Origin of the sequence: Mycolicibacterium llatzerense, from assembly GCF_000878195.1 — a bacterium.
GTDB classification, from domain to species: Bacteria; Actinomycetota; Actinomycetes; order Mycobacteriales; family Mycobacteriaceae; genus Mycobacterium; species Mycobacterium llatzerense.
Window position 1 is genome coordinate 228,452 of record NZ_JXST01000001.1, and the last position, 53,674, is coordinate 282,125.

Annotated in this window: 49 protein-coding genes, 2 tRNA genes and 1 pseudogene (1 of these 52 only partly in view); 31 read left to right on the forward strand and 21 right to left on the reverse strand. The window is 67.1% G+C overall.

Annotated features, from left to right (window positions below; genetic code table 11):
* From TL10_RS01125 to TL10_RS01155, 7 genes are all read left to right on the forward strand, one after another.
* Positions 1-115 carry the 3' portion of a TatD family hydrolase gene (locus TL10_RS01125; RefSeq protein ID WP_043984065.1) on the forward strand. Its footprint begins 719 nt before the window's first position, so the window shows 115 of its 834 coding nt (coding positions 720-834); its start codon lies off the left edge, out of view; the stop codon is at positions 113-115.
* Positions 116-243: 128 nt separating this feature from the next.
* Complete coding sequence (locus TL10_RS01130) at positions 244-1,371, forward strand: resuscitation-promoting factor (RefSeq protein WP_043398925.1); 1,128 nt, start codon at positions 244-246, stop codon at positions 1,369-1,371.
* Positions 1,368-2,288 (forward strand): 16S rRNA (adenine(1518)-N(6)/adenine(1519)-N(6))-dimethyltransferase RsmA, encoded by a 921-nt coding sequence (gene rsmA / locus TL10_RS01135; protein ID WP_043398927.1) that lies wholly within the window; start codon positions 1,368-1,370, stop codon positions 2,286-2,288. Before TL10_RS01130 ends, rsmA begins: the two co-directional genes overlap by 4 nt.
* A 66-nt stretch (positions 2,289-2,354) precedes the next feature.
* Positions 2,355-3,323: a 4-(cytidine 5'-diphospho)-2-C-methyl-D-erythritol kinase gene (locus TL10_RS01140; protein ID WP_043984066.1), complete on the forward strand. Its 969-nt coding sequence runs from the start codon at positions 2,355-2,357 to the stop codon at positions 3,321-3,323.
* 291 nt (positions 3,324-3,614) lie between these two features.
* Positions 3,615-5,252, forward strand: a complete 1,638-nt coding sequence (locus TL10_RS01145) for a fatty acyl-AMP ligase (protein ID WP_043398932.1) — start codon at positions 3,615-3,617, stop codon at positions 5,250-5,252.
* A 150-nt stretch (positions 5,253-5,402) separates the two neighbouring features.
* The gene (locus tag TL10_RS01150; protein ID WP_043398934.1) at positions 5,403-5,825 is read left to right on the forward strand and encodes a hypothetical protein; all 423 of its coding nucleotides are present in this window, start codon (positions 5,403-5,405) and stop codon (positions 5,823-5,825) included.
* 276 nt (positions 5,826-6,101) lie between these two features.
* Positions 6,102-6,365 carry a hypothetical protein gene (locus TL10_RS01155; RefSeq protein ID WP_110788919.1) on the forward strand — a complete coding sequence of 88 codons (264 nt, stop codon included), beginning with the start codon at positions 6,102-6,104 and terminating at the stop codon, positions 6,363-6,365.
* A 101-nt stretch (positions 6,366-6,466) separates the two neighbouring features.
* Here the strand turns inward: TL10_RS01155 and pth are convergent, their stop codons facing one another.
* From pth to TL10_RS01195, 8 genes are all read right to left on the reverse strand, one after another.
* The gene (gene pth, locus TL10_RS01160) at positions 6,467-7,042 is read right to left on the reverse strand and encodes an aminoacyl-tRNA hydrolase (protein WP_043398940.1); all 576 of its coding nucleotides are present in this window, start codon (positions 7,040-7,042) and stop codon (positions 6,467-6,469) included.
* 6 nt (positions 7,043-7,048) lie between these two features.
* On the reverse strand, positions 7,049-7,711 hold the full coding sequence (locus tag TL10_RS01165; RefSeq protein WP_043984067.1) for a 50S ribosomal protein L25/general stress protein Ctc: 663 nt from the start codon (positions 7,709-7,711) through the stop codon (positions 7,049-7,051).
* Between the two features lie 150 nt (positions 7,712-7,861).
* Entirely contained in the window at positions 7,862-8,731 is an 870-nt protein-coding gene (locus TL10_RS01170) for an oxidoreductase (RefSeq protein WP_043398944.1), read from the reverse strand.
* Positions 8,732-8,755: 24 nt separating this feature from the next.
* Entirely contained in the window at positions 8,756-9,406 is a 651-nt protein-coding gene (locus TL10_RS01175) for an LpqN/LpqT family lipoprotein (protein WP_043984068.1), read from the reverse strand.
* Positions 9,403-9,744: an arsenate reductase (glutaredoxin) gene (arsC, locus tag TL10_RS01180; protein ID WP_043398947.1), complete on the reverse strand. Its 342-nt coding sequence runs from the start codon at positions 9,742-9,744 to the stop codon at positions 9,403-9,405. The genes TL10_RS01175 and arsC overlap by 4 nt, the downstream gene beginning before the upstream one ends.
* Positions 9,745-9,746: 2 nt before the next feature.
* Positions 9,747-10,727, reverse strand: a complete 981-nt coding sequence (locus TL10_RS01185) for a ribose-phosphate diphosphokinase (RefSeq protein WP_043398950.1) — start codon at positions 10,725-10,727, stop codon at positions 9,747-9,749.
* 159 nt (positions 10,728-10,886) lie between these two features.
* The gene (glmU, locus tag TL10_RS01190) at positions 10,887-12,329 is read right to left on the reverse strand and encodes a bifunctional UDP-N-acetylglucosamine diphosphorylase/glucosamine-1-phosphate N-acetyltransferase GlmU (protein ID WP_043398952.1); all 1,443 of its coding nucleotides are present in this window, start codon (positions 12,327-12,329) and stop codon (positions 10,887-10,889) included.
* 71 nt (positions 12,330-12,400) lie between these two features.
* Positions 12,401-12,472 (reverse strand) — tRNA-Gln (locus TL10_RS01195).
* An 85-nt stretch (positions 12,473-12,557) separates the two neighbouring features.
* Between TL10_RS01195 and TL10_RS01200 the strand changes: the two genes are divergently transcribed.
* Entirely contained in the window at positions 12,558-13,151 is a 594-nt protein-coding gene (locus TL10_RS01200; protein WP_043398953.1) for a TetR/AcrR family transcriptional regulator, read from the forward strand.
* Positions 13,152-13,227: 76 nt separating this feature from the next.
* Here TL10_RS01200 and TL10_RS01205 read toward each other — a convergent pair whose 3' ends face one another.
* Positions 13,228-14,475 carry a diaminopimelate decarboxylase family protein gene (locus TL10_RS01205; RefSeq protein ID WP_043984071.1) on the reverse strand — a complete coding sequence of 416 codons (1,248 nt, stop codon included), beginning with the start codon at positions 14,473-14,475 and terminating at the stop codon, positions 13,228-13,230.
* 107 nt (positions 14,476-14,582) lie between these two features.
* Here TL10_RS01205 and mfd point away from each other — a divergent pair, with 107 nt between their 5' ends.
* Together mfd and TL10_RS01215 are read left to right on the forward strand one after the other, a co-directional pair.
* Positions 14,583-18,212 carry a transcription-repair coupling factor gene (gene mfd, locus TL10_RS01210; protein ID WP_043984072.1) on the forward strand — a complete coding sequence of 1,210 codons (3,630 nt, stop codon included), beginning with the start codon at positions 14,583-14,585 and terminating at the stop codon, positions 18,210-18,212.
* Positions 18,209-19,156, forward strand: coding sequence for a nucleoside triphosphate pyrophosphohydrolase (locus tag TL10_RS01215; protein WP_043398959.1), 948 nt, complete (start codon positions 18,209-18,211; stop codon positions 19,154-19,156). Before mfd ends, TL10_RS01215 begins: the two co-directional genes overlap by 4 nt.
* Here TL10_RS01215 and TL10_RS01220 read toward each other — a convergent pair.
* Positions 19,144-19,836: an alpha/beta hydrolase gene (locus tag TL10_RS01220; protein WP_043984073.1), complete on the reverse strand. Its 693-nt coding sequence runs from the start codon at positions 19,834-19,836 to the stop codon at positions 19,144-19,146. The two genes, TL10_RS01215 and TL10_RS01220, sit on opposite strands and share 13 nt — an antisense overlap.
* Positions 19,837-19,870: 34 nt before the next feature.
* On the opposite strand from TL10_RS01220, the gene TL10_RS32020 reads away from it, so the two are divergent.
* Together TL10_RS32020 and TL10_RS01230 are read left to right on the forward strand one after the other, a co-directional pair.
* Positions 19,871-20,821 (forward strand): AraC family transcriptional regulator, encoded by a 951-nt coding sequence (locus TL10_RS32020; RefSeq protein WP_043984075.1) that lies wholly within the window; start codon positions 19,871-19,873, stop codon positions 20,819-20,821.
* A 498-nt stretch (positions 20,822-21,319) separates the two neighbouring features.
* A complete protein-coding gene (locus tag TL10_RS01230) occupies positions 21,320-21,610 on the forward strand; it encodes a hypothetical protein (RefSeq protein WP_043398968.1) in 291 nt (96 codons plus the stop codon).
* Here TL10_RS01230 and efeB read toward each other — a convergent pair.
* Genes efeB through efeU form a run of 3 tightly spaced genes read right to left on the reverse strand, consistent with a single transcriptional unit; the run spans position 21,583 to position 24,936 of the window.
* Positions 21,583-22,902, reverse strand: a complete 1,320-nt coding sequence (gene efeB, locus TL10_RS01235) for an iron uptake transporter deferrochelatase/peroxidase subunit (protein ID WP_043984076.1) — start codon at positions 22,900-22,902, stop codon at positions 21,583-21,585. The genes TL10_RS01230 and efeB overlap by 28 nt on opposite strands.
* Complete coding sequence (gene efeO, locus TL10_RS01240) at positions 22,883-24,043, reverse strand: iron uptake system protein EfeO (RefSeq protein ID WP_081936785.1); 1,161 nt, start codon at positions 24,041-24,043, stop codon at positions 22,883-22,885. Before efeO ends, efeB begins: the two co-directional genes overlap by 20 nt.
* Positions 24,040-24,936, reverse strand: coding sequence for an iron uptake transporter permease EfeU (efeU, locus tag TL10_RS01245; protein WP_043398972.1), 897 nt, complete (start codon positions 24,934-24,936; stop codon positions 24,040-24,042). Before efeU ends, efeO begins: the two co-directional genes overlap by 4 nt.
* Before the next feature lie 250 nt (positions 24,937-25,186).
* Between efeU and TL10_RS01250 the strand changes: the two genes are divergently transcribed.
* From TL10_RS01250 to TL10_RS01270, 5 genes are all read left to right on the forward strand, one after another.
* The gene (locus TL10_RS01250; RefSeq protein ID WP_276554809.1) at positions 25,187-25,855 is read left to right on the forward strand and encodes a lytic transglycosylase domain-containing protein; all 669 of its coding nucleotides are present in this window, start codon (positions 25,187-25,189) and stop codon (positions 25,853-25,855) included.
* A 100-nt stretch (positions 25,856-25,955) separates the two neighbouring features.
* Complete coding sequence (gene eno / locus TL10_RS01255) at positions 25,956-27,245, forward strand: phosphopyruvate hydratase (RefSeq protein WP_043398978.1); 1,290 nt, start codon at positions 25,956-25,958, stop codon at positions 27,243-27,245.
* 23 nt (positions 27,246-27,268) lie between these two features.
* Positions 27,269-27,949, forward strand: a complete 681-nt coding sequence (locus TL10_RS01260) for an FtsB family cell division protein (protein ID WP_043984078.1) — start codon at positions 27,269-27,271, stop codon at positions 27,947-27,949.
* Positions 27,942-28,433, forward strand: a complete 492-nt coding sequence (locus tag TL10_RS01265; protein ID WP_043398984.1) for a DUF501 domain-containing protein — start codon at positions 27,942-27,944, stop codon at positions 28,431-28,433. The genes TL10_RS01260 and TL10_RS01265 overlap by 8 nt, the downstream gene beginning before the upstream one ends.
* Positions 28,424-29,383 carry a Ppx/GppA phosphatase family protein gene (locus TL10_RS01270; protein ID WP_043984080.1) on the forward strand — a complete coding sequence of 320 codons (960 nt, stop codon included), beginning with the start codon at positions 28,424-28,426 and terminating at the stop codon, positions 29,381-29,383. The genes TL10_RS01265 and TL10_RS01270 overlap by 10 nt, the downstream gene beginning before the upstream one ends.
* A 438-nt stretch (positions 29,384-29,821) precedes the next feature.
* On the opposite strand, the gene TL10_RS01275 is transcribed toward TL10_RS01270, so the two are convergent.
* Positions 29,822-30,577: a cutinase family protein gene (locus TL10_RS01275; RefSeq protein ID WP_043984083.1), complete on the reverse strand. Its 756-nt coding sequence runs from the start codon at positions 30,575-30,577 to the stop codon at positions 29,822-29,824.
* Positions 30,578-30,832: 255 nt separating this feature from the next.
* Here TL10_RS01275 and TL10_RS01280 point away from each other — a divergent pair, with 255 nt between their 5' ends.
* Positions 30,833-31,660 (forward strand): class I SAM-dependent methyltransferase, encoded by an 828-nt coding sequence (locus TL10_RS01280; protein ID WP_043984085.1) that lies wholly within the window; start codon positions 30,833-30,835, stop codon positions 31,658-31,660.
* Between the two features lie 2 nt (positions 31,661-31,662).
* Here TL10_RS01280 and TL10_RS01285 read toward each other — a convergent pair whose 3' ends face one another.
* Genes TL10_RS01285 through TL10_RS30475 form a run of 6 tightly spaced genes read right to left on the reverse strand, consistent with a single transcriptional unit; the run spans position 31,663 to position 39,770 of the window.
* A complete protein-coding gene (locus TL10_RS01285; protein ID WP_043398993.1) occupies positions 31,663-32,343 on the reverse strand; it encodes a response regulator in 681 nt (226 codons plus the stop codon).
* The gene (locus tag TL10_RS01290) at positions 32,340-34,868 is read right to left on the reverse strand and encodes a DUF4118 domain-containing protein (RefSeq protein WP_043984087.1); all 2,529 of its coding nucleotides are present in this window, start codon (positions 34,866-34,868) and stop codon (positions 32,340-32,342) included. The genes TL10_RS01285 and TL10_RS01290 overlap by 4 nt, the downstream gene beginning before the upstream one ends.
* Positions 34,869-34,879: 11 nt before the next feature.
* Entirely contained in the window at positions 34,880-35,839 is a 960-nt protein-coding gene (locus TL10_RS01295; protein WP_043984089.1) for a potassium-transporting ATPase subunit C, read from the reverse strand.
* Positions 35,840-35,841: 2 nt separating this feature from the next.
* Positions 35,842-38,010 (reverse strand): potassium-transporting ATPase subunit KdpB, encoded by a 2,169-nt coding sequence (gene kdpB, locus TL10_RS01300; RefSeq protein ID WP_260932565.1) that lies wholly within the window; start codon positions 38,008-38,010, stop codon positions 35,842-35,844.
* On the reverse strand, positions 38,011-39,681 hold the full coding sequence (gene kdpA / locus TL10_RS01305; protein ID WP_043399007.1) for a potassium-transporting ATPase subunit KdpA: 1,671 nt from the start codon (positions 39,679-39,681) through the stop codon (positions 38,011-38,013).
* Positions 39,681-39,770: a K+-transporting ATPase subunit F gene (locus TL10_RS30475; protein ID WP_020099126.1), complete on the reverse strand. Its 90-nt coding sequence runs from the start codon at positions 39,768-39,770 to the stop codon at positions 39,681-39,683. The genes kdpA and TL10_RS30475 overlap by 1 nt, the downstream gene beginning before the upstream one ends.
* Before the next feature lie 630 nt (positions 39,771-40,400).
* Here TL10_RS30475 and TL10_RS01315 point away from each other — a divergent pair.
* The 6 genes from TL10_RS01315 (at position 40,401) to TL10_RS01340 (ending at position 46,746) form a co-directional block, all read left to right on the forward strand.
* Positions 40,401-42,047: an acyl-CoA synthetase gene (locus TL10_RS01315; RefSeq protein WP_043984093.1), complete on the forward strand. Its 1,647-nt coding sequence runs from the start codon at positions 40,401-40,403 to the stop codon at positions 42,045-42,047.
* Between the two features lie 7 nt (positions 42,048-42,054).
* On the forward strand, positions 42,055-43,410 hold the full coding sequence (locus TL10_RS01320) for an acetyl-CoA hydrolase/transferase family protein (protein ID WP_043984096.1): 1,356 nt from the start codon (positions 42,055-42,057) through the stop codon (positions 43,408-43,410).
* Positions 43,411-43,422: 12 nt separating this feature from the next.
* Positions 43,423-43,800 carry a hypothetical protein gene (locus tag TL10_RS01325; RefSeq protein ID WP_043984098.1) on the forward strand — a complete coding sequence of 126 codons (378 nt, stop codon included), beginning with the start codon at positions 43,423-43,425 and terminating at the stop codon, positions 43,798-43,800.
* A 150-nt stretch (positions 43,801-43,950) separates the two neighbouring features.
* A complete protein-coding gene (locus tag TL10_RS01330; protein ID WP_043984099.1) occupies positions 43,951-44,964 on the forward strand; it encodes an AurF N-oxygenase family protein in 1,014 nt (337 codons plus the stop codon).
* 125 nt (positions 44,965-45,089) lie between these two features.
* Positions 45,090-45,485 (forward strand): YciI family protein, encoded by a 396-nt coding sequence (locus tag TL10_RS01335; RefSeq protein ID WP_043984100.1) that lies wholly within the window; start codon positions 45,090-45,092, stop codon positions 45,483-45,485.
* 7 nt (positions 45,486-45,492) lie between these two features.
* A complete protein-coding gene (locus tag TL10_RS01340; RefSeq protein WP_260973612.1) occupies positions 45,493-46,746 on the forward strand; it encodes an RNA polymerase sigma factor in 1,254 nt (417 codons plus the stop codon).
* 1 nt (position 46,747) lies between these two features.
* Here the strand turns inward: TL10_RS01340 and TL10_RS01345 are convergent, their stop codons facing one another.
* Positions 46,748-47,335, reverse strand: a complete 588-nt coding sequence (locus TL10_RS01345; protein ID WP_043984102.1) for a hypothetical protein — start codon at positions 47,333-47,335, stop codon at positions 46,748-46,750.
* Between the two features lie 217 nt (positions 47,336-47,552).
* On the opposite strand from TL10_RS01345, the gene TL10_RS01350 reads away from it, so the two are divergent.
* The 7 genes and pseudogenes from TL10_RS01350 to TL10_RS31115 form a co-directional block, all read left to right on the forward strand.
* Complete coding sequence (locus TL10_RS01350) at positions 47,553-49,178, forward strand: hypothetical protein (RefSeq protein WP_043984104.1); 1,626 nt, start codon at positions 47,553-47,555, stop codon at positions 49,176-49,178.
* A complete protein-coding gene (locus TL10_RS01355) occupies positions 49,156-49,956 on the forward strand; it encodes a DUF2510 domain-containing protein (protein WP_043984105.1) in 801 nt (266 codons plus the stop codon). Before TL10_RS01350 ends, TL10_RS01355 begins: the two co-directional genes overlap by 23 nt.
* A gap of 138 nt (positions 49,957-50,094) precedes the next feature.
* Positions 50,095-50,168, forward strand: a tRNA-Leu gene (locus TL10_RS01360).
* A 167-nt stretch (positions 50,169-50,335) separates the two neighbouring features.
* Positions 50,336-50,917 (forward strand): annotated as a pseudogene (locus TL10_RS01365) (SDR family oxidoreductase); the annotation flags it as partial.
* A gap of 183 nt (positions 50,918-51,100) precedes the next feature.
* Positions 51,101-51,403 carry a hypothetical protein gene (locus tag TL10_RS30855; RefSeq protein ID WP_131630658.1) on the forward strand — a complete coding sequence of 101 codons (303 nt, stop codon included), beginning with the start codon at positions 51,101-51,103 and terminating at the stop codon, positions 51,401-51,403.
* Positions 51,404-51,455: 52 nt separating this feature from the next.
* On the forward strand, positions 51,456-52,085 hold the full coding sequence (locus TL10_RS01370) for a cutinase family protein (RefSeq protein ID WP_043399027.1): 630 nt from the start codon (positions 51,456-51,458) through the stop codon (positions 52,083-52,085).
* A gap of 554 nt (positions 52,086-52,639) precedes the next feature.
* The coding region (locus TL10_RS31115; RefSeq protein ID WP_157850337.1) for a hypothetical protein at positions 52,640-53,674 on the forward strand (1,035 nt) is incomplete at its 3' end.

A 53,674-nucleotide genomic window follows, 5' to 3' on the forward strand; every position in this document is an offset into this window, starting at 1 on the left:
GTATTGCCTGCCGTACACGGTCCGTGCGCTGGCCGAGATCAGAAATTCTTCAGCGGCCGAAATCGCCGCCGTGACCTCGGAAAATGCTTCGAAAAGCTATGGACTGTATCATTAGTCCAGGTTGCCGCCTCCTGGGCATGTTCGTTACCGTTCTGTGATCAACCCGGTCGAGGTGGCTTTTATGTGGTCACCGCGGCCGCTGCTCGGGGCCATCTCGGGCCCAACAGACACGGGATTGACGCCTTGAATGTTCTGAACAAGTTGCATGATGCGCGCTCGCCGATGCTGCGCGGCGTGACCGGGGCCTTCCTCGCCACGCTGACCGTCGCCGGAGGGTTCGCGGTCGCGGCCCACAAGACCGTCACCCTCACCATCGACGGGGCACCGATGACGGTGCAGACCATGAAGACCCACATCGGCGACGTCCTCACCGAGAACGGCTTCTCGGTCGGCGAGCGCGACGACCTGTTCCCCGCGGCCGACCAGGACGTGCACGAGTCCGACAACATCGTGCTGCGCCGCAGCCGCCCGCTCGAGATCTCGCTGGACGGCCAGAACACCCGTCAGGTGTGGACCACCGCGGCCACCGTGCAGGACGCCCTCAAGCAGCTGTCCATGACCGACACCGCGCCCGTCGCGGCCGACCGCGCCACCCGCGTGCCGCTGGCCGGCATGTCGCTTCCGGTTGTCAGCGCCCGCAACGTGACGATCGTCGACGGCGGCGTGCCGCGCCAGGTGCACCTGGCCGCCGCGAACGTGGCCGGACTGCTGGCCGTCGCCGGCGTGCCGCTGGAGCAGCGCGACTCCGTCGTCCCCGCCGCGGCCACCCCGGTGACCGAGGGCATGCAGATCGACGTGACCCGCATCCGGCTGCAGCAGGTCACCACTGAATCTCCGCTGGCCCCGACGATGAACACGGTGGCCGATCCGGCGCTGAACATGAGCCGCAAGGTGGTCGAGGATCCGGGCCAGCCCGGCACCCAGAACGTCACCTTCGCCGTCGCCACCATCAACGGTGTCGAAACCGGCCGGCTGCCGGTCGCCAATCAGGTGCTGACGCCGGCGCGGGACGGCGTCCTGCGCATCGGCGCGAAACCCGGTACCGAGGTGCCCCCGGTGACCCAACCTGCCGCCTGGGACGCGCTGGCGCGGTGTGAGTCGACCGGCAACTGGGCCATCAACACCGGCAACGGTTTTTACGGCGGAGTGCAATTTGATCAGAACACCTGGGAGCGGCAAGGCGGTCTGCGTTATGCTGCGAGAGCTGATCTTGCGACACGTGAAGAGCAGATCGCGATTGCTGAAGTGACGCGAGCCCGCCAAGGTTGGGGTGCCTGGCCTGTCTGTAGCGGGAGAATTGGGGCACGATGACGATCCGGCTACTCGGTCGAACCGAAATCCGGCATCTGGCAAAAGAGCTTGATTTCCGGCCGCGTAAAGCTTTCGGACAAAACTTCGTGCATGACGCCAACACGGTGCGCCGCATCGTGTCGGCTTCCGGGGTGAACCGGCAGTCCCACGTCTTGGAGGTGGGCCCGGGTCTGGGCTCGCTGACGCTGGCGCTGCTGGACCGGGGCGCGAAGGTGACGGCCGTCGAGATCGACCCGGTGCTGGCCCGCCAGCTGCCGACGACGATCGCCGAGCACTCCCACAGCGAGATCGGCCGGTTGACCGTGCTGAACCGCGACGTGCTCGACCTGGTGCCGTCCGACCTGGACGAGCAGCCGACCTCGCTGGTCGCCAACCTGCCGTACAACGTCGCGGTGCCGGCCATCCTGCACCTGCTCTCGGAGTTCCCGACCATCCGCACCGTCATGGTGATGGTCCAAGCCGAGGTCGCCGAGCGGCTCGCCGCCGACCCGGGCACCAAGGACTACGGGGTGCCCAGCGCCAAGGTGCGGTTCTTCGGCAATGTCCGGCGCTACGGCATGGTCTCGCCGACGGTGTTCTGGCCGATCCCGCGGGTCTACTCGGGTCTGGTCCGGATCGACCGGCACGAGACGACGCCGTGGCCGACCGACGACAGCTTCCGCTCGCAGGTGTTCAACCTGATCGACATCGCCTTCGCGCAGCGCCGCAAGACGTCGCGCAATGCCTTCGCCGAATGGGCGGGTTCGGGCAATGCCTCGGCCGAGCGCCTGCTGGCCGCCAGCATCGATCCGGCACGTCGCGGCGAGACCCTGGCGATCGCCGACTTCGTGCGGCTGCTGCAGCGTTCGGGCGAGCTGGACCGCGAGCAGCAGGCCTCCGCTCCGGAGTCCGACCAGCAGGTCGACGCCAACCACTGAGCCTGTCTGACAGGGTTTCTCACCACTTGGTGTTGTGGCCCTCGCCGCGGGCGTTACTGTCGTGACGTGTCTGCGTCGGATGGAAACACCGCTTCTGAGTGGGTACCCACGGGTTCGGTGACCGTCCGCGTGCCGGGCAAGGTGAACCTGTACCTCGGTGTCGGTGACTGCCGCGATGACGGCTACCACGAGCTGACCACGGTGTTCCACGCCGTCTCCCTGTTCGACGAGGTGACGGTCCGCAATGCCGACCTGCTGTCGGTGGAGATGCTCGGGGACGGCGCCGAGGGGCTGCCGACGGACCACCGCAACCTCGCCTGGCGGGCCGCCGAACTGATGGCCGAGCACGTCGGCCGGGCGCCCGACGTCGCCATCTCGATCGACAAGTCGATTCCCGTCGCCGGCGGTATGGCCGGCGGCAGCGCCGACGCGGCGGCCGTGCTGGTCGCGATGAACAATCTCTGGGAGCTGGGCGTGCCCCGGCGGGACCTGCATACGCTGGCCGCCCGGCTGGGCAGCGACGTGCCGTTCGCGCTGCACGGCGGTACCGCGCTGGGGACCGGCCGCGGCGAGCAGCTGGCGACCGTGCTGGCGCGCAGCACCTTCCACTGGGTGCTGGCCTTCGCCGAGGGCGGACTGTCCACGCCGAAGGTTTTCGCCGAACTGGACAACCTCCGGGCCGACGCCCGGGACGGGGGGCCGCCTCCGCTGGACGACCCCGAGCCGCTGCTGGCAGCGCTGGCGTCCGGCGACCCGCGCGAACTGGCACCGCTGCTGGGCAATGACCTGCAGTCGGCGGCCGTCAGCCTGGACACCGGGCTGCGGCGCACCCTGCGGGCGGGCGTCGAAGCCGGGGCGCTGGCGGGGATCGTGTCCGGTTCGGGGCCCACGTGCGCTTTCCTGTGTGCCTCCGCGGAGGACGCGGTCGAGGTCGGCACCCAACTTTCCGGCGCTGGGGTGTGCCGGACGGTACGCGTAGCCAGCGGCCCGGTGCACGGCGCCAGGGTGGTGCCGGCGCCCAGCAAGCAGGCCTGATCACGGTGTGACTCAGCACTCAATTCGGCCAACAGTTTGTTAGCTACTTAAGAGTCTCTTAAGATGATCGATGGTGTCTGCCAGCGGCCAGGCGTGGAACGCAATGGTTTCTCTCACCGGCGGTGTCGGTGAGGGATCGAGACGTGCCAGGGCAGCGTCGCCCGCGCACTCGGAGCCATCGATTCGAGATATAACCGCGGCCGAATTGTGCGTGCGCGCCTCTACAAGTGCGCCCGGCACCGGACGGACTATGGAACGACGGGCAGTGGCGCCTGACCTCAGGAGGTTGTCGTGAGCCGATTTACCGACAAGATGTACTACAACGCACGTACATCGCAGCGGGGCATGGTCACTGGTGAGCCGCACGAGCCAGTGCGCCACACCTGGGGCGAGGTCCACGAGCGGGCCCGGCGCATCGCCGGTGGCCTGGCCGCTGCCGGAATCGGTCTCGGCGACAAGATCGGCGTGCTCGCCGGCTACCCGGTGGAGATCGCCCCGACCGTGCAGGGCATCTGGATGCGCGGCGGCAGCCTCACCATGCTGCACCAGCCGACGCCGCGGACCGACCTGGCCGTCTGGGCTGAAGACACCATGAACGTCATCAGCATGATCGAGGCCAAGGCCGTCATCATCTCCGAGCCGTTCCTGGTCGCCGCCCCCGTGCTGGAAGAGAAGGGCCTGCTGGTCCTCAAGGTCGGCGACCTGCTGGAAGCCGAGCCCATCGACCCCGTCGAGACCGGCGAAGACGACCTCGCGCTGATGCAGCTGACGTCAGGCTCGACCGGCTCGCCCAAGGCCGTCCAGATCACGCACCGCAACATCTTCTCCAACGCCGAGGCCATGTTCATCGGCGCCGAGTACGACGTCGACAAGGACGTCATGGTCAGCTGGCTGCCCTGCTTCCACGACATGGGCATGGTCGGCTTCCTCACCATCCCGATGTACTTCGGTGCCGAGCTGGTCAAGGTCACGCCGATGGACTTCCTGCGCGACACCCTGCTGTGGGCCAAGCTCATCGACAAGTACAAGGGCACCATGACGGCGGCCCCGAACTTCGCCTACGCGCTCTTCGCCAAGCGCCTGCGCCGGCAGGCCAAGCCGGGCGAGTACGACCTCTCCACCCTGCGGTTCGCGCTGTCCGGCGCCGAGCCGGTGGACCCCGCCGACGTCGAAGACCTGATCGACGCCGGCAAGCCGTTCGGCCTGCAGCCGTCGGCCATCCTGCCGGCCTACGGAATGGCAGAGACCTGTCTCGCCGTGTCGTTCTCGCCGTGCAACGCCGGCCTGGTCGTCGACGAGGTCGACGCCGATCTGCTGGCCGCGCTGCGTCGCGCCGTGCCCGCAGCGAAGGGCAACACCCGTCGCCTCGCCTCGCTGGGCCCGCTGCTGCGTGACCTGGAGGCCCGCATCGTCGACGAGGACGGCAACGTCCTGCCCGAGCGCGGTGTCGGTGTCATCCAGCTGCGCGGCGAATCGGTCACCCCCGGCTACATCACCATGGCCGGTTTCCTGCCGACGCAGGATGAAAACGGCTGGTACGACACCGGCGACCTCGGCTACATCACCGAAGAGCAGAACGTCGTGGTCTGCGGCCGGGTGAAGGACGTCATCATCATGGCGGGCCGCAACATCTACCCGACGGACATCGAGCGGGCCGCCGGCCGCGTGCAGGGCGTGCGCCCGGGCTGCGCCGTCGCGGTGCGTCTCGACGCCGGTCATTCGCGTGAGACCTTCGCCGTCGCCGTCGAATCGAACGCCTGGCAAGACCCGGTGGAAGTGCGCCGGATCGAGCATCAGGTGGCGCACGAGGTCGTGACCGAGGTCGACGTGCGGCCGCGCAACGTGGTCGTGCTGGGCCCGGGCACCATCCCGAAGACGCCCTCGGGCAAGCTCCGTCGCGCGAACTCGGTGGAACTCGTCACCGGCTAGGTTTCGTGCACAGTCATGAAAAACCCCGATTTCCTCGGAAATCGGGGTTTTTTACGTTTTTCTCGCGGGTGGGGCTGCTCGCTTCGCTGAGCGAAAGCTGTGAGTGCCGGGTAATCTCGCTGAATTATTGACGAGAGGACCGGCGTATTCATGGGGCGTGTGATTGCGGCTGTGGTGGCGGTGTTCGGCGCGTGCGTCATCGCCGCGGTGCCGGCTTGCGCTGAAGCTCCAGCGGGCTTGGTCGAGGACACGAATGACATCGCCGCGGCGGTCGGCTCCGGGGTGCGGGGCAGCGACATCGTCGGCTTCTCCGCAACCGGGCCCGACGTCCCTGCTGCCTCCGCAGCGGTGATCGCGGCGTGTAAGCGTGCCGGTGCGGTCCAGTGCACCAGTGACGAGGTCACCAACGACCGGTTGTGCATCGTCAATGTCAACGCCCCGGAAACCGGCGTGGTGGCCGGCGGTGCCGGACGCACGGTCGAGGAGGCCCGCCAGGACGCGTTCAACCGGGCTGCAGCCAACAAGACGCCGCTCGATCCCGATTCCCGAACCTTGGCGTGGTCCTGCCCCTGAATCGAGTCACGCAGGTGACAACGGTTGTGAATTCCGTTGTGCGGGATGGTTCCTCGACCATCCGGTGACCTTGCTCACCGGTTTTTCAGAGGTTGCCAGGTCAGCGCAATTCTATGAATCCCTTATATGTGAGTTCGTCATGAGTTAATGGCGCGGTCATCTGGCTGAAACATATAGTCGACCTAACATGCGTTATTGGAAGGCGTGTCAGTGGTTTTCAGCCCGTCGATTACGGACCGGAGACAGACGACCTTCCCCGAATAGTGAGAAGGTGACATGACTCATCAAAGCAAGCGCAGGATGGTCGCTCTGCTGGTGGGCCTGGCCTCGGTCAGTGGCATCATGGCGCCTGTTGCAGGTGCCCGCCCGACCTGTCAGGACGCCGGAAGCCTCTCCACCTGCGAGACGAACGGCAGCGTGGCGATCAAGGCGACCCCGGGCATCCGCACTCAGGACACCACCCAGAGCTCCCGCGTGGGCGCTCAGGGCCGCCGGAGCTGCTACACCGATGCCGTTGACCGGCAACACATCTGCGGATAGCTCTGCTGGCGAACCTCCCGCGCACGCGGGAAGTACCCGCGTGAGAAAACCCCCAAATTCCTTGGAGTTTGGGGGTTTTCGCGCTTTCTTGGGCAGGTCGGCTACCAGGCGTGGACGGTGTTCTGCGCTGCCTCGACGCCGTACTGCAGCAGCAATTCCGTTGCGTCGGAGGCTTGTTCGAGGATGGTGCCCAACTCGGGCCGTTCCTTCGAATTGAAGTTCTCCAGCACGAACGCCGCCGGGTCTTGCCGCCCCGGCGGGCGGCCCACGCCGATGCGGACGCGTTGAAAATCCTTGGTGCCCAAGGCGGAAGCAATGGAGCGAAGACCATTGTGACCGCCCTCGCCGCCACCGAACTTGAGCCGGATGCGGCCGAAGTCGATGTCCAGCTCGTCGTGGATCACCACGATGTCGGCCGGCTCGACGGAATAGAACTTCGCCAAAGGCCCGATGTGCCTACCGGATTCGTTCATGTAGGTGCGCGGCTTGGCGAGCACCACGGACCGGCCTCCCAGCCGGCCCGTGGTGACTTCAGCTCCGGATTTCTTGTGCACCTTGAACCCTGCGCCGATGCGCTCGGCCAGGATGTCGGCAACCAGAAATCCAACGTTGTGCCGCGTTGTTTCGTAGCGCGGCCCAGGATTGCCCAGGCCGACCACCAAAAGCGGTTCGGCCAAAGCGAATTACTCCGACTCGGCAGCGGCCTCTGCGGCCGCCTCGCCCTCGGCAGCAGCCTCGCCCGAAGCGGCCTCTTCGCCGGAGCCCTCGGACTCGAGGTCCTCGGCGGTCGGCGCCGCGACGACGTTGATGACCAGCACCTCGGGGTCGGTCACCAGCGTGACGCCCGCGGGCAGTTCGACCTGGCCGGCGAGGATCTGAGTACCGGCCTCGATGCCCTCGACCGACACGGTCAGCGACTCGGGGATCGACTGGACGTCGGCCTCGATCTGGATGGTGTTGGTGTCCTGGGCGACCAGGGTGCCGGACTGGGCGTCACCCTCGACGACGATGCTCACGTCGACGGTGACCTTCTCGCCACGCTTCACGACGATCAGGTCGGCGTGCTGGATGTTGCGCTTGATCGGGTGAACGACGACCTGCTTGGTCAGCGCGAGCTGCTCCTTGCCGGCGATGTCGAGGGTCAGCACCGCGTTGGTGCCCGAGTTACGCAGCACGGCAGCGTACTCGCGGGCGTTGATCTCGAGGTGCTGCGGCTCGGTGCCGTGGCCGTACAGGACGACCGGCACGCGGCCTTCGCGACGGGCCAGACGCGAGGCGCCCTTGCCGGTCCGGGTGCGGACCTCAGCGGTCAGATTGTTCGAGGTGGGGGCCGCGTTCTTGGCCATGTGAATCGCTCCTGATGCCGTATCTACTGGGTGGCACGGCCAGGGCTGGGATATCAGCGCACATCAGTGCTGTGAAGTTCCCGTCGATAACGGTGGTCCTGGTGGACCTACCCTCGCCGTGATCGTCAGTCAGACTAGCGGAAACGCCCCTCAGAGCGGAAATTCAGTGGCGGTGAGCTGGGCAGACAGGTCCCAGAGGGCGGTCGCGGTGCGTGCTGACCGGCCGGCCGGCTTGATCAGCTGCGTCGGCCCGGTCGGCCCGCGGAAGCCGAATTTCGGGCCGACGAACGTGTTGCCCGGCAGGTCCTGCGACGCCGCGAACAGCGTCTGCTGGGCGCCGAAGGCGGCGGGGGTGGCGATCTTGTTGGCGGCGAGCCAGAACTTGTCGCCCAGTTCGTTGCCCGTCTGGCCCTGCAGGTTGGTCGCCGAGTAGCCCGGATGCGCGGTCAGCGCGCGCACGGACGAACCGGCCAGCGACAGCCGGCGCTGCAGGTCCTTGGTGAACAGCAGATTCGCCAGCTTCGACTGCCCGTACGCCAACCATGCCGAGTACGGCCGTGACTTCCAGTTCAGGTCTTTCAGGCTGATGTAGCCCAGCAGGTGCAGCTCGGACGACACCGTGACCACGCGGTCGGTGATCTTCGGCAGCAGCAGGTTGGTCAGGGCGAAATGCCCCAAGTGGTTCGTGCCGATCTGGCTCTCGAAACCGTCCTCGGTCAGCGAGAACGGCACGGCCATGATGCCGGCGTTGTTGATCAGCACGTCGACCTTGTCGACACCGGCGGCGAACTCACGCACCGAGGCCAGGCTCTGCAGATCCAGGGGCCGAACCTCGACGTCGCCGGTCATGCCTGCGGCAGCGGTGTCGCCCTTGGTGGTGTTGCGGCAGGCGAGGATGACCTTGGCGCCCACGCGGGCCAGTTCACGGGCGGTGACCTCGCCGAGGCCACTGTTGGCGCCGGTGACGATGACGGTGCGGCCGGCGAAAGAAGGCAGGTCGGCGGCGGTCCATTCACTCATGACCGCGAGCTTAGTGCCGCAGGGCTACTTGGGGCCGACGGAGAAGCCCTTGATGATCGCTTCGATGTCGCCGGCCTGGTCCTTGGCCTGTTCGGCATACGTCGTGATGGTCAGCTGGATCAGGTAGTGGATGCCCGGTCGTGGCGGGGACGGCTGGGCGATCACGATCCGGTTGTAGGACTGCAACCGGCGGTTGTGCAGGTCGTAGCTGCCCTCGATCATCGCCGACGGGTAGCCCTGGAAGTCGTCGCTCGAGCTGTACAGCTTCTTGAAGTTCTCGGACAGCAGGGCATCGGCGTCGGAATGCTTGAGGGCATCCTTGACGTCGAAGTCTCCGGACAGCTGGAACACCATCAGCATCGCCAGGGGATAGGTGTCGTTCTTGGCGATCGTCACGGTGCCGGGCGAGTAATTGAGGTTCTTGTATCCCGTCCAGCCCTGCGGCCGGGGCAGCGTCACCTTGAGGTCGGTGAGCTGGTCGGGGATGACCTGCTTGCTCTGCACCCCGAGCTTGTTCAGGTAGTCCGGGAACGGAATCAGACTGGCCTTGTCCACCGGTGTCGTGCTGGTGGTCGGCGTCGTCGACCAGATCGACTTGTAGTCAGGCGTTTTCGTCTCGCACGCGGTGAGTGTCAGCGCCACCGCGGCGGCGGCACAGACCCTGCGCAGGATCACAGAATCTCGCGGACCGCGTCGATCGGGCGGGCCAGCCGGGTGCCTTTCGCGGTGACGACGAACGGCCGCTCGATCAGGATCGGATGTTCGGCCATGGCGTCGAGCAGCTGCTCGTCGGTGGCGTCGGCCAGATTCAGCTCGGCGTAGAGGGATTCGCGCTTGCGTACCGCGGTGCGCACGTCGATGCCCGCATCTTTGATCATCGCCACCAGCTCGGCCCGGGTCGGCGGCGTCTTCAGATACTGCACGACCTCGGGCTCGATGCCGTTCTCCCGCAGCAGATCCAGCGTCTTACGGGAGGTCGAGCACTTCGGGTTGTGGTAGATGCGGGCGGCCATTGTTAGGCAGATCCGTCGAAAAGGCCGGTGACCGAGCCGTTTTCGAACACCGCGCGGATGGTCGACGCCAGCAGCGGCGCGATCGACAGCACGGTCAGTGCCGGGAACTGCTTGTCCGGCGTGATGGGCAGCGTGTTGGTGACGATGACCTCGCGGGCGCCGCAGTCGGCCAGGCGCTGGGCAGCCGGGTCGGACAGCACACCGTGGGTGGCGGCGATGATGACGTCCTTGGCCCCGTCCTCACGCAACAGCTTGACCGCGCCGGCGATGGTGCCACCGGTGTCGATCATGTCGTCGGTCAGGATGCAGGTCTTGCCCTTGACTTCACCGACGACGCGGTTGGCCTTGACCTGGTTGGGGACCAGCGGATCGCGGGTCTTGTGGATGAAGGCCAGCGGCACGCCGCCCAGGGAGTCGGCCCATTTCTCGGCGACGCGCACGCGGCCGGAGTCCGGGGAGACCACGACCAGGTCGGAGTCGCCGTACTTGTCGCCGATGTAGCCGCACAGCAGCGACTGCCCACGCATGTGGTCGACCGGACCGTCGAAGAAGCCCTGGATCTGGTCGGTGTGCAGGTCGACCGAGACGATGCGGTCGGCGCCGGCGGTCTTGAGCAGGTCGGCGATCAGACGGGCCGAGATGGGCTCGCGGCCGCGGTGCTTCTTGTCCTGGCGCGCGTACGGGTAGAACGGCAGGATCGCGGTGATCCGCTTGGCGGACCCGCGCTTGAGCGCGTCGATCATGATGAGCTGTTCCATCAGCCACTGGTTCAGCGGCGCGGGATGGCTCTGCAGCACGAAGGCGTCGCAGCCACGCACCGACTCGTCGAATCGGACGAAGATCTCGCCGTTCGCGAAGTCCCGGGACGTCTGCGGGGTGACCTCGATGCCGAGCTCTTTGGCGACCTGTTCGGCCAGTTCGGGGTGCGCGCGCCCCGAGAAGAGCATCAGATTTTTGCGGTTGTCGGTCCAGTCCGTGGCCACTGTGTGCTGCTTTCGCGGTGGGGGATCGATACGTCGTAATGGTACTTGCCGGTAACCAGCAACCGTTGCCGGGTTACCGGAACACCAACAGCAGACTTCGAGTGTGAGTGCTGGGCACGGATTCGGCACCGTTTTCGTGCACAGCCCTCACCGGTGTCATCAGCCCTGTTCGCGCGCCTTGCGCGCGGCCTCCGCGGCCTTCGACTCGGGCCGCTTGCGCTCCACCCAGCCCTCGATATTGCGCTGCTCACCTTTGGAAACGGCCAGCGCTCCGGGTGGCACGTCCTCGCGGACCACGGTGCCGGCGCCGGTGTAGGCACCGTCGCCGACGGTCACGGGTGCGACGAACATCGTGTCCGAGCCGGTGCGCACGTGCGAACCGATGGTGGTGCGGCTCTTGTTCTCGCCGTCGTAGTTGACGAAGACGCTGGACGCGCCGATGTTGCTGTACTCGCCGATGTCGGCGTCCCCGACGTACGTCAGGTGCGGCACCTTGGTGCCGGTGCCGATCTTCGAGTTCTTGACCTCGACGAACGCGCCCAGCTTGCCGTCGGCGCCGAGCTCGGTGCCTGGCCGCAGGTACGTGAAGGGGCCGACGGTGGCGCCGGCACCGATGACCGCCAGCTGCCCGTGGGTGCGGATCACCTCGGCGCCGTCACCGACCTCCATGTCGGTCAGCGTGGTGTCGGGGCCGATGACGCAGTTCGCGCCGATGTCGGTGGCGCCCAGCAGCTGGCTGCACTGCTTGACGACGGTGTCGCGGCCGATGCTGACGTCGACGTCGATCCAGGTGGTGCCTGGGTCGATGATCGTGACGCCCGCGCGCTGGTGACCGGCGATGATGCGGCGGTTCAGCTCGGCGGCCACCTCGGACAGCTGCACCCGGTCGTTGACGCCGGAGACCTGCGCGCTGTCGTCGACGTGGTGGGCCCGGACGATCTGGCCGTCGCCGCGCACGATCGAGATGGCGTCGGTGAGGTAGAGCTCTTGCTGGGCGTTGTCCGACCGCAGCCGGCTCAGCGCCGAGCGCAGTGCTGTGGCGTCGAACGCGTACACCCCGGAGTTCACCTCGCGGATCGCGCGCTGGGATTCGGTGGCGTCGGCCTGCTCGACGATCCCGATCACCTCGTGGTCCTGCGTGCGCAGGATGCGGCCGTAGCCGGTCGGGTTGGCGACGGTGGTGGTGAGCACCGTCGCGGCCGCGGTGGCGGTGGCGTGGGTGTCGACGAGGCCCTCGAGAGTATCGGCGTCGAGCAGCGGGACGTCACCCGCGGTGACCACGACTGTGCCGGCGAAGTCGGCGGGGAGCGCGGACAGGCCGCAGCTGACGGCGTGCCCGGTGCCGAGCTGCTCATCCTGGATGGCGACGGTGACGGTCCGGCCGAGTCCGCCCGCGATCTCGTGCACATGCGCGGTGACCCGCTCGCGTTCCTTGCCGACGACCACGACGAGGTGCGTCGGATTGACCTTGGCAACGGCGTGCAGCGCGTGCGCGAGCATGCTGCGGCCGGCCAGCGTATGCAGGACCTTCGGAATGTCGGAGCGCATCCGGGTACCTGACCCAGCGGCCAGGACGATGACGGCGGCTTCGCCTCGAGTCACGTACGCCTCTCTCTACGCGATGTCGCGCTTTGCTGCTTGGCGCTGTGCCGATAGTCGCTCGGCAAGCCTCGCTCCGTCGCCAGGACTCGAACCTGAACTATCTGAACCAAAATCAGAGGTGCTGCCGATTACACCACGACGGATTACTCGCCAGAGACTCTAGTGCAAGCGGATACGCTGGCGACCATGGCAGCGGCGGAGAACGGAGCGCGCAGCCCTCGTGCGCGCATGACCGGCAGTGAACGCCGTCAACAGCTGATCGAGATCGCGAAGTCGCTGTTCGCCGAGCGCGGCTACGACGGCACGTCCATCGAGGAGATCGCGCAGCGCGCCAATGTCTCCAAGCCCGTGGTCTACGAGCATTTCGGCGGTAAGGAAGGCCTGTACGCCGTCGTCGTCGACCGCGAGATGTCCGCGCTGCTCGACGGCATCACGTCGTCGCTGACCAACAACCGGTCGCGGGTGCGGGTCGAACGGGTGGCGCTGGCGCTGCTGACGTACGTCGAGGAACACACCGACGGCTTCCGCATCCTGATCCGCGACTCGCCGGCGGCCATTACGTCGGGCACCTACTCGACGCTGCTCAACGACGCGGTCAACCAGGTCAGCTCGATCCTGGCCGGCGACTTCTCCCGCCGCGGGCTCGACCCGGAGCTGGCCCCGCTCTATGCGCAGGCGCTCGTCGGCTCGGTGTCGATGTCCGCGCAGTGGTGGCTGGACACCCGCGAACCGAAGAAGGAAGTGGTCGCGGCGCACCTGGTCAATCTGATGTGGAACGGGCTGACGCATCTCGAGTCCGACCCCGAGCTGCACGAGGGCTAGGCCCTCGGTCCAACGTGAAGAAGATGGCGAGAAATCGAGGATTTCTCGCCATCTTCTTCACGCTCGGTGGCAGGGACTAACCGCAGTCGCGCAGCAGCAGGTCCGCGGTGGTCTCCCGACGGATCAGCGGCCGCACCCGGCGCTCGCACACGGCGATGACCGGCGGCCGGGTCGTCATGGTGAAGTTCGACGCGGTGCTGTGGTGATACGCGCCGGTGCAGGCGGTCGCGAGCAGGTCGCCGGGGTGGACGTCGTCGGGCAGGTCGAGGTCGTCGGCGATGGCCATGCCGTCGCGGCCGACGATGGTGGATGGTCGCGTGGGCCCGAGGGGGTGCCGGTTGGCAAGGGCCACAGTGTAATTCGCGATCGGTGCGGAATGGGGGTGGCTGCCGTCGACGGTGATGACGGCGCGTCCGTCAGTGCGCGCCGATACCGACTGCACCCGGTGCAGCGTCACCCCGGCGCGTCCGCTGATCGCCCGGCCGGGTTCGACGACGAGCCGGGGGCGGGGGAACCGGTTCGCGGCGCAGGCGGCGTCGAGGGCGTCTTCCAGGAAATCGGCCAGTGCCGCGACATCGAGCTCGGGTTCGCCGGTCCGGTAGGCGATGGCGTGCCCGCCGCCGATGTTCAGCTCGGTGAGCACGACGCCATGGGCGGCGCGCACGTCGGCCATGGTGTCGACCAGCCGGCGCACAGCCTCGACGTAGACCTCCGGCTCGGCGATCTGCGTGCCCAGGTGGCAGTACAGCCCGGCCAGCGGAAGCTGCGGGGTGGCCAGCGCGCGGCGGACCATCGGCAGCACGTCGACACCTGGCAGGACCTGTAGCAACATCGCCTGCGGCCGGCGCGCGACACCGGCCAGATAGGCCATCTCGATGGGGGAGTCCAACACGATGCGGCCCACCCCGGCGCCCGCGGCCGTCGCCAGCTCGTCGACCGACTTGCCGCTGCCGTGGACCACGATGCGCGCCGGGTCCATGCCGCCGGCGAGGGCCGTGGCCAGCTCGGCCGTCGAACACACCGCCATACCGAGGCCGGCCTCGTGCACCCAGCCGGCGACGGTCCTGGTCAGCAGGGACTGGGCGGCGTAGACCACCTCGACACCGCGCAACGTGGCGCGGTAGTGCTGCGCGCGCGTGCGGAAGTCGGTCTCATCCAGTACGTATGCGGGCGTGCCGAACTCGTCGGCGACATCGGTGAGCGCCACCGACCCGATGCAGAGACGTCCCAAGGCGTCGACCTGGGTGGTCAGCGGCCAGATGGTGGTGTCGATGCGCGGACGCATGGCGCCCCGCAGAGACGGCAGGATGTCGAGCAGTGTCATGGCTCCAGCCTGCGCCCGGAAATGCCGGGTGAGCGCCCCGTTGACGATCCTTTGACGGGACCGCGCCCAATATTGACGAAGTCCTGCGAACTACAATCGGGGGCATCATGACCTCCCCGGGGCAGCAATCGATCCAAACCCCGTTGGCGGGGCTCGTTCAACTCGCACTCACCGATCCTGGCCTGCAGGAACTGACGCGGCAGGCCGCCGAGGGCATCGCCGAGCAGGCTTTGGTCGGCCCGGTCAGCGCCCGGCTCCCGGTCGCGGCGGCGCTGGCTGCCGCCGGCCCGGTGCTGGTCGTCACGGCCACCGGTCGCGAGGCCGACGATCTCACCGCCGAGCTGCGGGCCGTCCACGGCGATGCCGTGGCGCTGTTCCCGTCGTGGGAGACCTTGCCGCACGAGCGGCTCTCACCCGGTGTCGATACCGTCGGCGCCCGGCTGACCGTCTTGCGGCGGCTCGCGCGGCCGGACGACACCCGACTCGGTCCGCCGCTGCGGGTGGTGGTCACCACGGCCCGGTCGCTGCTGCAGCCGCTGGCCGGCGGGGTGACCGACGCCGAACCGGTGACATTGACCGTCGGCGGCGAAGCCGACTTCGACGACACCGTGACACGGCTCGTCGAGCTGGCCTACAACCGGGTCGACATGGTCGGCAAGCGCGGCGAATTCGCCGTCCGCGGAGGCATTCTCGACATTTTCACCCCGACCGCCGAGCACCCCGTGCGCATCGAGTTCTGGGGCGACGAGGTCACCGAGATGCGGATGTTCTCGGTGGCCGACCAGCGGTCCATCCCCGAGATCGCCGTCGAGACGATGATCGCGGTGCCCTGCCGCGAACTGCTGTTGACGCCCGACGTCCGCGAACGCGCCGCCGAGATCGGGGCGAGCCTGCCCAGTAGCGACAACCAGGTCACCGGCAGCATCGCGGACATGATGGCGAAGCTCGCCGAGGGCATTCCGGTCGACGGTATGGAAGCGCTGCTTCCGGTGCTGCGTCCCGGCGACCTGGCGTTGCTCACCGACCGGCTGCCGGCCGGTGCGCCGCTGCTGATCTGCGACCCGGAGAAGGTGCGGACCCGCGCGGCCGATCTGATCAAGACCGGTCGCGAGTTCCTGGAGGCCTCGTGGTCGGTGGCCGCCGTGGGCGGCGACGCACCGATTGACGTTGAGCAGCTTGGTGGTTCGGGATTCCGGGACTTCGTGGAGATCCGGGAAGCCGCGGCCGCCGGTGGTCACCCTTGGTGGACACTGAGCCAGCTGGCCAACGAAACGGCGGTCGAGGTCGACATCCGGCCGGCGCCGTCGGCCCGCGGCCAGCAGAGCCTCGAAGAGATCTTCGCGATGTTGCGGGCGCACATCGCCACCGGCGGGCTTGCGGCGGTGGTCACCCCGGGTGCCGGTACCGCGCACCGCGTGGTCGAGCAGCTCAGTGAATCCGATGTCGCCGCAACGATGTTGGAGCCCGGCGCGGTGCCGAAGGCCGGCGTTGTCGGGGTGCTCAAGGGTCCGCTGCACGACGGTCTGGTGTTGCCCGGCGTCAACCTCGTCGTCATCACCGAGACCGACCTCACGGGTAACCGGGCCGCGGCCACCGAGGGTAAAAGGCTTGCCGCCAAACGGCGTAACGTCGTCGACCCGCTGGCGTTGACGGCCGGCGACCTGGTGGTGCACGACCAGCACGGCATCGGCAAGTTCATCGAGATGACCGAGCGGGTGGTCGGTGGCGCCCGGCGCGAGTACCTGGTGCTCGAGTACGGATCGTCGAAACGTGGCGGCGGGTCCGACCGGCTGTACGTGCCGATGGACTCGCTGGACCAGTTGTCGCGCTACGTCGGCGGTACGGAGCCCACGCTGAGCCGGCTCGGCGGCAGCGACTGGACCAATACGAAGACCAAGGCGCGCAAGGCGGTTCGTGAGATCGCCGGCGAGCTGGTGTCGCTGTACGCCAAGCGGCAGTCCGCGCCGGGCCATGCGTTCGCCCCGGACACCCCGTGGCAGAACGAGATGGAGGACGCGTTCGGGTTCACCGAGACCATGGACCAGCTGACCGCCATCACCGAGGTCAAGGCCGACATGGAGAAGCCGGTCCCCATGGACCGCGTCATCTGCGGCGACGTCGGCTACGGCAAGACCGAGATCGCGGTCCGCGCGGCGTTCAAGGCGGTGCAGGACGGCAAGCAGGTCGCGGTGCTGGTGCCGACGACGCTGCTGGCCGACCAGCACCTGCAGACCTTCGCCGCCCGCATGGCCGGGTTCCCGGTGACGGTGAAGGGACTGTCCCGGTTCACCGATCCGGCCGAATCCCGTTTGGTGATCGAGGGTTTGAAGGACGGCTCGGTCGACGTGGTGATCGGCACCCACCGGCTGCTGGCGACCGGCGTCACCTGGAAAGACCTCGGTCTGGTGATCGTCGACGAGGAGCAGCGGTTCGGCGTCGAGCACAAGGAGCACATCAAGTCGATGCGCACCCACGTCGACGTGCTGACCATGAGCGCCACCCCGATTCCGCGCACCCTGGAGATGAGCCTGGCCGGCATCCGGGAGATGTCCACCATCCTGACGCCGCCGGAGGAACGCTTCCCGGTGCTGACTTATGTTGGGCCGCATGACGATAAGCAGGTCGCCGCGGCGCTGCGGCGCGAGTTGCTGCGCGACGGGCAGGCGTTCTACATCCACAACCGGGTGAAATCGATCGACAGCGCCGCCGCCCGGGTGCGCCAGCTGGTGCCCGAGGCGCGCGTCGTGGTGGCACACGGGCAGATGCCCGAGGAGCTGCTGGAAAAGACCGTCGAGGGCTTCTGGAACCGCGATTACGACATCCTGGTGTGCACCACGATCGTCGAGACGGGCCTTGACATTTCGAACGCCAACACGCTGATCGTCGAGCGGGCCGACACCTTCGGCCTGTCGCAGCTGCACCAGCTGCGTGGCCGGGTGGGCCGTAGCCGCGAGCGTGGCTACGCGTATTTCCTGTACCCGCCCGAGGTACCGCTCACCGAGACCGCACACGACCGGCTGGCCACCATCGCGCAGAACAACGATCTGGGCGCCGGTATGGCGGTCGCGATGAAAGACCTCGAGATTCGCGGTGCGGGCAACGTGCTCGGTGTCGAGCAGTCGGGGCACGTCGCGGGCGTCGGCTTCGATCTTTACGTCCGGCTGGTCGGGGAGGCCGTCGAGGCCTACCGCGCTGCCGTGGACGGGAAAACCATTGCGGCCGTTGAGGAAGTGAAAGAGGTGCGGGTCGATCTGCCGATCGACGCGCACCTGCCGCCGGACTACATCGGCAGCGACCGGCTGCGACTGGAGGCCTACCGCCGGTTGGCCGCAGCGTCCGATCACGCGCGGGTGGCGTCGGTGGTCGAGGAGCTGGTGGACCGCTACGGGCCACTGCCCGAACCCGCGCAGCGGCTCGTCGCCGTGGCCCGGCTGCGGCTGCTGTGCCGCGAGTACGGCGTCACCGAGGTGACCGCGATCTCCGACTCGACCATCCGGTTGACGCCCCTGACGCTCATGGACTCCGGGCAGCTGCGGCTCAAGCGGATGTATCCGGGTGCGACGTACCGGGCGACGACGTCGACGGTGCAGATTCCGATTCCGCGGGCCGGTGCCGGCGTGGGCGCACCACGCATCCGCGACCTGGAACTGGCCCGGGCAGTGGCCGGACTGCTGCTGGAGCTCGACGGCAAAGCGCCCGGTGAAGTAGACATAACCGACCTGGGAGGTAGCGCATGACAGTGGTCCTGGTCGATCCGCGCCGCCCGTCGCTGATGCCGATCGACGCGCTGGTCCTGCTCACCGGCGACGTGCAGTACACCGAGGAACTGCCGGTCAAGGTGCCGTGGTCCTTGCCGTCTGGCCGGCCGGCGTACGGCGATTCCGACAATCCGGCGCCGGTGCTGCTGTCCTCCGATCCGGAGCATCCCCAGGTGCGGGCCCGGCTCGCTGCGGGCGAGAAGCTCATCGCGGCAGACGGTTCGCAGCCCGGAGAGCGGCTCATCGACGCCGTCACGATGATGGACAAGCTGCGCAGCAACGGCCCGTGGGAGAGCGAGCAGACGCACGACTCGCTGCGTCGCTACCTGCTGGAAGAGACGTACGAGCTGTTCGACGCGGTCCGGGGTGGCAACGCCGACGACGTCCGCGAGGAACTCGGAGATGTGTTGCTGCAGGTGCTGTTTCACGCGCGCATCGCCGAGGACGCGCCGCTGCACCCGTTCGGCATCGACGACGTGGCCGACACGCTGATCCGCAAACTGGGCAACCGGGTGCCGGCAGTGCTTGCCGGACAAGAGATTTCGCTGGAAGACCAGATCGCCCAGTGGGAAGAGCGCAAGGCGCTGGAGAAGGCCGCGCGGACATCGTGCATGGACGAGGTGCCGACGGCGCTGCCGGCACTGGCCCTGGCGCAGAAGCTGATCGAACGGACCGGCACAGCCGGGTTGCCCGCCGATCTGCTTCCGGCCGGACTGACCTCGGTGACCCTGGCACCCGACGTCGACGCCGAAAGCGCCTTGCGCACAGTGGCTCTGGAATTCATCGACACCGTGCGGGCGACCGAGCGCCGCATCGTCGCCGCCCGCCGCGGCGACGAAGTGGCGGTGGAATTGGATGCCGCACCGCTGGGTGCGGTGTCAGCAGACGAGTGGCGGGAGCACTGGCCGGCTCAGGACGTCTGAGTCGCGGCCTCGTCGATGAGGTCGGCCACGGCGGTCGCTTGGGAGGCGAGCGACGCGTGGCTGGCGTCCAGTTCGATGATCTTGCGGGGGTTCATCCGTTGCGCCATGCGGCGTTCGTTGTCCGGGTGGATCATCCGGTCCTGGGTCGACACCTGGTACCAACTCGGCTTGGACCGCCAGGCCGGTGCCGTGACGGTGTCGCCGAAAGTCGATGCCAGCGGCGCCTTTTGGGTGACGGCCATGACGAGTGCGTCGTCAGCGGACAGGTCCTGGCAGAAGCTCTCATGGAACTTGTCCTGGAGGACCCAGAGGTAGCCGTCGGAGTCGGGTGCGAGGTTGGCGGCCGCAGCGGGCGGCATCTCCTGGGTGATCCCTCCCGGGCTCTCGCCGGCATCGGGCGCGAAGGCCGCGATGTAGACCAGGGCGGTCACGTTGGGCAGGTCACCGGCTTCGGTGATGACGGCACCGCCGTACGAGTGCCCGACCAGGACGACGGGGCCGTCGACCTGACTGACCATCTTGCGAGTGCGCTCGGCGTCGTCGGCCAGCGAGGTGAGCGGATTCTCCACCGCGTGCAGCGACGAGTAGCCGCGGCGGTTCAGCTCGACGATGACGTTGGCCCAGTGGGCCGCACCGCCCCAGAATCCGTGGACCAGGACGACTGTTGGTTTTTCGGTCATGCGGTGACAGTATTTGGACGATGAGGCAAGTTCAATGACTGATACGGCGTCAAACTTTGCCGATTCACCGGTTTCTGGATCGGATGCGTTCTCCGAAATCCTCGATGCCGTCCGTCTGCGCGGCCAGGACGTCGTCCGCTATGCGCCCCGATCCGTGCCGTTCAACATCGCGATGCCGGGGCAACGTCTCCTGCACATCGTCGAGCACGGCGACGTCCGATTGCGGGTGAGCGGCGACGGTCCACCGGTCATCCTGTGCGACGGCGACCTCGTACTGCTGGCCCGGGGTGACCGGCACCAGCTGCAGGCGGGGCCCAACGTGCCGGTCCGCCAACTGGCCGACACCGACCGCTACGTCGACGGAGATGAACTCCCGCAACAGGATTCGCCACGCTGGGTGACCGGGACGTTCGCGCTCGACGAGGCTGTCGCCGATCCGGTGTTGTCGGTGCTACCCCCGGCGATCGTGGTGCCCGGGCGCGGCGTGGACCGTGAGTGGCTGGAGGTCAGCCTGCGGCTGCTGGTGGCAGAGGTCGCGGCGCCGCGGCCCGGCTCGGCGGTGATGATCTCGCGCATCCTGGACCTGCTGTTCATCCACACCCTGCGCGCATGGTCGCGGGACGCCTCGGCGCCGTCGGGCTGGCTCACCGCTGCGTTGGATCCGGTACTGGGCCAAGTGCTTTCGGCTGTTCATCAGGATCTGGCCAGGCCGTGGTCGGTCGCCGAACTCGCGCAGATGGCGAACCTGTCGCGGACTGCCTTCGCCGAACGGTTCACCCGGCTGCTGGGGCGGCCGCCCGCCGCATACCTGATCGACCGCCGGCTGGACCGGGCCGCCCAGCTGTTGCGAACGGACACGGCGTCGGTGGCCGCGGTCGCCGCGGCGGTGGGCTACACCTCCGAGGCCGGTTTCAGCCGGGCGTTCAGCCGACGCTTCGGCGCCCCGCCGCTGCGCTGGCGGAACACCACTGGCCGAGCCGGTTGACGTCGCGCCGCTGCGTTCGCGAATGTGCAGCCAGCGCGCCCAATCCGCCGGATCTGCGATCTGTGCGTGCGCCAGCGAGGTTGGGCCGCCTTCGTCACTCCCGTTGCCCCTCAGCGACATTGGTCGTTGCGCCCGCCTCTGTGCGACAACCGGTCGCCGAAGCTCCTCGAGCCTGACCGCACGGCGATTTTTGATGCGGATCTCCGCCGTCAGGTCAGGTTCGCGCAATGTGGCGCGCCGCAGCCCTCGAACGCAACTGCATGGCGGTTTTCGGCCCGGTTTCCCGCCGCCCAGTTGCATTCGAGGGCGGCTGGGGGAGTGCCGGGCATAGCGCGGTGGCTGAGCGGCTACGAACGTGCAGATAGACCGCCCGAGCCACCAGATCCACGCTCTGTGCGCACGCCCGCGAGCCCCGGAACTTGGGATCGGTAGCCGAACGGCCCCGGTGTGATTGCTCCAACGACGCCGACCGACGAGCGTCCAAAGAGAGGAAACACCGTGAAGATCGTGCCCGCCGTCATCGAACAGCACGTCAACCGCTTCGATCGCCAGCAGAGCCTGATCATCGCGATCAGCACTGGCCTGCTGGCCTTCTGGTCGGGCTACCGCGTGGCGTGGTCGCTCTACCTGACCCTCGCCTACGACTTCCTGTTCGGCTCGCTGGTCTTCCAGATCGCGCTATGGGGTGTCATCGGTGGCGCTGCGGCGGTCGCGTCGCTCGCGTTCTACAACCGCTACCGCACCGCCGACCAGCCCGACGCTCAGCCGAGCAGCGTCGAGCCCCAGTAGTCCGACGAACCATCACGCACACCTGGCGGGCAGGCGAAGATGCCGCTGCCGGTGTGCGTGATGTATTCGTTCAGGGCATCGTTGTCGGACAACGACCTCTGCATCGGGATGAACGACTCGGCCGGGTTGCGGACGAACGCGATGAAGAACAGCCCCGCGTCCAGGTGGCCGAAACCGTCTGAGCCGTCGGTGAAGTTGTAGCCGCGGCGCAGAATCTTCGCCCCTTTGTTGGCTTCCGGCGAGGCCAGCCGCACGTGGGAGTCGAGGTCGACCAGCGGCGCGCCGTCGGCGCCCTTGCTCTCGAAGTCCAGCGGGGTGAACTCGTCGGTGTACCCGTTGGGTGCGCCGTTGCCCTTCTGCCGCCCGATGACCCGCTCCTGCTCCGCCAGCACGGTGCGGTCCCAGGATTCGATGAGCATCCGGATGCGGCGGCTGATCAGGTAGGAGCCGCCCGTCATCCAGGCCGGTCCGTCACCATTGGCGATCCAGACGTGCTGGTCGATGGCGGACGTGTCCTCGGCCTTGAGGTTGTTCGTTCCGTCCTTGAACCCGAACAGGTTTCGCGGGGTGGACTGGGTGAGGGTGGTCGACGAGGTGCGGCCGAACCCGAGCTGCGAGTACCGCACGGCAACCGTGCCGAAGCCCACCCGAGCCAGGTTGCGGATGGCGTGCACCGCGACCTGCGGGTCGTTGGCGCAGGCCTGCACGACGATGTCGCCGCCGCAGCGCTTCGGGTCGAGCTTCTCGTTGCGGAACTTGGGCAGGTCGACCAGGTGCGCCGGGCGCTGGGCGTCGATGCCGAACCGGTCCTTGCCGTCCTTGCGGAAGAAGCTGGGGCCGAAGCCGATGGTCACGGTCAACGCGGAGGGCGAAAGGCCAAGGGCCTCACCGGTATCGGCCGGCGGTGCGTACGGATTGAGCCCGATGGCCCCGTGCGCGACAGCCTCTTCGCCGAGCGTCATGCGCTCGGCCATCTCGGTCCACTTCTTCAGCATCGCCACCACGTCGGCCTTCTTGTCCGTCGTGACGTCGAAGGTGGCGAAGTGCATGCGGTCCTGCGCGGCGGTGACGATGCCCGCCTGATGGGCGCCGCGGAACGGGACCGGGTTGCGCAGGCTGTTGTCGACCACGGCCGCGGACGAGCGGGCGGCCAGCGCACCGGTGGCGGCGGCGCCGACCACAGCGGCCGTCACTCCGGCTGCGCCGAACAGTTTGCGTCGGCTGAGGCCACCCTGCTCGGTCACGGCCGGTTCAGCGGTGCCCGGCTGGGGCTCACTGCTTTGCGATGACACCCTGCACCTCGCTGACCTCCTTGCTCAGGGCATCGACGGCGCGCGAAAGTTCTTGCCGCTCAGGCTCGGTCACCTTGTCGTAGGAGATGAAGCCGTCGCCCTGGCGCCACTTGTTCAGCAGCTTCTGGACGTTCTCGAAGGCCGCGTCGACGTCCTTGCCCAGCTGCGGGTTGCGCTCGTCGAGGATCGGGTCCACCGAGCCGACCGCGGTCCGCGAGCCCTCGATGTTGGCCTGGATGTCCCAGAGGTCGGTGTGGCTGAAGATGTCTTCTTCGCCGGTGATCTTGTTCTTGGCGATCTCGTCCAGCAGCTCCTGCGCGCCACCGGCGATCTTGGTGGAGTCGATGGTCCACTTGGGATCCTTGACGCCGGCTTCGAGCTCCTTGACGTCGGCGACCAGCTGGTCGGCCAGCGCGTTGGCGTCAGGCTGCAGTCCGGTGACCCACAGCTGCTTCTCCAGGACGTGGAAGCCGGTCCACTTGTCGCCTGGCTTGACGTCGGCTTCGCGCAGGTCGATCCGCGGGTCCAGGTCGTCCGGGAACGACTCGGCGACCGGCTCGATGCGCTCGTAGAAGGTACGGGCCTTCGGGTACTGCGCCTTCGCGGCGGCGACGTCACCCTTCTTCACCGCGGCGGCGAACGCCTCGGTGGCGGGCACCAGGGCGGTGGTCTGGTCGATGACGTACTTCTTGTAGAACTCCGCGGCGTCCTTGAACTTGCCGGAGTCATCGATCTTGACGGTGTCGCCGGTGACGGTGAAGTCACCGCGGATGCCGTCGCCGACCATGCCGGGCTTGCACGCCGTCTTGTAGGTGCCGGCTTCGGGCAGCTGCACGATCAGCTTGCGCTGCAGGCCGGGGGAGACGTTCTCGATCTCGCCCATCACCTTGTCGCCGGGGCCGTAGACGTAGAACTCGGTGACCTTGGTGCCGTTGTTGGTGACGACAAAGGTGCTCGGGCCCGTCTTGGCCGACGTCGCCGACAGCTTGCAGGCGTCGTCGGTGGCGGTCACGGTGATCTCGCCGGAGGCGGACTTGTTCTCGTCCGACTTGGAGGTACACGCGGAGACCGCGGTCAGACCGGCGAGCAGCGCGGCGGAGGCGGCCAGGCCGGTCTTGACGTTCAGGGCGGCGAGATTCACGAAGCGGACCTTTCGAGGGTGGCAGCAGGGGTGGGTTTGGCTGCGACAGGTCGCAGGAACAGCGACAGGACGATCACCAGGTAGGCCAGCCAGCAGACGAACTGCAGGACAGATGGGGTGGGGCTGAAATTGAAGATGCCCTGGATCGCCTGGCCGTACCACGACGACCAGTTGAAGACGCCCGTCAGATCGAAGGCCCTGGCGCTCAGGCCGGGCAGCCAGCCGACGGTCTGCAATGCGTGGATCGCGTAGGACAGGATGCCGGCGGCGACGACGACCAGGAAGGCGCCGGTGTACTTGAAGAACTTCGCCAGGTTGATCCGCACCGCACCGGCGTACATGCCGTAGGCGAAGGCGACGGCGATGAGCAGGCCGATCAGCAGTCCGGCCAGCGGCCATGCGGTCGCGGCGTTGGCGTAGCCGACCATGAACAGCGCCGTCTCGACGCCCTCGCGGCCGACGGCCAGGAAGGCCAGGGTGGCGACGGCCCAGCCGCCGGTCTCCAAAGCGCGGGTCATGTCGCCGCGCAGGTCACCGGAGATGGTGGCGGCGGCTTTCCGCATCCACAGCACCATGGTGGTGACGATGATGACCGCCACTAACGAGGCGACGCCGGCGATGGCCTCGGCCGCCAGTCCGGAGATGGTGTTCTCGCTGAGCTGGATGGTGAGGAAAACGCCGATGGTCATCGCGATGGCGCCGGCGACTCCGAGCCAGACCCACTTCAGGGCGTCGCGGCGGTCGGACTTCACGAGGAACGCGATGAGGATGGTGACGACGATCGCAGTTTCGAGGCCTTCACGGAGCCCGATCAGCAAGCTGCCAAACAGCTGCGAGGAAACGCCGGGGCCCGCAGCGACCAGCGATGTCGAGACCGCGAAAGTGGTGGTCATCCGCAATCCTTAGATAGACTAAACCGCAACACAGGGTTGGCTTGCCAAAGCAAGGCAAGCCAACCTTATCAGCGGATCGGCTACCTGGTTGCTGCGTACCGGAAAGCTTGCGCTCCGAGGTTCACTCAGCGCGGCATGCGACGATGACAGGGCGACGAATCCGTCGAGAATCTCAGTGCATGGGGGAGTACCGGTGTTGCGAGCGCGTTGGCTGCGGGCGAGCGCTGTCGTCGCCGCGACGGCGCTCCTGATGGCCTCGAGCTGCTCGTTTCAGCCCGGCTACCTGCGTGGAGTGCCGCCGCCGGCGGGGCCTGCCGTGCCGCCGATCAATACCCATGTGAAGGGCCGGGGCGCCGACCAGTTGCGCGACTGGGCTGAGCACCTGGCACCGCCGCTGGGCATTCCGGTCATGGCGCTGGAGGCCTATGGGTACGCCGCACGCGTCGCCGAGGTCGAGAACCCCAAGTGCCACATCGCGTGGACGACGCTGGCGGGCATCGGCATGGTCGAGAGCCACCACGGCACCTACCGCGGCGCGACCATCGCCCCGAACGGCGACGTGACGCCCCCGATCCGCGGCGTGCCACTCGACGGAACCATGAACAACCTGCGGATTCCGGACTCCGACTCCGGCAGCATGGACAGTGACGACGCCGTCGACCGCGCCATGGGACCCATGCAGTTCATCCCGGACACCTGGCGGTTGTACGGCGTCGACGCCAACAACACCGGCTTCGCCAGCCCCGACAACATCGACGACGCGGCGCTGTCGGCGGCGGGTTACCTCTGCTACCGCGGTAAGGATCTGTCCAGCCCGCGCGGCTGGATGGACGCGCTGCACGCGTACAACATGTCCGACGACTACGCCCGCGCTGTGCGGGACTGGGCGACGGCATATGCGAACGGGCACCAAAGATAGGTAGCCAAGATCGCTACCCGTAGCTGCCGCACTTCCGGTCCTGGCACCGTTTAGGCTGATGGGCGTTCGCACGAGTCCGTGACGCCAAAGGGAGACCCAAGTGCCAATCATCGAACAGGTCGGAGCCCGCGAGATTCTCGACTCTCGGGGAAATCCGACGGTCGAGGTCGAGATCGCACTGACCGATGGAACGTTCGCCCGTGCGGCCGTGCCGTCGGGTGCGTCGACCGGTGAGCACGAGGCTGTCGAACTGCGTGACGGCGGCCCCCGCTACCTCGGCAAGGGTGTCGAGAAGGCCGTCGAGGCCGTGCTCGACGAGATCGCTCCCGCCGTCATCGGCCAGGCTGCCGACGACCAGCGCATCATCGACCAGGCGCTGCTGGACCTGGACGGCACTCCGGACAAGTCGCGCCTCGGCGCCAACGCCATCCTCGGCGTCTCCCTGGCCGTGGCGAAGGCCGCTGCCGACTCTGCCGGCCTGCCGCTGTTCCGCTACATCGGCGGCCCGAACGCCCACATTCTGCCGGTGCCGATGATGAACATCCTCAACGGTGGCGCCCACGCCGACACCGGCGTCGACGTCCAGGAGTTCATGGTCGCTCCGATCGGTGCCCCGACCTTCAAGGAATCGCTGCGCTGGGGCGCCGAGGTCTACCACTCGCTCAAGTCCGTGCTGAAGAAGCAGGGCCTGTCGACGGGCCTCGGTGACGAGGGCGGTTTCGCGCCCGACGTCGCCGGTACGTACGCCGCGCTCGAACTCATCAGCACCGCCATCGACGCCACCGGCCTGAAGCTGGGCAGCGACGTGGCCCTGGCCCTCGACGTCGCGGCCACCGAGTTCTACACGGACGGAACGGGTTACGCCTTCGAGAAGCAGACCCGCACCGCCGAGCAGATGGCCGAGTTCTACGCCTCGCTGCTCGACTCGTTCCCGCTGGTGTCCATCGAAGACCCGCTGTCCGAGGACGACTGGGAGGGCTGGGTGGCGCTGACCACCGCGATCGGTGACCGCGTCCAGCTCGTCGGCGACGACCTGTTCGTCACCAACCCGGAGCGCCTGGAAGAGGGCATCGAAAAGGGCGCCGCCAACGCGCTGCTGGTGAAGGTGAACCAGATCGGCACGCTCACCGAGACTTTGGACGCTGTCGCCCTGGCGCACGCCAACGGCTACAAGTCGATGATGAGCCACCGCAGTGGCGAGACCGAGGACACCACCATCGCCGACCTGGCTGTCGCGTGCGGCTGTGGCCAGATCAAGACCGGTGCCCCGGCGCGCAGCGAGCGCGTCGCCAAGTACAACCAGCTGCTGCGCATCGAGGAGACCCTGGGCGACGCCGGGCGGTACGCCGGCGACCTGGCGTTCCCGCGTTTTGCGGTGGAAGCCAAGTAGTTTCGCGGGTCTGACCTACCGACATGGCCGATCCCAAACGGCGTTCCCCTGCCTCTCGCCCCGCCAAACCCGGCGAGGCGAAGCGGGGGCGCGCCGGGAGCGGCACGTCGGCCGCCAAGGCGGGTAACCGGCCCAAGGCCGAGCCCCGGCGGGTCCCGGAAAATCTGCCCGTCCCCGTCACCGAGCCCATCCGGCAGGCCTACACGGAGTCGGTCGAGCACCATGCCGAGCAGCGGCTGGGGTCCGCGGCGCGCCGGGCGGCGATTCTCGCCGTCGTGGTGTGCGTCCTGACCCTGACCATCGCCGGACCGGTGCGCACCTTCTTCGCGCAGCGCACCGAGATGCAGCAGTTGGCCACGGCAGAGTCCCAATTACGTTCGCAGATCAGCAATTTGGAGCAGCAAAAGGTGAAGTTGGCCGACCCGGTGTACATCGCCGCGCAGGCCCGTGAGCGGTTGGGCTTCGTGATGCCGGGCGATATCCCGTATCAGGTGCAACTGCCTCCCGGTGCCGTCGCGACGCCCGTCGCGCCCGCGCCGTCGCCCACCGCGAAGAGTAACCAGCCCTGGTACACCGCGTTGTGGCACACCATTGCCGATCAACCGCACGGCCTGACGCCGACGCCGGCGGTCGTTCCGCCCGGCCCCGATGGCGCCGTGCCCTCGACTGACCAGCCCGCACCTCAGGCGCCGCCCGGTGGTTGACACTGCTGATCTGGAAGCCGTTGCGGCCCAACTGGGGCGGGAACCGCGTGGGGTTCTGGAGATCGCCTACCGCTGTCCCAACGGCGAACCCGGCGTGGTCAAGACCGCACCGCGGTTGCCCGACGGAACCCCTTTTCCCACTCTGTATTACCTGACCCATCCGGCGCTGACGGCCGCGGCCAGCCGGCTGGAGTCGTCCGGGCTGATGCGGGACATGACCGAACGTCTGCAGGCATCCGAAGAGTTGGGCGCAGCGTATCTGCGGGCGCACGAGTCGTTCCTGGCCGAGCGGGACGCCATCGAGTCGCTGGGGACGACGTTCTCCGGCGGCGGGATGCCGGACCGGGTGAAGTGCCTGCACGTGGTGATGGCGCATTCGTTGGCAAAAGGCCCGGGCGTCAACCCCTTTGGCGATGAGGCGCTGGCGTTGTTGGCGGTCGAGCCGGCGATGGCCGGGATTCTGGATCCGAAGGTATGGGTGTGAGTTCGCGCGTTGCGGCGGTCGATTGCGGTACCAACTCGATCCGTCTGCTCATCGCTGACGTTTCTGGTGGTCGGCTGACGGACGTCCATCGCGAGATGCGGATCGTCACCCTCGGTGAAGGTGTCGACGCCACAGGCGAATTCGCGCCTGCCGCGCTGGCCCGGACCGAAGCCGCGCTGGCCGACTACGTCGACGTGATGCTGGCGCACGATGTGTCCAAGGTGCGGATGGTCGCGACCTCCGCGGCCCGGGACGCCGGCAACCGCGATGAGTTCTTCGCGATGACGGCCCGGCTGCTGGGCCGGGTGATGCCGGGCGCGGTGGCCGAGGTGATCACCGGGACCGAGGAAGCGGCGTTGTCGTTCCGCGGTGCCGTCGGCGAATTGGACCCGGCGACAGGACCTTTCGTGGTCGTCGACCTGGGCGGCGGTTCGACCGAGGTGGTGCTCGGCGGGTCCGGTGCCGAGGTCGCGGATGTCGTGGCCAGTTTCTCGGCCAACATCGGCTGCGTGCGGCTCACCGAGCGATGCCTGCTGTCGGACCCGCCCACCGCCGACGAGGTGGCGGCGGCGCGTGCCGTGGTGCGCGAGAAGTTGGCTGAGGCTTTGGACGTCGTGCCCGTCGAAGGTGCCCGCACCTGGGTCGGCGTGGCCGGCACATTCACCACGGTGGCCGCGCTGGCCCTGGGGCTACCGGAGTATGACTCCGAGGTAATTCACCTGTCCCGCATCGGAATTCCCGATGTGGTCAAGGTGTGCGACGACCTGATCGCGATGCCGCGGGCGCAACGCGCCGAGCTCGGCCCCATGCATCCGGGCCGGGTGCCGGTGATCGGCGGCGGGTCCATCGTCGTCGAGGAATTGGCCCGCGAATTCGGTCAGCGGGCGGGGATCGCGGAATTGGTGGTCAGCGAGCACGACATCCTGGACGGCATCGCGCTGTCTGTCTGACGCCGAGCGTGGGGGTTTCCGCGGAAATTCGATGAAAATCCCTCGTCAACCCCCACGGTCGACGGTCGAGATTTCTAGTTAGACCTTGCAGTTCGGGCGGTTGTGGCAGTGGTGTCCGTCGCGGCATGCGTTGCACTGACAGCCACAGGTCGACACGTTCTTGGTGGAAACCTTCATTACTGTTCACCCCTGATTGTCTCGGCTTATCGAGATATGACTACTTCACCATAGTTCGATCAGGGTGCCGCGTGAAGGTCGCGGAGGAGACTGGTCGATGTCCGGGTGCTACGGCGAGTGTGACGGCCAGCGCGGTGACGCGCGCGAAAAATCAACGCTAAGCGCCACGTTCGGCGTAGGAGCCTGGGCAACGTCATAACAGACCGACGGCCGGAACCAGTCCTCGTGAGACTGACTTCCGGCCGTCGGCAGGGGGGTGATTCAGTTGGCTGTGTCGTCCGAGGTCTGGACGATGGGCGCGGCCGGAGCGGCGGGGGCACCCAGCTGGCGGGCGACGAAGTCCGCGGCCTGGTTGGCCATGCCGTTGAACTTGTAGGCGCTGTGGGCGGAGCGGTCCATGCCGCCACCGCAGATCGGGTCGCCGGGGGCGCACAGCTGGATGGTCTTGCCGGCGTAGGCGCCGCCGATGTTGATGGCGGGGGCGCTGCGGTCGGCGACGCTCAGCACGAACGGGCTCGGGGTGCCGAACAGGACCACTGCGGCGACGTGCGAGGCGACAGACGCGGGCATCGGGCCGCTGATGCCGGCGGGCAGGACGAACCCGGCGGGCACGCTGCTCATGGTGCTGTAGCCGGCGACGGCCGCGCCCTGCGAGTAGCCGCCGATGACGATCTTGGTGGCGGGGCACGAGGCGGCGATGGACTCGATGCGGTTGGTGGCGTCGGCGACGCCCTCGGCGGCCTGGCCGAAGTCCAGGGAGGCGGGGTAGTTCACGCCGTAGGCGTCGATGTTGCGGCCGGGCATCCGGGCGTTCAGTGCGTCGACGAAGGCTTGGCCGGTGGCTCCGACGCCGGGGCCTTCGAAGGTGCCGCGGGCGAAGACGACCTCGACGTTCGCACAGGAGTCGTCGGCGGCGCTGGCGGTGGCGACCGGGCCGGCGATGGCGCCGACGGCGATCGTGAAGGCGGCCACGGCGGTCAGTGCCACCTTGTTGGCCACGTTACGAATGGCGCTCATGTTGTTTCCCCGTCCTTGAAGTTCTAGTTGCCTGGTATAAGCCGAACGGGGGTGCTGCGATTCCGCCTGCCCGGTGTGACGTACCGCATATCTAGGGTGGCTAACCATTAGGGATGATCTGCGGGCTCTGATGCGTTGGGTTCGTACCGCGCAAATCAGGGTGCCGTCGTTCGCGTCACGGGGAGCGCGTGTGGTCGGCCAACTGACGGATAAAAATTAGTCGAACTGCACGCGCCGGGCTGTGAGGATGAAGCCGTGATCGACGACTGGCGCAGCATCAATCTGGCGAACTGGGAGGCGCGGGTGCCGTTGCACACCGCGCTCGATGGCTACGATCTGGCCGCCTTCGACGACCCCGAATACCTCTCGGCCGTCGTGCGTTACGACTTGCCGCGGCTCGGGCAGCTGGACGGCCGCGACGTGGTGCACCTGCAGTGCCACATCGGTACCGACACGGTATCGCTGGCCAGGCTCGGTGCCCGCTCGGTAACGGGTCTGGACTTTTCGCCGGCCGCCCTGGACGCGGGCCGGGACCTGGCTCGTCGGGCCAACGCCGACGTGCGCTTCGTCGAGTCCGACGTGGACGGTGCGGTCGGGGCGCTCGGCGCGAGATGCTGCGACGTGGTCTACACCGGCATCGGCGCCCTCTGCTGGTTGCCCGACATCCGTCGGTGGGCGGCTGTCGTTGCCGAGCTGCTGCGGCCAGGGGGACGGCTGTTCATGCGCGAGGGGCACCCCGTGCTGTGGGCGATCTGCGACCCGCGGCCGGACGGTCTGCTGGTGCTGGAGTATCCCTACTTCGAGGATGGCGGAACGGTTTTCGTCGAACACGAGAGCTACGCCGGCTCGGGTGTCGTCACCGCGCCCGAGTCGGTCAGCTTCAACCATGGTCTCGGGGAGATCTTCACCGCGCTCACCGAGGCCGGGCTGACCGTCACCGGACTGGAAGAACATCGCGAGGTGCCATGGAATCCGTTGGGGGAGGCGATGATCCCCAGCAGCGACTTCGAGGAGGAATACGTCCTCGCCGGCGGGCGTGACCGGATGCCGATGACCTACACCCTGCAAGCGGTGAAAGGCTGACGCTACTCCTGGAAGCGGTACCCCATCCCGGCCTCGGTCAGCAGATGCTTGGGGTGTGACGGGTCGACCTCGAGCTTGCGGCGCAGCTGCGCCAGGTACACGCGCAGGTAGTGGGTCTCCTTGGCGTACGCCGGACCCCACACCTCTTTGAGCAGTTCCTCGCGGCCCACCAGCTTGCCGCGGTTGCGCACCAGCATCTCCAACATGCCCCATTCGGTGGGGGTCAGGTGCACCTCGTTGCCGCTGCGGGTCACTCGCTTGGCCGCGAGATCGACGGTGAATGACGATGTTTCGACGACGGGCTCGTCGGTCTCGGACGCCGCCGCGCCGCGCCGCACGGCGGCCCGCAGCCGGGCCAGGAACTCGTCCATGCCGAACGGTTTGGTGACGTAGTCGTCGGCCCCGGCGTCGAGGGCCTCGACCTTGTCCATCGAGTCGGTGCGCGCCGACAGCACGATCACCGGAGCGGTGAGCCAGCCGCGCAGCCCGGCCAGTACGTCGATGCCGGACATGTCGGGCAGGCCGAGGTCCAGGATCACCACGTCCGGTTTGTGTTCGGCGGCCGCCTTCAATGCCTCGGCGCCCGTGGCCGCGACGGTGACGTCGTACCCGCGCACCGACAGGTTGATCCGCAACGCACGCAGAATCTGTGGTTCGTCGTCGATGACCAGAACCCGTGTCACACCCGATCCTTTCCCGCGGCTGCCAGGTCCACCACGACGGTCAGCCCGCCGCCGGGGGTGTCAGTGGCAGAGATGGTGCCGCCCATTGCTTCGACAAAACCGCGCGCGACCGAAAGGCCAAGTCCCACGCCGGTGCTGTTGTCATGGTCGCCGAGGCGCTGGAACGGCGCGAACAGCTGCTCCTCGGCGCCGCGGGGGATGCCTGGCCCCTCGTCGACGATGGTGATCAGCACCCGGTCGCCGACCTGTCCGGCATTCACCCGCACCACGCTGCCCGCGGAGTAGCGCAGCGCATTGTCGATGAGGTTGACCAGCACCCGCTCCAGCAGGCCCGCGTCGGCCAGTGCGACGGCGTCGCCGGCTTCGACCTTGATCCGTTCGAGCCCACGGTGCCCGTAACCGGTTGCGCCTCGGCTGATTCCGAGCAGCGCCCGCTGCACGACCTCTTCCATGTACACGCGCCGCAGCTCCGGTTTCACCACCCCGGCGGCCAGCCGCGAGGAGTCCAGCAGGTTGCCCACCAATGCGGTCAGCTGGTCGACGGATTCCTCGACGGTGGCCAGCAGTTCGGCGGTGTCCTCGGGGGAGAAGCCGACGTCCTCACTGCGCAGGCTCGACACCGCCGCCTTGGCCGCGGCCAGCGGGGTGCGCAGGTCGTGGCTGACGGCGCTGAGCAGGGAGCGGCGCAGTTCGTCGGCCTTGGCGATGGCTTCGGCGCGGCCGGCTTCCTCGGCCAAGGCACGTTGCCGCACCAGCCCCGCCGCCTGCCGGGCGACGGCGCCGAGCACCCGACGATCGCGCGCCTCGGTCTTGCGGCCGGCCATCAGCAGCCAGTATTCGTCGTCGCTGACTTCGATGGCGGTGTCAGCGGAATCGACTGTCACACAGGGTTCTTTGCCGACACAGGCGACGATGCCGTCCTCCTCGTGCAGCAGGCTGACGGCCCGTTGCGCGTAGGTCTCGCGGACGCGTTCCAGCAGCGTGGTCAGGTCGGCGCCGCGCAGCACGCTGCCGGCGAACAGCGCCAATAGCTCAGCTTCCTGCGAGGCGTGCCGGGCTTCCCTGGACCGTTTGGCGGCACCGTCGACCAGCGCGGCGACAGCGACCGCGACGGCCAGCAGCACCACGACGGTCAGCGCGCTGTCCGGATCCGCGATGGTGAAGCTGTAGCGCGGGGCGACGAAGAAGTAGTTGAGCAGCAGCCCGGACAGGACTGCCGACAGGGCGGCCGGCGCGACGCCGCCGAGCAACGCGACGATCAGGACGCCGATGAAGAACACCGCGCTCTCGCCGCCGATGTGCAGGAACGGATCCAGCAGGGAGGTGATGGCGGTGATGATGCCGGGCACGACGATAGCGGCCAGCCAGGACGCCAGGTGCCGCTGCCCGCGGGTCGCCGTCGACCAGGACCAGCCGGGCTGGGACTGCTCATGGGTGACCATGTGCACGTCGATCTTGCCGGAGTTCTGGACGGTCTTGGCGCCGATGCCCTCGTCGAAGAGCCGGGCCCAGCGTGACCGTCGCGATGTGCCCAACACCAACTGGGTGGCGTTCATCTCGCGGGCGAAATCCAGTAGGGCACTGGGGACGTCACCGTCACTGCCGCCGACGACGGTGTGCAGGGTGGCGCCGAGGCTGGTCGTCAGCTCGCGCACCTTGCCCATCTGCGGGGCGGAGACGCCCGTCAGTCCGTCGCCGCGGACGACGTGCACCACCATCAGCTCGGCGCTGGATTTGGAGGCGATGCGGGACGCCCGCCGGACCAGGGTCTCTGATTCCGGGCCGCCGGTGACCGCCACGACGACGCGCTCGCGGGCCTCCCAGGTATCCGAAATATTGTGTTCGGCCCGGTATTTCGCGAGTGCGGCGTCGACCTGGTCGGCCAGCCACAGCAGTGCCAGTTCGCGCAGGGCGGTGAGGTTGCCCTGCCGGAAGTAGTTGGACAGCGCCGCATCGACGCGTTCGGGTGCGTACACGTTGCCGTGGGACAGCCTGCGGCGCAACGCTTCCGGGGTGATGTCGACCAGTTCGATCTGGGCGGCGCTGCGCACCACGGAGTCCGGCACCGTCTCCTGCTGCTCGATACCGGTGATCTGGGCGACGACGTCGTTGAGGCTCTCGAGGTGCTGGACGTTGACCGTGGAGATGACGGTGATGCCGGCGGCGAGCAGCTCCTCGACGTCCTGCCAGCGCTTGGCGTTCTTGCTGCCGGGCGTATTGCTGTGCGCCAGTTCATCGACCAGCACCACCTCGGGGTGGCGGGCCAGCACCGCCGGGACATCCAGCTCGGCGAACGTCCCGCCGCGGTAGTCGTTGAACCGCGGCGGGATCCGTTCGATGCCCTCCATTGCCTCGGCGGTCTTCTTGCGGCCGTGCGTCTCGACCACGGCCGCGACCACGTCGGTGCCGCGCTCGAGCCGGCGGCGCGCCTCGCCGAGCATCGAGAAGGTCTTGCCCACGCCAGGGGCAGCACCCAGGTAGATGCGTAACTCGCCCCGTTTGTCCGGCACTTCCATATGTCCCATTGTCCAGTAGGTCAGCTGGTTGCCGGACGAAGTCCGGCAGATGACCCGAGCGGGTATCGCTTGTCCAACGCGAGATTCAGCTGCAGGACGTTGACCCGCGGCTCACCCATGAAACCCAGGGCGCGGCCACTGGTGTTGTCCTGCACCAGAGCCCGGACCTGGTCGGCCGAGATGTGTCGGACCTTGGCGACCCGGCCCACCTGCAGGTCGGCGTAGTCGACCGAGATGTCAGGGTCCAGGCCACTGCCGCTGGCCGTGACGGCGTCGGCCGGAACCTGCGGGTCGGCGGGTGCTGAACCGCGGATCGCGACGATCTGCCCGGCGGTGTAATCCTCGCCGTACTTGGCGCATTCGACGCGCACACCCTCATAGGTCGTGGCGAACGGCGTCTTGGTCGTGTCGCACGGCTGGTTCACACTGACCACCTTGGTGGGATGAGTGACGTTGCCCGTGGCATCGCGCGGCCCGATCACCGACAGCACCGCGCCCACGCCGTCCGAGGTGCAGAACGGACGTGCCCCGGCGCTGTGGTCCAGGCCCTCGGTGTCCGCGACGCCGTAGCTCCGCGTGCACACCTGGGTCAGCAAGCTCGGCTTGAACCCGGCGTCACTGGCCGACTTGCCTGCCTTGATCTCGGCCGGGTCACCGGGCGTGTCGACAATGTTCTCGGGTCCGAGGTTGCTCGCGCCGCTGGACATCGGGTCGTACCCGGTGCCGGCGGCCGACGGCCGGCCCTGGAAATACTGCGGCAGCACATTGCCTTTGGCGTCGGTGAACAGCTGGCCGATGAGGGAGCTGCCGACGACCTTGCCGCCCGCGGTGACGAGCGAGCCCTCGGCCTTGTCCTTGAGCCCGGGGAGCTGGGCGATGGCCCAGACGAGCACCGGGTAGGCCAGACCGGTGATGACGGTCAGGACCAGCAGCGCGCGCAGGGCGGCAGCGTGTACGCGAATCAGGTTGCCAATATTCATGATTAAGACATCCCCGGGATGAACTGGATGAGCAGGTCGATGAGTTTGATGCCGATGAACGGGGCGATGATGCCGCCGAGGCCATAGACATACAGGTTGCGGCTCAAGAGCTTTGACGCACTGCTGGGGGTGTATCGGACACCGCGCAGCGACAGCGGGATCAACGCGATGATCACCAGGGCGTTGAAGATCACCGCGGACAGGATCGCCGACTGCGGGCTGTGCAGCCGCATGACGTTCAGCAGATCCAGGCCGGGGAACAGGGCCACGAACATCGCCGGGATGATCGCGAAGTACTTCGCGATGTCGTTGGCGATGGAGAAGGTGGTCAACGCGCCGCGGGTGATCAGCAACTGCTTGCCGATCTCCACGATCTCGATGAGCTTGGTCGGGTCGGAGTCGAGGTCGACCATGTTGCCGGCCTCTTTGGCCGCCGAGGTGCCGGTGTTCATCGCGACGCCGACGTCGGCCTGGGCCAGCGCGGGGGCGTCGTTGGTGCCGTCACCGGTCATCGCGACCAGCTTGCCGCCGGCCTGTTCCTTCTTGATCAGTGCCAGCTTGTCCTCGGGCGTGGCTTCGGCCAGGAAGTCGTCGACCCCGGCCTCGTCGGCAATCGCCTTGGCGGTCAACGGGTTGTCGCCGGTGATCATGACGGTGCGGATGCCCATCTTGCGCATCTCGTCGAACCGCTCCCGCATGCCTTGCTTGACGACGTCCTTGAGGTGGATGACGCCGAGCACTTCGGCCTTGCCCTGCTGAATGCGGCCGACCACCAGCGGGGTGCCGCCCGCCGCGGAGATGCCGTCGACGATCTCGCCCAGTTCGAATGGCACGGTGCCGCCGTGGCCCCTAATCCAGTCGGCGACGGAGTTGGCTGCGCCCTTGCGCAGCTGCTGGCCGTCGTGCAGATCGACGCCCGACATGCGGGTCAGCGCGGTGAACTCGATCCAGGTGGCGTCGGTCAACTCGCCCGGGGTGCGGGCGCGCAGACCGTAGGTTTCCTTGGCGTACACCACGATTGACCGACCCTCAGGGGTCTCGTCGGCGAGGCTGGACAGCTGCGCCGCATCGGCGAGCTGCTCAGCGGTGACACCGGGCACCGGGAGGAAGCCCGATGCCTGGCGGTTGCCGAGGGTGATGGTGCCCGTCTTGTCGAGCAGCAGGGTGTTGACGTCGCCGGCGGCTTCGACGGCGCGGCCGGACATGGCCAGCACATTGCGCTGCACCAGCCGGTCCATGCCGGCAATGCCGATGGCGGACAGCAGTGCACCAATTGTGGTGGGGATCAAACAGACCAGCAGCGAGACCATCACGATGCCGGTGACGCCGAAGGCATCGAGCGCCTCGGTGTCGGGCACGCCCGGGTTGTTGGCCTTCGAGTAGATGGCCAGCGGCTGCAGGGTCGCGACGGCGAACACGAAGATGATCGTCAACGCGGCCAGCAGGATGTTGAGCGCGATCTCGTTGGGGGTCTTCTGCCGGTTTGCGCCCTCGACGAGCGCGATCATGCGGTCGACGAAGCTCTCGCCCGGCTTCTGGGTGATCTGCACGACGATCCGGTCGGACAGCACCGTGGTGCCGCCGGTGACGGCGCTGCGATCGCCACCGGATTCCCGGATGACGGGGGCTGATTCGCCGGTGATGGCCGACTCGTCAACGGAGGCAATGCCTTCCACCACGTCGCCGTCGCCGGGGATGACCTGCCCGGCCTCGACGACGACGATGTCGCCCTGCTGCAGTAGCGGAGCGGCGATCTCCTCTTCGGTTCCGGCGCTGCCCGGCGCCCAGCCGACCAGCTTGCGGGCCATGGTGTCGGACTGGGTCTTGCGCAGGCTCGCGGCCTGCGCTTTGCCGCGGCCTTCGGCAACGGCTTCGGCCAGGTTCGCGAAAACGACTGTCAGCCAGAGCCAGAACACGATCAGCCAGGCGAACCAGCTGGGCTCCAACGCGGCCAGGACTGTCGACCAGACGGCGCCGATCTCGACGATCAACATCACGGGGTTGCGCCACAGGGTGCGCGGGTCCAGCTTGCGCAGGGCGTCCGGCAGCGACTTCCACAGCATCTTGGGGTCGAGCAGGCCGCCTTGCACGCGGCCCTTGCTCTTGGCGCCGTGGGCCTGTGCGGGGTGGTCGGGGTCAGCGATCCCGACGGTTGCGGTGTTGGTGGACATCTAGTGGATTCCTTCAGCAAGGGGGCCGAGCGCGAGGGCCGGCAGGAAGGTGAGGGCGACCAGGATCAGCGTCACGCCGGCGACCATGCCGACGAACTGCGGACGGTGCGTCGGCAGCGTGCCGATCGACGGGGGAGTGCTGCCCTGCTTGGCCAGCGAGCCGGCCAGTGCCAGCACCAGGATCATCGGCAGGAAGCGGCCGATCAGCATGGCCAGGCCCAAAGCCGTGTTGTACCAAACGGTATTGACCGAGAGGCCTGCGAACGCCGAGCCGTTGTTGTTGGCCGCGGAGGTGAAGGCGTACAGCACCTCGGACAGGCCGTGCGGGCCCGCGTTGAGCATCGCTGCGCGTTCACCCGGCAGGGCCATGGCGAAAGCGGTGCCGGTCAACACGATCAGCGGGGTCACCAGGAAATAGCTTGCCGCCAGCTTGATCTCACGCGGAGTGATCTTCTTGCCCAGGTACTCGGGCGTGCGCCCCACCATGAGGCCCGCCACGAACACCGTGATCACCGCGAGGATCAGCATGCCGTACAGGCCGGACCCGGTACCGCCCGGTGCGACCTCACCGAGCTGCATGTTGAACATCGTCATCATGCCGCCGAGGGAGGTGTACGAGTCGTGGAACGAATCCACGGCGCCGGTGGAGGTCAGTGTGGTGGCGGTGGCGAAGACTGCCGAATTGGCCACGCCGAAGCGCTGTTCCACGCCTTCCATCGCCGACCCGATTGCGGTGGGGACGGTGCCATGGTGCTGTCCCTGGAACAGCATCATGAGGCTGCAGCTGATGAGGGCGAGCGTGGCCATCACCGCGACGATCGCGTAGCCCTGCTTGCGGCTGTCCACCATGCGGCCGAAGGTCCGTGGCAGGGAGAACGAGATCACCAGCAGCAGAAAGATTTCCAGCCAGTTGGTCCAGGCGGTCGCGTTCTCGAACGGGTGCGCCGAGTTCGCGTTGAAGAAACCGCCACCGTTGGTACCCAGTTCCTTGATGACTTCCTGGCTGGCCACCGGGCCGCCGGTGATGGTCTGCTGGGCGCCGGCCAGGGTGTTGGCGATCTGGTCGTGCAGGTGGAAGTTCTGGATCACGCCACCGGCGATCAGGATCACCGCGGCAATCACCGCGAGCGGCAACAGGATTCGGATGGTGCCGCGCACCAGGTCGACCCAGAAGTTGCCCAGTTCGGTGGCGTGCCGACGGGCGAACCCGCGGACCAGTGCGACGGCCACTGCCATGCCGACGGCGGCCGAGACGAAGTTCTGCACCGACAGGCCGGCCATCTGGACCAGGTGGCCCTGGGTGGTCTCACCCGAGTAGGCCTGCCAGTTGGTGTTGGTGACGAAGCTGACGGCGGTGTTCCACGCGAGGTCGGCCGTCATCGGGGTGGCCGGGTTGTTCAGGTGCAGCGGCAGCAGGCCCTGCACCAATTGGAAGGCGAACAGGAACAGCAGGGAGATGGCGGAGAAGGCCAGCGCGCTGCGGGCGTAGGCGCCCCAGTTCTGTTCGGCATGGGGATCGGCGCCGATCGCCTTGTAGATGAGACGTTCTGCGCGCGAGTGCTTTTCCGACGTGTACACGCGGAACATGTAGTCGCCCAACGGCACATGGACCGCCGCGAGCGCGACGATGAGTGAGAGCAGGAACGTGATGCCTGCGGCGGTGGGGCTCACTAGAACCGCTCCGGAAAGAGCAGTGCGGCGACGAGGAACAGTGCGATCACCAGACACAGCACCAGGCCGATGGCGTTGGCGTAGTTCACAGGCGTTCCACCGCCTTCTGGATCAGGCCGAGCACCGCGAACAATGCGATGGTCAGCACGACGAAAATCGCGACAGACATGTTGGCTCCGTTCGGGCGCGTCTCGGCGGCGCCCACGACGCGAAGTAAACGCCGCCACGGTGGGTCCGGCTCTGGTCTTGATGCTTTCCTTACGGGCTCCGCGCGTTCATTTACGGAGTCCTTGCGGGCACGGTGACATGGGTCATATCCGGGGAGCATTTCGGGGCGCGATATGACTCAAGAAGCCGGCGTTTGCCCAGATCAGAAGGGTGCGTCGGGAAAGTGGCCTGGCGATCCACAGGTGGTGCCCTGCGTCTTTACACCCTGGAGGCAAAGGGGCCGAGTGGCGTTAAGAAGCCGCAAGTTTTTGGTGCGGGCATATCAAGACCGTGACAGAGCCGCCCGTTGTCGCTGGTGACACGGGTAAGCCTGGAGCAACACACCGCTTTTGGAGGTCTCATGTTGCTGGGTGCATCAGGGACCGGCCTCACACGGCCGCAGTTGACGTTGTGTAGTGCCTAGCTCCGGGTAGGTGGTGTTCTCCAGGCGCTCAACCAGCTAACGTGCCAACCGTGTGGGGTCGATCACCCCTCGAACTTGGGAGGCATAGGTGTTCGACGTCGTCGGTGGAGTGGTGCAGAAGCTGGGCCGTGTCGGGGAGTCCGTGAACGCGGTGAAGCGGCTCTATGAGACCGGGTTTCTGGATCTGGCCAACCCCGGGGTCATGGTGGAGACCGCCAAGAACGCGCCGGTATTCGGGCCGCAGGCGTCCATGGCGATCCAGGGCGGACGCAAGTACGCGGACCTGCCCGCGCTGGTCGATGAACGTGGCACCTTGACCTACGGAGAGGTCAACGACCAGTCCTGGGCATTGGCGCGCGGGCTGCAGGGTCTGGGAGTGACCGAAGGCTCTGTTGTCGGGCTGCTGTGCCGGGACCATCGTGGTCTGGTCCTTGCCATGGTGGCGTGCGGAAAGCTCGGCGCACGACTGGTGCTGATGAACACCGGGTTCGCCAAGCCGCAGTTCGCTCAGGTCTGTGAGCGCGAAGGCGTCAAGGTGGTGCTGCACGACAGCGAGTTCCTCGGCCTGCTCGATGCCTTGCCCGCGGACATGCCGCGCGGGTTGACGTGGGTCGACGAGGGCGTCGACGTGCCCGAGTCGATGCTCACCCTGGACGCCATCATCGCGGCCAACTCCACCGAGCCGCTGCCCGCGCCGAGCAAGGCGGGTGGATCGGTCATCCTCACCAGCGGGACGACGGGCCTGCCAAAGGGTGCGCCCCGAAGCTCGGTGTCGCCCTTGGCGACGGCACAGATCATCGACCGAATTCCGTTCCCGCGCAAGGGAACCATGGTCATCGTCTCGCCCATCTTCCACAGCACCGGGTGGGCCACCTACACCGTCGGCGCCGCGTTGGGCAACAAGGTGGTGACCGCCCGGCGCTTCAACGCCGAGCGGACCCTGCAGCTCATCGCCGAGCACAAGGCCCAGATGCTCGTCGCGGTGCCGACCATGCTGCACCGGATCGTCGAACTGGGGCCCGAGGTCATCGGCAAGTACGACACCTCGTCGCTGAAGACCATCCTCATCGCTGGGTCGGCGCTGAGCCCCGAGCTGTCCAACCGGGTCCAAGACACCTTCGGCGACGTGCTCCACAACCTGTACGGCTCGACCGAATGCGCCATCGCCAGCGTCGCCACCCCGGCCGAACTGCGTCTAGCCCCGGGCACCGCCGGACGGGCGCCGGTGACGTGCGAGGTGGTGTTGTACGACGAAAACGACCAACGCATCAAGGGAAACAACCGTCGCGGCCGCATCTTCGTCCGCAACGGCGCGCCATTCGCCGGATACACCGACGGCCGGACCAAGCAGATCATCGACGGCTACATGTCCAGTGGCGACATGGGGCACTTCGACGACCATGGGCTGTTGTTCGTCGACGGCCGTGACGACGACATGATCGTCTCCGGTGGCGAGAACGTCTTCCCGCAAGAAGTCGAAGAACTCCTCGCGGAGCGGGCCGACATCTTTGACGCGGCCGTGGTCGGCGTCGACGACGTCGAGTGGGGCAAGCGCCTGCGGGCATTTGTCGTGTTGCAGCCCGGCGCGGCGCAGGACCCCGATGAGATCAAGGCGTTCGTCAAGAACAATCTGGCCCGGCACAAGGTGCCCCGCGACGTGGTGTTCATCGATGAGTTGCCGCGCAACACAACCGGCAAGCTGCTGCGCCGGGTGCTGATCGAGATGGACGTCTAGGGCAGCGATGCCAACCGAACTCAGTGCCGACCAGGCGGCTGCCCGGTTGGGGCCGGTCGACACGATCGGGATCACCCTGGGTCCCGGCCAGCCGCCGGCTGTGCTGCGGGCCCTCGGTGCACGCCAGGACTGGACGAACCTGCGAGTCTTCGGTGCGCTGTTAGCCGTTGGTACCGAACTGTTTTCGCGACCAGGCGTGCACTACGTATCCGGTTTCTTCGGCCCGATCGAGCGGGCGCTGCGGGACATGGGCGCCGACATCGAGTTCGCGGCCGCGGACTTTCGCCGATTCGCCCCACTGTTGGAACGGCAAGCGCCGCGGGTGATGACGACAGTGGCGACGCCACCCGATGCCGACGGTTGGTGCTCGCTGTCGTTGCACGCCGGCGGCACCATCGACGAGTTACGCCGCGCCGGCGCCGACCCACAGCGTCTGCTCATCGTCGAAGTTTCCGACGCCTACCCAAGGACTTTCGGCTACGGCTCGCACCGTCACGCACTGCACGTCGACGAAATCGACATACTCGTGCGCTCGACCGACGCCCCGCTGGCCCTGCCCGGGGGCGATGTGCCGCCGACGGAGGTTGAGCGGGCGATCGCGCAGCACGCCGTCGGCTTCATCGGTTCGGGGGCGACGTTGCAGACCGGAATCGGCGCAATTCCCAACCAGATTGCCACCTTGCTGGCCGAGGGCGACGGCAGCGGGTACGGCCTGCACACCGAGATGTTCACCGACGGCTGCATGCACCTGCATCGCGCCGGCAAGATCACCAACACCGGCAAGGGACAGTACGACGGCGTCAGCGTCACGACCTTCGCATTCGGGTCGCAGGAGCTCTACTCCTGGCTCGACGACAATCGGGATGTCGCGTTCTTACCCGTCGACATCGTCAACTCGCCGGAGGTGATCGCCGCCAACACCGACATGGTCTCCATCAACGGCGCGCTCGCGGTGGATGTTCAGGGGCAGGTGACTGCCGACACCATCGACGCGGGACAGTTCAGCGGAATCGGTGGCGCGGAGGATTTCGTGGCCGGGGCCGGACTGGAGCTGTCGGACCGCTCACTCATCTGTCTGCCTTCGACTTTCGTGAAGGACGGCCAGCTGCGGTCGCGGATCGTGCCGTGGTTCGGGCCCGGTGCCGTCATCACCACGCCGCGGCACCAGGTCGACGTCATCGTCACCGAATACGGTGCGGCGGAACTGGAAGGCAGGACAGTTCGGGAACGCGGTGAGGCGTTGGCGGCCGTCGCGCACCCACAGTTCCGGGACGCCCTGTTGGCCGCGGCGGTGCGCGCCGCGAAGGGGCGCTCGCCGGTCGAGAACTACGCCAATCTTCCGGCTCAGCCGCAGAATTCGTGATTCACTGCCGCCATGACGAGCAGCGACCAGCCGTGGTGGATTTCCGCGCCCGTCGCTGAACTCGCGGCGGCGATCCTGCCGCTGTTCGGATCGTCATCGTTCGACAGTGAGCGCGGAGCCATGACGGACGTCGTGTCATGGCTGCGAACCGGCGCCCGGGCTCCACGCGGAATGTTCTCCGCGGGCATCTCGTCGCGCGGTGATGTGTTTCAGAATCCCGACCTGCGGGCGGTCGCCGAGGCCATGCAGCTGCTCGAACGCTCGGGCCTGCTGCTTCGGGTCCTGGTCCCGTCGAGTCATTCGAGCTTCGACGTCGGGCTGACACGGCTCGGTTGGCAGGCCGTCCAGACCGGCACGGTCAGGCAGCACCTCGGGCTGGGCGACCTGTAGCCGAGCGTGAAGAAGATCGTCAAAATCCGCCGATTTTTGACCATCGTCTTCACGCTCGCCGGAGGAACCACCCTTGACAATCATATGGGACCGGGGGTCCCATATAACTGGGTGAGCAACGGTGCTCCGATGCGTAGAAGAGGCGACGTCATGGCTGTTACGAAGATGGTCCGCAGGTGGCGCGCTGGGATGGACGTGGGCGCCGACATCGACTACTGCGCAAATCTGGAGACGCTCTCAGCAGGTTCCGTGCGCCGAAACTTCAATCCGTATCTGGATGTTTCGTGGGATTCGCCGGAGTTCCGGGTGACGGCGAACGACCCGCGCTGGGTGCTGGCCAAGAGCGACCCCATCGGCATGAGCGCCTGGTACCAGGCGCAACCGCTGGAAAAGCAGATCGCGATCGGCATGTGGCGCCAGGCAAACATCGCCAAGGCCGGTCAGCAGTTCGAGAGCATGCTCATCCGCGGGCTCCTCGCGTACACGTTCTGGGTGCCCAACGGCAGTCCTGAGTACCGGTATTGCCTGCATGAAGCGGTGGAAGAGGGCAACCACACCCTGATGTTCCAGGAGATGGTGAACCATGTCGGCGTGGATGTCCCGGGTCTGCCGCGCTGGGTCAAATGGCTCAACTGGGCCTTCCCGCTGTTCGCCAGCCCAATGCCGACGTTCTTCTTCATGATGGTGCTGTGCGGTGAGGAGCCGATCGACCACATGCAGAAGTCGATCCTGCGCGAGGACGGTTCGATCCACCCGATCATGGAGCGCGTCATGGCGATCCACGTGGCCGAGGAAGCCCGGCACATCTCGTTCGCGCACGAGTTCCTGCGCCGGCGCATCCCGGAGATGCGGCGGCTCAACAGGTTTGGGCTGTCGATCATGTATCCGCTGGCGTTCCGTCTGGCGGCGTCGCTGATCGCCAAGCCGCCCCGCTCCTTCTGGCGCGAGTTCGAGGTTCCCAAGGCGGTGAAGAAGGAGATTTTCTGGCGAGCACCGGAATCCAGGATGATGCTGCGCGAGATCTACGGTGACGTGCGCATGCTCGCCGAAGACACCGGCCTGATGAACCCGATCGCCAAGATCCTGTGGCGGGTGCTCCGGATCAACGGCCCGGCGTCGCGTTTCCGCAGCGAGCCGGCCCGGCACGCCGCCGTCACCGTGTAGGGGGTCGCGCCCAGATCGCGATGAACTTTCGCTCGATCGCGAGTCATTTCCGTAGCAATGTCGAAAACGGCCCCGCCCGTTCGACGTGTGTGTGAAGGATTGACTCGACGACGAAAGGTCACGCAATGCGCTACATGGGTTTGGTCATCATGGATCCCAACCAAGGTCCGCCGCCGCAGGAACTGGTGGACGCGATGGGGGAGTACGTCGCCAAGAATGCCGCTGACGGCATCTTCCTCGATGGCGGCGGTCTGGGGCAGGGCGAGGGTCGGGTCGGCTACGAAGTCCGTTCCGGGCAGCTGAGCAGCACTGACGGGCCGTTCACCGAAGGCAAGGAGATCATCGGCGGCTACGCGATTCTGGAGTACCGCAACCCGGCCGAGGCCGCCGAGGGCTGCCGGCAGTTCACCGAGCTGCATCGCCGGTACTGGCCGGAATGGGAAGGCCGGATCGAACAGCACCTGATCGAAGGCCCCGCGGACACCGGATGTCCCGCAGGCGCGCCGGAACCGGGCGCCTGACATTGCGGTGACCCGTACCGGAGGTGCCGGCTCGACCGGCGCCGACGCAGTGACCGCCGCCTGGCGCGCCGAATCGGTACGCCTGGTGGCGGCGCTGGCCCGCATGACGCGCGACATCGACCTTGCCGAGGACGCCGCGCAGGACGCACTCGTTGCGGCACTGGAGGAATGGCCCGACCGCGGGATTCCCGCGAACCCCGCCGCCTGGCTCATGACGGCGGCGAAGCGCCGCGCCATCGATCACATCCGGCGTGCGGAGACACTGCGCCGCAAGACCGAGGAAGTCGGGCACCGGCTGGAGGAGGTCGACATGCCGGATTTCGAAGGGCAGCTCGACTTCATCGAAGACGACGTGCTCCGGCTGATGTTCCTGACTTGTCACCCCGAGCTGTCGGCGGCGTCGCGCGCGGCGCTGACGCTGCGGCTGGTGTCGGGACTGAGCACCGCCGAGATAGCCCGTGCCTTCCTGGTGCCGGAATCGACCATGGCGCAACGGATCAGCCGTGCGAAGAAGAGCCTCGTCGGCGTGGACATGGAGCTGCCGGCGGGGGCCGACCGCGTCGACCGTATCGACGACGTGCTCGCCGCCATCTACCTCACGTTCAACGAAGGCTATGTGGCGACCGCCGGCGAGGATTGGACGCGCCCCGATCTCTGCTTCGAAGCGATCCGGCTGGCGCGCATGGTGGCCGCCATGGTGCCGGACATTCCGGATTCGCTTGGGCTGCAGGCGCTTGTCGAACTTCAGGCGTCGCGGATTCCCGCGCGCACCGATCGCGACGGGGCGCCCGTGTTATTGGACGATCAGGACCGCGCCCGGTGGGATCACCTGCTGCGGCGCCGCGGCCTTCAGGCACTGGCCCGCGCGGAGAAGCTCGCCGCGACGGGCGCGCCCGTTGGGACGTACTTTCTGCAAGCGTCGATCGCGGCCTGCCATGCGCGCGCGATCCGGGTCGAGGACACCGATTGGCATCGGATCGCCGACCTGTACGACGTGCTCGCTTTCGCCGCCCCCGGTGCTGTTGTCGAGGTCAACCGCGCGGTGGCCCACGGCCGTGCGCATGGCGCGGAGGCGGGGCTGGCGGTGCTCGACGCGCTCGGCCCCGATCCCATGCCCAGATCGCCGCTGCCGCACGCGGTGCGCGGAGACCTGTTGGAGCGCTTGGGCAGAACCTCCGAGGCGTCGGCAGCATTCACTCATGCCGCCGACCTCAGCACCAATGAAGCGGAGCGCTCGCTGCTGCTGGGGCGTGCTGAATGACCTAGGCCGGTTTCTTGGTCAGGTCGGCGTTCTCGTCCTCCTGGATCGGCACGCCGTCCTTCTGCGAGATGGATTCGATCGATCCGATCGAGGCGTTCAGGTCGGTGATGCCGCTGGCGTCGCCGCCCTTCAGCTTGTCGAACGCGGCCTGGACGGTGTCCCCGAGCTTGTCGAGCGGCGCGATGATCGCCTTGCACAGTGTGGGGTCGGCCTGCACGTCGGTGGCGGCCAGCCGGACTTCACGCTTCACGAACAGCGCCGAGAGGCCGCCCTTGATGAAGGCCTTGATGCGTCCGTCGGCGCCCTTCTTGAACGTGCCGGCCTGGAACGGTTTCCACAGCCAGCGGTGGAACGCGCCGAAGGCCAGGCCGCTGTGCGCGACGAACTTCGTCTTGGCGAAGGACGTGGTGGCCTGCGCCGGGCAGGCCTGGGAGATCGGCGCGGCGTCACCGGCATCGCCCGACGGGTCGGCGGGGATCGAGTCCGATGTGGTGTTTCCCTGCGCGGCTTCTTGTTTGTGCCCACAGCCGCCCACCAGCAGGACGACGGGGATGACCAAGACGGCGATCAGACGGACCAGCGTGTTCACGGGTTGCCTCCAGTAAAAGTTGGCTCGTTTCCCAGGTTCGGCGCGAAGCTAGCAGCCAAACCTGGGTGTTTGGTGGCAACGGTTTGACGTCCTGATGCCTGCTCTGGCTGCGGCACTTCACCTCTCCGAGCGACCTACCAGAGAAACGAGTACTGCAGTACTCGTGATGGCCGGGCGCCATCGTCGGATGCTTCCAGGTGAGAGGAGGTGAGCCGCCATGGGTGCGTTACGTTCTCGCCGCTACTCGCGCCGCGCGGCAGGTGCGCTGGCCCGCGGATGCGCGATCTCGTTGGCGATCCTGTTCGGGGGCGCGGGCGTGGTCTTCGCCGATCCGTCGTCCACAACTACCGCGCCTACAACGACTGCGCCCACGACGGCCGCTCTACCTGCATTCAAAGCGCTGCCACCGGTCATCGCGGCACCTGCGCCGGCCGCGGACCAGGCCACCCTCGCACTTGAGCCCACCCACAGTGGCGCGGGAGCTCAGGTCAAGGCCACCGTCACGGGCTTCGACTATTGCCTGGACGCCCCGCACCTGCTGTGGGATGGTCAGGCGTTATCCGCCAGCCTGACGTTCACGGTGCCGGATGCTCCGGCCGGTGCGCACAGAGTGACTGCGGTGTGCAGACTCCTGGATGGGGCCCGCACGGTGGCTCCGGCGACGTTCACCGTCGATGCGACCGAGAAGCCCACTCTCACACTGGATCCCGGCAAGGGGTCCGCCGGCTCGCAGGTGACGGCTACACCCAAGGGCTTCGGGACGTGCCTCGAGGCGCCGCACCTCGAGTGGGACGACCAGCCTCTGGCCGCCAAGGCCGTGGACCCCGCCATTGGCAGCCTGGCGTTCACCGTTCCGGACGGCCCGGCCATCCAGCACACCGTCACCGCGGTATGCGACGTCCGGGGCAACACGCAAGTGGTGGCGTCCGCGCCCTTCACGGTGGTCGAAACTCCGAAACCCACTTTGACTTTGAGTACCCCGAAGGGACCCGCGGGCTCGGAATTCACGGCGACAGGTACGGGCTTCGCGTGCCCGAACAGTGGCGGTGTGCTGTTGTTCTGGGACGGGGACAGATCTCCGGCGACCAAGGCCTCGTCCGGCCTTTTCCGCGTCCCGTTCACCGTGCCCGCGACGGCATCGGCCGGCGAGTACACGGTGCTGGCCGCCTGCGCAGGCGATCCAGAAGTCGCAGCCAGTCAGCAGTTCACGGTCGTCAGCCCGGTGACGAACCAGGGAACGCCGGCGGCGTCCATCTCACTCGATCCGACACAAGGGCATGGAGGCGACGCGGTGCAGGTCGTCGGCTGGCAGTTCAACTGCGCCAACCACGACCGGACGGTGGGGCTGTCGTGGGATGGCGCCCCACCCCGGTTCAACGTGGCTGTCGATGGGCTCGGCGAATTCACGACCTGGTTTGCCGTCCCAACCGATGCCGCAGTCGGCAGTCATACCGTGCGCGCCGCCTGTGCGGATGGATCAGCTTGGGACACTGGAGAATTCACCATCGTGACCCTAGGTCTGCCGGTGCCGCCACCTATGACGACGCCGCCGGTGTCACCGCCTCCCATCATCCCGCCGCCGCCCCATAAATGGTGGCCGGTCGTCGTGGTCGCTGGTGTCATCGCGGTACTCCTGTTGGCCGCGGCCGTCCACTTCGGCCGCCGCGCACTTCGGCCCCCGCGGGTCAGGGTCATCACGCGGCCCCGTGGTCCGGCGGTCGTCAGGCTGCGTGAGAGGCCGGCGGCCGGCGAGATGACGTACGCGATTCAAGTGACGGTGCATTCCCAGCCCGATGTCGTGAGCTTGAGAGGGGTGGATGATGAGCACATCCGCGTTGAGTGAGACGGTGACCGTTCGAGACCTCCTGTATGGCGATGCGCCGGTCGAACCGACGCAGGCGCTGGCCGACTCGCTGCAGCAGAGTGGGACGGTCAGCAACCTCGTTGCCCGCTTTCCCGGCGTTTCGTCTCTCGTCGAGAGCCAGGTGGCCAAGGAGATCGATGGCCTCCTGTCACAGAGCCTGCTTGACCTGGCCGTCGACGGATGGAAGAAATTCGCGGAGCTCATGGACGCCGCCCGCCGGACGGGCGACAACCCGGCGGCCCGGGAGACCGTGAAGCTGGTGACGCACCGGATCGAGTTCAGCCACCCGTGGACCGTCGAGGTGTTGGTCAACGGCAAGTCGGCCGGCACCCTCGAGGCGGAGTTGGCGGTCTCCTTGGACATGGACCTGGTGGTTCTCGTGGTTCAGCGCGGTCGGATCACGGCCATCGAATCCGGCCGGTGCATCGTCACCGCGGCATTGGAGATCGCGCAGACCGAGGCCATCAAACGGCAGGGCCGGTTCAACTTGGGCGGCGAAATCCCGCTTGGCCATGGGCTGATGCTGGCCGGACCCACGGCAACTGCTGCCTCGGCCGACCGCGCTGTGGTCACCGATGCGCAATCACCGAGTGCGAACTGGTACCCCGAGCCTTTGCACCGGTACGAGTTTCGCCGATGGGACGGGACGCGTTGGACTGACCAAGCCTCGACCAAGGGCCGTGTGGTATCCGATCCCATTGTCGGTGAACACGTTCCGACCCCCTGCGACTCAACTCCGGTGACGCTGCCGCGCTGAGACGTCGCGCTCGGGAAGACCGAGTGCGTCCACGGCGGCGGTGAGGCAGCCGGCTTCGATAGGCGCAACGCTCGGCCTGAGGTACGTCGAGATCTGCGCAGGCGCTAACGTCGTCTCCGCGCGGTCTAGGTGAGCGCCGCCCCCATAGCCCAATTGGCAGAGGCAGCAGACTTAAAATCTGCAAAGTGTCGGTTCGAGTCCGACTGGGGGCACTCGACTGTGGCGCTGTGACGGCAGTGCCCGCGCCGTCGGCTCTAGCAAATCCCCATCGCCGAGCGGTTACTGATCCCACGGCGTTTCGGTGGCATCAGCAAGACCCGGAGGTTGCCATGGGCCTTCTCGACGGCAAGGTCGCATTCGTGACCGGAACTGCGCGGGGGACTCTGCGGCCATGGATGCCTTGCTCAACGAAGGCGTCGACAGGTTCGGCGGACGTCTCGACATCGTCGTCGCCAACGCGGGCATCAGCACCTGGGCGCGCTTCTGGGAGATGCCGGACGACGAGTGGCAGACGATGATCGACGTCAACCTCACCGGCGTCTGGCGCACGATGAAAGCCGCTGTCCCGCATATGATTGCAGCGGGCAATGGTGGCTCGATCATCAACATCAGCTCGGTTGCCGGAATCAAGTCATTGCCGGGCCAGGCTCACTACAGCGCTGCCAAGCACGGAGTGGTCGGACTGACGAAGTCGGCGGCCATCGAGCTCGCCGAGTTCAAGATCCGGGTCAACTCCATCCACCCGTGGGGCGTCGACACCGTGCTTGCTGCGGATCCCACCGTCGGCACGTTGCTCACTGATCACCCGACCTACCTGATGTCATTCGGCTGCATGCTCAGCGACCCATTTCCCGCGACCGTCGACGACATCTCCGACGCGGTGATCTACCTGGCATCGGGTTTGTCGCGTGCCGTCACCGCAACGCAATTGACTGTCGATATGGGTGCCACGAAGGTGTGATCGCCGCTCTGTGGATCGATCCCCACTAGTAACTCGATCTATCTGCGACTAGATATCGCTCTTTGGGCTATGGTGCTGCGCCGGTAGGCGGACAATCGTAGAGAGTGTCAACAAATCACAATCTCAGCCGACGAAGGCCGAGGCCGTGCGCCGGCGTGGTGGGCACGGAGAGAAGGCGCCATCATGATGTACGCAGAGTATGAAATGGCGGCATTGGTGGTGCTACTGGTTGGCGCGGGGTGCGAGGTGGTGGCGACCAATCTGCGCCGCGCCCACCCCACTCGGATGCCGGACCGAGAAGCGGCACCGCCGACATCGAAAATTCATGGAACCCATTCGGTATCAAGGGATTACCGGGCCGGAGGTTCGGTTGAAGCGAAGGGCCTGCGGCTTGCCATGGACCGGTCGCACGCTAAGCGCGCGCAACGACGCCGGGAGAAGAGGGAATTCCAAATCTGGCTGGACATCACCTCGCGTCCAATGTAGCGACGGATCAAACGCGTTGCGTAGCCGTGCCACCGCCCTACGATCGGTAAGTATGACCCGCAAGCTCCCCTTGCTCATGGCCCTCGCCGCGCTGGCCCCAGCCGTTCCGGCATTCATCGCGACACCCGCCGCAGCCGAACCCTGCCCCGACATCCAGGTCGTGTTCGCCCGCGGCACCACGGAGCCGCCGGGCCTGGGCAGTGTGGGCCGCCCGTTCGTCGACGACCTGCGGGCCCGGGTGGCGCCGCATTCTGTTGAGGCGACGGCGGTCGATTACCCGGCGAGCAACGACTTCGCCCAAAGCACCCCGGCCGGCATCGACGCCGCGCGTTCGGTCATCGAGTCCACTGCGGCCAACTGCCCGAAGACCAAGATGGTGCTCGGCGGCTACTCGCAGGGTGCGGCGGTGATCGAAGGTGCTACCAGTGCGGCGCCGCCGCAGGTCGCCGGTCACGTCGCCGCCACCGCGCTGTTCGGTGCGCCGCGCACCGGTTTCGCGAGCATGCTCGCCGGCGGACAGCTGCCGGAACTGGCGCCGCAGTATGTCGCCAACTCCATCGATCAGTGCGCCCAGGCCGACCCGATCTGCTGGGAAGGCGGCTTCGACCCCGGCGCGCACGGTTCCTACGTACAGTCCGGAAAGGTCACGCAGGCAGCCGATTTCGCGGCGAGCAAGATCTAGGGCAGAGCCAACCGAAGGACACAAGCACTACCCGAGACCGCGTTGGAACTGCTTCAAATTCTCTGACCTTCTGCGACTTCGCAGTCCTCACACGGGGAGCGCGGCGTTCGTAGATGTCGGCCTATCGACCTGTGCGCGCACCAACCCCACCCCTTCGTCGCGCCACCTTGCCCTGCTCCATGCCCATCGACCAGGCCGCCCACACCGCAGCTGCCTTCTCCTCTGTGCCATTGCGACGGCGGGCGGGCTCGTTCCCGATGACGATGCCGTGGGCATACCTGAATCGTCGATCCACGATCAGGAGCCGTCTGGGTTCCAGAACGATTCATGTCCGAAATATCAACATCTTTGCGCTAATAGTTTTATGTAGTTAATTGTCTTAGATGGTTAACTTTCTGCTGTTGAATTTCAATATGGAATAGCGAAAGGGATGCACAAAAATTCGCAAAGTTTGTGGCGGAATTGGCCCCACGCAGTGATCAATGTGAAGTAATTTGCGGGTGCAGGTTACCGATTACTGAGGGGGAGTTTTGCAAACAATTACGCGGACCAGCATGACGAGCGGGGTGGCACTGATCGGAGCGAGTGCCATCGCGCTGTCACCGATAGTGGTGGCACCGCAGCAGGTGCACCTGCCGGCGATCCCGGTGTCGAGCCTCGCGACGACGTTGACCGCGTCGGTCAATCCCATCAGCGAGTGGGCAAAGGTCCTCACGACAACGTTCAACAACGTTTCGGCCCTGGGCCAGCAGGTGTGGGCCGACCCGGCTCCCATCCTGAAGCAGATCATCATCAACCAGCTCGGCTACGCGCACACCATCGCCACTGACCTGGGCGCCGCCGGCAACAGCTTCGTCACTGCCGTGAAGGCACTTCCGCCGGCTTTCCAGCAGGCAGCCCAACAACTGGCCGCCGGCCAGATCAGTGGAGGCCTGAACACGGCATACACCGCCATGCTCAACTTGGTGATAAGCCCCGGCTTCGCATTGCTACAAGGTCAGATGCTCAACATCCCCGGCCAGGTCATGCAGCACATCACCGACGTCGTCAAACTAGGCCCCGCTCTTCTTGTCGGTGTGGGCTTTTCTGCGCTCGGCATGGTTGGCAGCGTCGAGAGCGCGTTTGGGGACACGGCGCAAGCGGTGTACGACGGGGTGCGCGCCGGCAACTTCGCGGCGGCTGTGAACGCGATCGTCAACGCCCCGGCCGTGCTCACCAACGCCTTCCTCAACGGGTACTCACCGGCGACGGGATTATGGGGGCTTCTGACCCCGGGAGGTGGCTTGCTCCCGGTACTGGCGGTCGCCGTTCGCCAAGCCATCGCACAAGCGCTGGGCGCACCGGTGCCGCCCGCGGCGAAGGTGGCCGATACTGCACCGTCCGCTGTTCCGTCGGCTGCTTTGTCGGGTGCGACGGTCACGCTGGGTGCGGAGAAGGTGACGACGCCTGATGCCGTGAAGACCGCGGCGACGAAGACCTCGGAGACGAAGACTCCGGCGACCGAGACCACCGGGGCAGAGCCCGCCGCGACGGCGCCAGCTGCAGGGGCACCTGCCGCGTCCTCGCCCGAGACGCCTTCCCCCGCAACC

Excerpts from the sequence above, each read along its gene's own strand:
- rsmA (WP_043398927.1), top strand. The coding sequence starts at position 1,368 with ATGACGATCCGGCTACTCGGTCGAACCGAAATCCGGCATCTGGCAAAA.
- TL10_RS01150 (WP_043398934.1), top strand. The coding sequence starts at position 5,403 with ATGGGGCGTGTGATTGCGGCTGTGGTGGCGGTGTTCGGCGCGTGCGTC.
- TL10_RS01155 (WP_110788919.1), top strand. The coding sequence starts at position 6,102 with ATGACTCATCAAAGCAAGCGCAGGATGGTCGCTCTGCTGGTGGGCCTG.
- TL10_RS01165 (WP_043984067.1), bottom strand. The coding sequence starts at position 7,711 with ATGGCCAAGAACGCGGCCCCCACCTCGAACAATCTGACCGCTGAGGTC.
- TL10_RS01170 (WP_043398944.1), bottom strand. The coding sequence starts at position 8,731 with ATGAGTGAATGGACCGCCGCCGACCTGCCTTCTTTCGCCGGCCGCACC.
- arsC (WP_043398947.1), bottom strand. The coding sequence starts at position 9,744 with ATGGCCGCCCGCATCTACCACAACCCGAAGTGCTCGACCTCCCGTAAG.
- TL10_RS01200 (WP_043398953.1), top strand. The coding sequence starts at position 12,558 with ATGACCGGCAGTGAACGCCGTCAACAGCTGATCGAGATCGCGAAGTCG.
- TL10_RS01205 (WP_043984071.1), bottom strand. The coding sequence starts at position 14,475 with ATGACACTGCTCGACATCCTGCCGTCTCTGCGGGGCGCCATGCGTCCG.
- mfd (WP_043984072.1), top strand. The coding sequence starts at position 14,583 with ATGACCTCCCCGGGGCAGCAATCGATCCAAACCCCGTTGGCGGGGCTC.
- TL10_RS01215 (WP_043398959.1), top strand. The coding sequence starts at position 18,209 with ATGACAGTGGTCCTGGTCGATCCGCGCCGCCCGTCGCTGATGCCGATC.
- TL10_RS01220 (WP_043984073.1), bottom strand. The coding sequence starts at position 19,836 with ATGACCGAAAAACCAACAGTCGTCCTGGTCCACGGATTCTGGGGCGGT.
- TL10_RS32020 (WP_043984075.1), top strand. The coding sequence starts at position 19,871 with ATGACTGATACGGCGTCAAACTTTGCCGATTCACCGGTTTCTGGATCG.
- efeU (WP_043398972.1), bottom strand. The coding sequence starts at position 24,936 with ATGACCACCACTTTCGCGGTCTCGACATCGCTGGTCGCTGCGGGCCCC.
- TL10_RS01250 (WP_276554809.1), top strand. The coding sequence starts at position 25,187 with ATGGCCTCGAGCTGCTCGTTTCAGCCCGGCTACCTGCGTGGAGTGCCG.
- TL10_RS01260 (WP_043984078.1), top strand. The coding sequence starts at position 27,269 with ATGGCCGATCCCAAACGGCGTTCCCCTGCCTCTCGCCCCGCCAAACCC.
- TL10_RS01270 (WP_043984080.1), top strand. The coding sequence starts at position 28,424 with ATGGGTGTGAGTTCGCGCGTTGCGGCGGTCGATTGCGGTACCAACTCG.
- TL10_RS01275 (WP_043984083.1), bottom strand. The coding sequence starts at position 30,577 with ATGAGCGCCATTCGTAACGTGGCCAACAAGGTGGCACTGACCGCCGTG.
- TL10_RS01290 (WP_043984087.1), bottom strand. The coding sequence starts at position 34,868 with ATGGGACATATGGAAGTGCCGGACAAACGGGGCGAGTTACGCATCTAC.
- TL10_RS01295 (WP_043984089.1), bottom strand. The coding sequence starts at position 35,839 with ATGAATATTGGCAACCTGATTCGCGTACACGCTGCCGCCCTGCGCGCG.
- kdpB (WP_260932565.1), bottom strand. The coding sequence starts at position 38,010 with ATGTCCACCAACACCGCAACCGTCGGGATCGCTGACCCCGACCACCCC.
- TL10_RS01320 (WP_043984096.1), top strand. The coding sequence starts at position 42,055 with ATGCCAACCGAACTCAGTGCCGACCAGGCGGCTGCCCGGTTGGGGCCG.
- TL10_RS01325 (WP_043984098.1), top strand. The coding sequence starts at position 43,423 with ATGACGAGCAGCGACCAGCCGTGGTGGATTTCCGCGCCCGTCGCTGAA.
- TL10_RS01330 (WP_043984099.1), top strand. The coding sequence starts at position 43,951 with ATGGCTGTTACGAAGATGGTCCGCAGGTGGCGCGCTGGGATGGACGTG.
- TL10_RS01335 (WP_043984100.1), top strand. The coding sequence starts at position 45,090 with ATGCGCTACATGGGTTTGGTCATCATGGATCCCAACCAAGGTCCGCCG.
- TL10_RS01350 (WP_043984104.1), top strand. The coding sequence starts at position 47,553 with ATGGGTGCGTTACGTTCTCGCCGCTACTCGCGCCGCGCGGCAGGTGCG.
- TL10_RS01355 (WP_043984105.1), top strand. The coding sequence starts at position 49,156 with ATGAGCACATCCGCGTTGAGTGAGACGGTGACCGTTCGAGACCTCCTG.
- TL10_RS30855 (WP_131630658.1), top strand. The coding sequence starts at position 51,101 with ATGATGTACGCAGAGTATGAAATGGCGGCATTGGTGGTGCTACTGGTT.
- TL10_RS01370 (WP_043399027.1), top strand. The coding sequence starts at position 51,456 with ATGACCCGCAAGCTCCCCTTGCTCATGGCCCTCGCCGCGCTGGCCCCA.